This is a genomic window from Bartonella sp. AP88HLJMH (assembly GCF_042195605.1).
Taxonomy (GTDB): domain Bacteria; phylum Pseudomonadota; class Alphaproteobacteria; order Rhizobiales; family Rhizobiaceae; genus Bartonella.
Genome location: NZ_JBHIOR010000011.1, coordinates 1 through 57671, shown reverse-complemented (window position 1 = coordinate 57671; position 57671 = coordinate 1). Strand labels below are relative to the sequence as shown.

42 protein-coding genes and 3 pseudogenes are annotated in these 57671 nt (G+C 37.9%); 28 read left to right on the top strand and 17 right to left on the bottom strand.

The window, feature by feature from the left end:
• Positions 1-351: 351 nt before the first annotated feature.
• The 6 genes from ACFIMA_RS06495 to parA form a co-directional block, all read right to left on the bottom strand.
• Positions 352-498 (bottom strand): hypothetical protein, encoded by a 147-nt coding sequence (locus ACFIMA_RS06495; protein ID WP_375653175.1) that lies wholly within the window; start codon positions 496-498, stop codon positions 352-354.
• An 882-nt stretch (positions 499-1380) separates the two neighbouring features.
• A complete protein-coding gene (locus tag ACFIMA_RS06490) occupies positions 1381-1599 on the bottom strand; it encodes an EexN family lipoprotein (RefSeq protein WP_375632444.1) in 219 nt (72 codons plus the stop codon).
• 44 nt (positions 1600-1643) lie between these two features.
• Entirely contained in the window at positions 1644-1856 is a 213-nt protein-coding gene (locus ACFIMA_RS06485) for an EexN family lipoprotein (RefSeq protein ID WP_375621543.1), read from the bottom strand.
• Positions 1857-1859: 3 nt separating this feature from the next.
• Positions 1860-2126, bottom strand: a complete 267-nt coding sequence (locus ACFIMA_RS06480; RefSeq protein WP_375627920.1) for an EexN family lipoprotein — start codon at positions 2124-2126, stop codon at positions 1860-1862.
• 1185 nt (positions 2127-3311) lie between these two features.
• Positions 3312-3542 (bottom strand): plasmid partition protein ParG, encoded by a 231-nt coding sequence (locus ACFIMA_RS06475; RefSeq protein ID WP_273790969.1) that lies wholly within the window; start codon positions 3540-3542, stop codon positions 3312-3314.
• A complete protein-coding gene (parA, locus tag ACFIMA_RS06470) occupies positions 3539-4168 on the bottom strand; it encodes a ParA family partition ATPase (protein WP_375653186.1) in 630 nt (209 codons plus the stop codon). The genes ACFIMA_RS06475 and parA overlap by 4 nt, the downstream gene beginning before the upstream one ends.
• Before the next feature lie 997 nt (positions 4169-5165).
• On the opposite strand from parA, the gene ACFIMA_RS06465 reads away from it, so the two are divergent.
• Entirely contained in the window at positions 5166-5495 is a 330-nt protein-coding gene (locus ACFIMA_RS06465; RefSeq protein ID WP_375613563.1) for a TIGR01244 family sulfur transferase, read from the top strand.
• A 2110-nt stretch (positions 5496-7605) separates the two neighbouring features.
• On the opposite strand, the gene ACFIMA_RS06460 is transcribed toward ACFIMA_RS06465, so the two are convergent.
• Both ACFIMA_RS06460 and ACFIMA_RS06455 read right to left on the bottom strand, forming a co-directional pair.
• Positions 7606-8607, bottom strand: a complete 1002-nt coding sequence (locus ACFIMA_RS06460) for a bifunctional riboflavin kinase/FAD synthetase (RefSeq protein WP_375674947.1) — start codon at positions 8605-8607, stop codon at positions 7606-7608.
• On the bottom strand, positions 8607-9452 hold the full coding sequence (locus ACFIMA_RS06455) for a TIGR01459 family HAD-type hydrolase (protein ID WP_375660101.1): 846 nt from the start codon (positions 9450-9452) through the stop codon (positions 8607-8609). Before ACFIMA_RS06455 ends, ACFIMA_RS06460 begins: the two co-directional genes overlap by 1 nt.
• Positions 9453-10646: 1194 nt before the next feature.
• On the opposite strand from ACFIMA_RS06455, the gene ACFIMA_RS06450 reads away from it, so the two are divergent.
• Positions 10647-11006, top strand: a complete 360-nt coding sequence (locus ACFIMA_RS06450) for a helix-turn-helix domain-containing protein (protein WP_375613566.1) — start codon at positions 10647-10649, stop codon at positions 11004-11006.
• A gap of 1037 nt (positions 11007-12043) precedes the next feature.
• On the opposite strand, the pseudogene ACFIMA_RS06445 reads toward ACFIMA_RS06450, so the two are convergent.
• Both ACFIMA_RS06445 and ACFIMA_RS06440 read right to left on the bottom strand, forming a co-directional pair.
• Positions 12044-12166 (bottom strand): annotated as a pseudogene (locus ACFIMA_RS06445) (hypothetical protein); the annotation flags it as partial.
• 1149 nt (positions 12167-13315) lie between these two features.
• On the bottom strand, positions 13316-14041 hold the full coding sequence (locus tag ACFIMA_RS06440) for a hypothetical protein (protein WP_375638527.1): 726 nt from the start codon (positions 14039-14041) through the stop codon (positions 13316-13318).
• 398 nt (positions 14042-14439) lie between these two features.
• Between ACFIMA_RS06440 and ACFIMA_RS06435 the strand changes: the two genes are divergently transcribed.
• The 21 genes and pseudogenes from ACFIMA_RS06435 to ACFIMA_RS06335 all read left to right on the top strand — a co-directional run bounded on the left by ACFIMA_RS06435 (position 14440) and on the right by ACFIMA_RS06335 (position 42650).
• Positions 14440-14763 (top strand): TrbC/VirB2 family protein, encoded by a 324-nt coding sequence (locus ACFIMA_RS06435; protein WP_375613587.1) that lies wholly within the window; start codon positions 14440-14442, stop codon positions 14761-14763.
• A complete protein-coding gene (locus tag ACFIMA_RS06430; RefSeq protein WP_273723684.1) occupies positions 14764-15072 on the top strand; it encodes a type IV secretion system protein VirB3 in 309 nt (102 codons plus the stop codon).
• A gap of 22 nt (positions 15073-15094) precedes the next feature.
• On the top strand, positions 15095-17449 hold the full coding sequence (locus tag ACFIMA_RS06425) for a VirB4 family type IV secretion/conjugal transfer ATPase (protein WP_375613568.1): 2355 nt from the start codon (positions 15095-15097) through the stop codon (positions 17447-17449).
• Positions 17446-17931, top strand: a complete 486-nt coding sequence (locus tag ACFIMA_RS06420) for a type IV secretion system protein VirB5 (protein ID WP_375686162.1) — start codon at positions 17446-17448, stop codon at positions 17929-17931. The genes ACFIMA_RS06425 and ACFIMA_RS06420 overlap by 4 nt, the downstream gene beginning before the upstream one ends.
• Entirely contained in the window at positions 17918-18904 is a 987-nt protein-coding gene (locus tag ACFIMA_RS06415; protein ID WP_375610597.1) for a type IV secretion system protein, read from the top strand. The genes ACFIMA_RS06420 and ACFIMA_RS06415 overlap by 14 nt, the downstream gene beginning before the upstream one ends.
• Before the next feature lie 210 nt (positions 18905-19114).
• Entirely contained in the window at positions 19115-19417 is a 303-nt protein-coding gene (locus ACFIMA_RS06410; RefSeq protein WP_375610598.1) for a type IV secretion system protein VirB7, read from the top strand.
• Entirely contained in the window at positions 19371-20075 is a 705-nt protein-coding gene (locus ACFIMA_RS06405) for a virB8 family protein (protein ID WP_375610599.1), read from the top strand. Before ACFIMA_RS06410 ends, ACFIMA_RS06405 begins: the two co-directional genes overlap by 47 nt.
• Positions 20072-20938 (top strand): P-type conjugative transfer protein VirB9, encoded by an 867-nt coding sequence (gene virB9 / locus ACFIMA_RS06400; RefSeq protein WP_375612192.1) that lies wholly within the window; start codon positions 20072-20074, stop codon positions 20936-20938. The genes ACFIMA_RS06405 and virB9 overlap by 4 nt, the downstream gene beginning before the upstream one ends.
• Positions 20931-22091: a type IV secretion system protein VirB10 gene (gene virB10 / locus ACFIMA_RS06395; protein WP_375693236.1), complete on the top strand. Its 1161-nt coding sequence runs from the start codon at positions 20931-20933 to the stop codon at positions 22089-22091. Before virB9 ends, virB10 begins: the two co-directional genes overlap by 8 nt.
• On the top strand, positions 22088-23158 hold the full coding sequence (gene virB11, locus ACFIMA_RS06390) for a P-type DNA transfer ATPase VirB11 (RefSeq protein ID WP_375676826.1): 1071 nt from the start codon (positions 22088-22090) through the stop codon (positions 23156-23158). The genes virB10 and virB11 overlap by 4 nt, the downstream gene beginning before the upstream one ends.
• Before the next feature lie 65 nt (positions 23159-23223).
• Positions 23224-23439: an antitoxin VbhA family protein gene (locus ACFIMA_RS06385; RefSeq protein ID WP_375693235.1), complete on the top strand. Its 216-nt coding sequence runs from the start codon at positions 23224-23226 to the stop codon at positions 23437-23439.
• 10 nt (positions 23440-23449) lie between these two features.
• Positions 23450-25084: a BID domain-containing T4SS effector gene (locus tag ACFIMA_RS06380; protein ID WP_375693234.1), complete on the top strand. Its 1635-nt coding sequence runs from the start codon at positions 23450-23452 to the stop codon at positions 25082-25084.
• A gap of 156 nt (positions 25085-25240) precedes the next feature.
• Complete coding sequence (traG, locus tag ACFIMA_RS06375; protein WP_375632461.1) at positions 25241-27157, top strand: Ti-type conjugative transfer system protein TraG; 1917 nt, start codon at positions 25241-25243, stop codon at positions 27155-27157.
• Positions 27158-27673: 516 nt separating this feature from the next.
• Positions 27674-29302, top strand: a complete 1629-nt coding sequence (locus ACFIMA_RS06370; protein WP_375693233.1) for a BID domain-containing T4SS effector — start codon at positions 27674-27676, stop codon at positions 29300-29302.
• 248 nt (positions 29303-29550) lie between these two features.
• A pseudogene (locus tag ACFIMA_RS06365) lies at positions 29551-29733 on the top strand (type IV secretory system conjugative DNA transfer family protein); the annotation flags it as partial.
• A gap of 1196 nt (positions 29734-30929) precedes the next feature.
• Complete coding sequence (locus tag ACFIMA_RS06360; protein ID WP_375653231.1) at positions 30930-32528, top strand: BID domain-containing T4SS effector; 1599 nt, start codon at positions 30930-30932, stop codon at positions 32526-32528.
• A gap of 310 nt (positions 32529-32838) precedes the next feature.
• Positions 32839-34023, top strand: coding sequence for a BID domain-containing T4SS effector (locus ACFIMA_RS06355; protein WP_375693232.1), 1185 nt, complete (start codon positions 32839-32841; stop codon positions 34021-34023).
• A 341-nt stretch (positions 34024-34364) separates the two neighbouring features.
• A complete protein-coding gene (locus ACFIMA_RS06350) occupies positions 34365-35177 on the top strand; it encodes a BID domain-containing T4SS effector (protein WP_375693231.1) in 813 nt (270 codons plus the stop codon).
• A 354-nt stretch (positions 35178-35531) separates the two neighbouring features.
• On the top strand, positions 35532-36818 hold the full coding sequence (locus ACFIMA_RS06345) for a BID domain-containing T4SS effector (RefSeq protein WP_375693230.1): 1287 nt from the start codon (positions 35532-35534) through the stop codon (positions 36816-36818).
• A gap of 304 nt (positions 36819-37122) precedes the next feature.
• Positions 37123-39087, top strand: a complete 1965-nt coding sequence (locus tag ACFIMA_RS06340) for a BID domain-containing T4SS effector (RefSeq protein WP_375653255.1) — start codon at positions 37123-37125, stop codon at positions 39085-39087.
• 317 nt (positions 39088-39404) lie between these two features.
• Positions 39405-42650, top strand: a complete 3246-nt coding sequence (locus ACFIMA_RS06335) for a BID domain-containing T4SS effector (RefSeq protein ID WP_375653262.1) — start codon at positions 39405-39407, stop codon at positions 42648-42650.
• 218 nt (positions 42651-42868) lie between these two features.
• Here ACFIMA_RS06335 and ACFIMA_RS06330 read toward each other — a convergent pair.
• Positions 42869-43113, bottom strand: a pseudogene (locus ACFIMA_RS06330) (integrase); the annotation flags it as partial.
• Between the two features lie 312 nt (positions 43114-43425).
• On the opposite strand from ACFIMA_RS06330, the gene murJ reads away from it, so the two are divergent.
• From murJ to ACFIMA_RS06310, 4 genes are all read left to right on the top strand, one after another.
• Positions 43426-44997, top strand: coding sequence for a murein biosynthesis integral membrane protein MurJ (murJ, locus tag ACFIMA_RS06325; RefSeq protein ID WP_273790944.1), 1572 nt, complete (start codon positions 43426-43428; stop codon positions 44995-44997).
• A 60-nt stretch (positions 44998-45057) separates the two neighbouring features.
• The gene (gene trpS / locus ACFIMA_RS06320) at positions 45058-46128 is read left to right on the top strand and encodes a tryptophan--tRNA ligase (protein WP_375693229.1); all 1071 of its coding nucleotides are present in this window, start codon (positions 45058-45060) and stop codon (positions 46126-46128) included.
• A gap of 62 nt (positions 46129-46190) precedes the next feature.
• A complete protein-coding gene (locus tag ACFIMA_RS06315) occupies positions 46191-46682 on the top strand; it encodes a universal stress protein (protein ID WP_375612177.1) in 492 nt (163 codons plus the stop codon).
• A 59-nt stretch (positions 46683-46741) separates the two neighbouring features.
• On the top strand, positions 46742-47320 hold the full coding sequence (locus ACFIMA_RS06310) for a NifU family protein (RefSeq protein ID WP_273723704.1): 579 nt from the start codon (positions 46742-46744) through the stop codon (positions 47318-47320).
• A 1406-nt stretch (positions 47321-48726) separates the two neighbouring features.
• Here ACFIMA_RS06310 and ACFIMA_RS06305 read toward each other — a convergent pair.
• Positions 48727-49062: a zinc ribbon domain-containing protein YjdM gene (locus ACFIMA_RS06305; protein WP_375632470.1), complete on the bottom strand. Its 336-nt coding sequence runs from the start codon at positions 49060-49062 to the stop codon at positions 48727-48729.
• Between the two features lie 1077 nt (positions 49063-50139).
• Complete coding sequence (locus ACFIMA_RS06300; RefSeq protein ID WP_375693228.1) at positions 50140-51768, bottom strand: alpha-D-glucose phosphate-specific phosphoglucomutase; 1629 nt, start codon at positions 51766-51768, stop codon at positions 50140-50142.
• 217 nt (positions 51769-51985) lie between these two features.
• Between ACFIMA_RS06300 and ACFIMA_RS06295 the strand changes: the two genes are divergently transcribed.
• Entirely contained in the window at positions 51986-52510 is a 525-nt protein-coding gene (locus ACFIMA_RS06295; RefSeq protein WP_375632476.1) for a peroxiredoxin, read from the top strand.
• Between the two features lie 882 nt (positions 52511-53392).
• Here ACFIMA_RS06295 and ACFIMA_RS06290 read toward each other — a convergent pair.
• The 4 genes from ACFIMA_RS06290 to pyrF all read right to left on the bottom strand — a co-directional run bounded on the left by ACFIMA_RS06290 (position 53393) and on the right by pyrF (position 57196).
• Positions 53393-53926, bottom strand: coding sequence for a replication protein (locus ACFIMA_RS06290; RefSeq protein WP_375613583.1), 534 nt, complete (start codon positions 53924-53926; stop codon positions 53393-53395).
• Positions 53927-54516: 590 nt separating this feature from the next.
• Entirely contained in the window at positions 54517-56001 is a 1485-nt protein-coding gene (gene hisS / locus ACFIMA_RS06285) for a histidine--tRNA ligase (RefSeq protein WP_375693227.1), read from the bottom strand.
• Positions 56002-56043: 42 nt separating this feature from the next.
• Entirely contained in the window at positions 56044-56292 is a 249-nt protein-coding gene (locus ACFIMA_RS06280; RefSeq protein WP_375632473.1) for a hypothetical protein, read from the bottom strand.
• 58 nt (positions 56293-56350) lie between these two features.
• Positions 56351-57196, bottom strand: coding sequence for an orotidine-5'-phosphate decarboxylase (pyrF, locus tag ACFIMA_RS06275; protein ID WP_375685325.1), 846 nt, complete (start codon positions 57194-57196; stop codon positions 56351-56353).
• Between the last annotated feature and the right edge of the window lie 475 nt (positions 57197-57671).

Sequence of the window (57671 nt, the reverse complement as noted above, 5' to 3'; positions counted from 1 at the left end):
TAATAGAAATATACTAAGCATACTCTTTTGGCTTTTTATAATCTGTGCAAATGAGCATCTTAATTTCACATAAGAGCAAAGCAGAATTTTAATTCTACAGATAAACCACACACCCAATTTCAAACATCGCTTGCAACTATTTGAGTATAAACTCTGCTTTTTGTATGCATTTTTAACCATCAGTGTCCGTCTTTTCACGCTATCTTGAATCTTAACTTCACTCCCACCTTAAAAAACGAAATTTTCTATCAGATATGATCTGTAAATAATTTGTCTCTTTATTGAGTAAATTTCCCCTTCAGGGCATATCACAATTCTAAAGGATAATATTTCATGAAGCTTATAATAAATCTATTGAACACCATCTTTACCCTTATGAGAAAATAAACCAGCAGCATCACACACTTTTCCAGCCCCAAATGTTGCAACAATCTTTAGCACTTGAGATCGTTCATAAGAGGCATTTTTACTTCTTTCTTCAACAGTTTTTATCCACACGGCTCTCCATGCTTGTAACGTGCAAGCAGATGGTTTTAATTGATTCAACCTAGAACAGATTTGGAATAAGAGAATCTTACTATATTCGAGATCTTTATTCAGTATAAAATAATTAAATTATTTTTATAAATCAAAGTGTTATTCAAAAAACATTCATCACACACTCGAGAACAAAAAACACCTCATACGTAAAGTTTTATATGAGCTCCACCGCTCAACATGATAATATTACGACACAATTAAGATAAAACATAACAAGGGAAAACCTTGCAAACTCAGAAAAGAGAAGGGGAAAAATGAAAAGGTGTGGAGGACGCTCAATTCCTCATACATCCGGCAAAACCATCCTAGCAAAACTGTCTCACAACTTAACGAATGTTATAATATTCTCAAATCAAAAGAAATTTTTTAAAAATAGTTTGAGAAAAACATTTGAGTATGAAACGATAATAATTCTATTCAGAATGTTTTTCTCTTTATTAAAACAGAGAACGTAATTTCCAAACAAATGTTTCCTCCTAATTTTTCCGAAATTAGCCGCAACACTTAAAGACGATCTTAGTGTGATGAAACATTTATTTGTGATAAACGCAAAAAAAAACACCCCAAAGATAGATTAATCTCATATTTTAAATACATGTAACCAAAACATAAAAAAATTAGCAGTAACACATAACAACTCATTGGGAGGCAATACTATCTACAATTGAAAGCACTTTTGGGCTGAACAAATGACAGTATAGCATCCGTTTACACAAAGAGTACTGATCGTAAACGACTAATTCTTGAAGCCATAAAAAGACTCTCTAAAAGTTAGAGAGAGCCTAAAAATGTAATAGAATCAAGAACTTAAAAATTCCTTATTTATTGAACTGTATGTTTTTAATGAATGCCAAACATAAGTTCCATATATGCTTGTCTGGCATGTTGGCAATTTTTAGATTTCTCCATAGAAGATTGATCCAGCTTTTCACATTTTTTTGCCCACTCTTCGAGTAATGTTTTATCTTTCTTAAATTCCGCTACGCTATAAGTTTTTTCACAACCAGAAACGACAAGTCCAGTACAAACCAGCAATGCTGTAATAATGGCTTTATTCATCAATAAATTCCCCTTTTTCAAATTTACAAAGTTTAGGACACAATTTAGGGCCTTAAAAAAAGTTCTACATATGCTTGTCGAAGGTTTTTACAATTTTGAGAGGATTTGAGCGGTGAATCATCGTTCTCACATTTCTTTGCCCATTCCTCGTATAATTTTTCATTTGTTTTAAATTCTTTTACACTATAAGTTTTTTCACAACCAGTAACGGCAAGTCCAGTACAAAGCAGCAATGCTGTAATAATGACTTTATTCATAATTTAATTCCCTTCCTTTTTATCTTCAGTTTTTTCTTGGTCGTCCTTTCCAGAGCCAAAAATTCCCCATTTTTTACGAGTTTCTAATTCAGCTTGTTCTGCGTTTTTACAATTTTTTGAATCAAAACTTCCTGCAATAAAACATTTCTCTAACCACTGATTGAGTAATTTGGGATCTTTCTTAAATTCCGTTACGCTGTAAGTTTTTTCGCAACCAGCAACGAAAAGTCCAGTACAAACCAGCAATGCTATAATAATGGCTTTATTCATCAATAAATTCCCCTTTTTCAAATTTACAAAGTTTAGGACACAATTTAGCACCCGATTAAAATTGTACATTCGGTTCATTGTGCATTTTCAAAAATTTTAAAATCCACTTCTGTACGCGAATATTTTATTAACAATATCTTTGGGTTCACATCCCCTCCTATATTGTGACCTTGCGTCTACTTTCCTTTGCAAATACGTACACTTCCAACGCAAACATGTTAAATCATGAAAACTGCCTTTCATTTATCAGACTTGCATTTGTAACATTATCTGCACGGCAGCTCTTTGTATTTGAAGTGTTAAAACTTCAGCAAAAATTCTGATATCTTGACATTCTCAAAAAGCTTTTTAATCATTTCTTTTCCTTCAAGAACCTTTTGGTAACGAGAAGCAGCACGATATCTTACCCAAAATTCGTCATGCCTATATCCATTGCAAATTCTCTGCAAACGAAAGAATACAGCTTTTAATCAACTAATTGCGCTCTTATCATTTCTAAACCACCGGAAAAGAAAGAAAGCTTTAAGTCCCCCTGTACTTTTTAAAAGCCAATAGAAATGCTAAAAAAGCGATCTTATACATTCCAATTGAAGAAAAAAGCCTATTGCCTTGCGTACCATTACAACTGGCATTAACTATTTAAGACTATAAAATCATATAAATGTAAGAAATATTTTCTATAATATACTCAATGACTTCTTTTGTTTATTAGGAAAAATTATAGCGCGTCAATATCAGTAAATTTTACTTATTTTTGTCCCCCCCTTTATAAACATGAATATAATTTAATAAAACGGATTGCTGCATAACAGAAAAAAATAATCAACGCTACTCTTAATTACATTATTTACGCATGTATTAAGTAAAATAAACAAAAAAATAACCTGATGTTTTAAATCATTATCAAGATAATTTTTATGGAAGAAGAAACTTATCTATTCATCTAGCGGATAAGATCACAAGTAGTATGATGATTATCACATTTATAGGGAAAAGTTTGAAACGGAGAATTTTTCGCAAACTCATAGCTCTTTCATGAGATAATACAGAACCTTATGAAAAACAACTTGAATGAAGCAACCATCGTGAAAAAGGAAGAGCGCTTTTATTATTAACTTCGTATAAAAACAATCAATATCATCTCTAGAAAAAGCATTCAAAGCAACGAAATTATCGTATCATTTTTTACACTTTTCCGTATTTTTGTGAAAGCAATTCGCGGACCTCATCAGCTATTTTAGTTCCACGACTTGCACAACTGACCTTAATCAACCGATGCAAACTTTCTGGTATATCAATCGTGAGGCGCTTCATACCTCCACTCATGCTCCCTTTGTGGCTTCCTACCCATGCATCCGCTGTTAAAGGGATTGATTTATTCGTTGGTTTTGTGCCGATTTTAATTTTTTTATTCATCGTGCTAACTCCTTGATTTCCGCTGCAACCGCTTCAATCTCTGCTGCTGCTGGTCCTTGCTTATCAACTTCATAAACCGCCTTCCCCTGTGCTGCTGCTTCTGCAAAAATCACACGCTGCGCAACGCTAGAAGAAAGAACATGTACGGGGTATATGCCAAGAGCTTCGTTCACATCACGCCCTATCGCTGTATTGACGATTTTACGATTAATAACAAAAGCAGATTTGAGATTTTCTTTATAAACACGTGCTTCGTCAATCAGCTTTACAATTCCATCCGCTGCCCAAATATCATAGGGACTAGGCAAAACAGGGATAAGCACCAAATCCGAAGCCATAAGAGCACTACGAGCAAGATCAGTTACACGCGGAGGACCATCGATAATAATATGATCATAACCATGACCAATCTGTGTAATCTCTTTGTGAACCGTTGCACGCGGTAAACCAATAACCGAAAACAAAGGTGCATCTTCACGCGCAGCAGCCCAATCCAATGCGCTTCCCTGTGGGTCAACATCAATAAGCAATACCCGTGTACCAGTACGTGCAAAACTGGCAGCAAGATTAACACTCAACGTCGTTTTTCCGACACCTCCCTTTTGATTCAAAAGTCCAATGATCATCCATTACGCCTTTCAGTATTATCGTTTTTACGATTATACTGAAAGTAATAAAAGAAACAAGCATCCAATACGTGCAAAATAATCATTTCTCCCATTTTCAGGATAAATAATAATAGCCCGCAATTTTTTATAATATTCTTTAACATGAGCAAAACATTATGAAGATGATATTCTTGAAAATAACAAAATAAATTTAAAAGAGGCATGCTCTTCTTCCCCCCCCACCCTAAAACGAAGATTCTTAAATCCATGTCGATCTGTAAACAATGCGCTGTAAATGATCCAGCTTCTTATTTTGCACTGGCCTTTTGGGACTCTCCCTTCATGCAATCCACTTAATGCAACTCTACAAACAAGCTCCACTCTGAATATACAACAAACTATAAGGAGAATTCATTGTTTTGCACGTTGAATGAGAGAGCCGAAATCAGGAAGATTCTCTCATTTCATGCCTCTTATATTAAATTAATCAAAATCATATCTCTTGTACGTACAATCAGGGCTGGCGTGTGGGTAAAAACTGTACAAGAAAGGATTTAAAATGCTTCTTATGCAGAATCTCAAGTACCAAGAACTATTACAATATTGGAGGTTGGCAAATATAACAATGGTACCGACTTCCTTCTTCATAAGCATAAAAAGGGTGGTGATCCATGAATTTTATACTCTTTGACGCTCGACAGAGTAAAATGGGCTTAAGAGAAATAAGGGTACCTCTAGCAAACGCGTAAACAAACAACACAATGAAATGTCTATGCTGAGTAAACACTATAGATTATCCATAAAGACCAAACATCCGTCTTTCATAAGATCGCATAACGAACATGTTGCGGAGTGAGATATTTTGCATCTTACAGCTCATTTTTCCCAAATAGATTTTCTCGACAAAAAGAATATTTTTGTTAAGATGCCACTGAAAAACTTACCTTCATTATGTTCTTTCTATATACCAGACCAGAGGGTATCGTGAAGATCGTGCAATTGGGAATAAACAAAAATGAATTTACAACAAATTGAACCTGATATTTTTATCAGCGCCCAAATTAGCATAGAAAATATCAAAACATTGGCACAAGCTGGTTTTAAAACAATTATCTGTAACCGCCCCGATCACGAAGAGCTCCATCAACCTGACTTTTCTAGCATTAAAACGGTCGCAAATGAATATGGCATAAAAGCCTATCACATTCCCATTTCTCCTCCAACTATAGAAAAGTCAGCTGTTGAAGCCATGCAAACAATTTTAAAAACAGCCTCTCTGCCTCTTCTTGCCTATTGTCATCACGGATCACGCTCGCTGCATCTTTATCGTTTAGCGCGTCTTTAAACAGAGGGTTCGCACATTTCCTCCGCACCTTAAAAGACGAAGATTCTTAAATACGCATCGATTTGTAAAAAACAATCTGTCAATAATCTTTGTCTTGCGCCTTTCCCTTGGCTTGCCACTTCATAAAACTCTACAAGCAAGCTTTGCTCCTCAATATACAACAAGCATACACACCCGAAGCCATAAAAATGCGTGAAAATTCATATGATGATCGAAGAAAATTATTTTCACCTCACCTTTTATCACTGCTCCACCTTCTTTTTCTCTTCCTTTACCAATACGAACTCATTCGTACGCCACAGACACCTAAAACGACAGTAAAACCACTAAGAAAACCCTATATTCCGAATAAAAGGCATGCAGAGTATTTTATAAAAAAAGCCGTAAGCCATAATCTATGGTTAACTACAACATATTGATTTATAACAATTAATTATTTTGCACGTTGAATGATAAATCCTAATACCGTAAGATTCTCTCAAGCCTATTTATATTGAAGCAATCAAAAGCGTGTTTCTTGCATGTCACAAGCAGGAAGTGTTCGTGTGAAATAAAACGAGTTAAGAAAAAACTCTCATAAGCGCTCTCAAATAGCCTAGACTGTACAACACTAAAGGCTTGTCAATATAACGGATGGTGTCGGATTGCTCTTTTATTAGGCATAAAGATGATAGCGCTCAACGAAACTTGTATGATACCATTCATGAGAGCCATCATGAAAATGAATATGAGAAGCGTTGAGAGATATTTCTTTAAAAGAAGTGCATAAATTAGCAAAACAAGGATATTCCAGCATTTTATTTTACCTGTGGGACGTGATATCCTATTCAAAGAACAACAAAAGCCTGAAGCTGTTATTTTCATGATTTAAGAGATATTGCTCTGGACCCTTTTGAAAGTGGCAAACCCGAATGTAAAAAGACTGTCATCTGGACTGATTTTCCCCTTGATAACTTCATATTTTTCCCCAATAAGGCTGTAGATTGATTTCAGAGATTATCCAAATGAATATAGCAATAGACTCTCCCCATCTGGTATACAAAAGCTGTAACAGTAGAGAGAGCACTAAAGCGCCTTAATCCTTATCTCAAACATACTGCTCGCGTTGAGAATCGCTAAACAAAAAGTTTTATGAGAAAAACAACACCATAAAGTCATGAATAGACCGAACATAGATTGGAAAGATGTTCTAACTTTTATCCAATATTTCTATCAAAAAACAACAAAACATTATTGGCTTTGTGTTTTCATATCCTTACAAGACTGTCTTTCCTTTGCATTATAGGCGTTACATTTGTGAAAGACAAAGGAAATATATGGATAGTTTTTAACTTGAAAATCTGAAAGATTGACGTGTTACGACAACAAAATTGTGCCTTTATCCATCAAAAGCATTAGAAATTTTGAAACAATACACCTGCTTTCTCGCAATGATTTCTTTTATCTACAATCAATCGCAGTCTCCTTAATATGCATTCCCCATCACAATATACAAGAGAAACGAAACTTAAAGCATTTTCCAGCAGCTTCATTCTCGTTTACGTGATTGGTTAGCACGAAAACTGCTGCTGACCACTAATCTTCTTCACAAGACTCGACAAACAAAACTTTTGTAAAAATATTCATTACATAATACAAAATATCACATGCGTAAGGTTACACGAACCAACTCTCATCATAAACGATGATACGGCATAAATGACATAATAAGCCAAATTAGAAAAAAGAAACAATAACCTTTTAAAATAAAAAAAGTCATCAATTAAATTTTATCAAACTATAAGCTTAAAATCGCAAGAAATTTTAAAAACAGCCTTTCTCCTTCTTCACATCTATTATTGCTAAATAGGCTGGTTGCTTATTCTTTACTGCATCTTTTATGACGAGTTTTAACGGATCAGAAAGAAACAAGCAGTAAAGTTTTGAATGACAACAAAAACCATAACGTTAACTTTGAAAAAAATGATGCCAAAATCAGATCTTCAGATATTCGATTCTCCCTCTCAACAACGGAAAAAACATATATTCCACGATGTTTTGGAATATATCTTTGTGATTATAATCACTTTAAGTGCTATTTTTACAGCTCTTCTCTCTTTTTCAGATCAGTTTAGGACATATTTTTAAAAGTAAGCAGCCTATCCAACGTTGATAATGGTTGTACTGTCTTTAAAATTTCTTTTGCTTTTTTTTCATCACGATGCATTTGCGCAATCAAAGGTTCAAGCCCATCAAATTTTTCTTGTCCTCGCAAAAACTGGAAAAAAGAAACGATACAGCTTTCCCCATAAAGGTCGTCGTTAAAGTCAAACAAATAGGTTTCCAAAAGGGGCGCCCCATCCTTAACAACCGTTGGACGACAACCAAAGCTTGCAACACCATCATACAAAACACCGTTCGCACGACGCAAACGTACCGCATAAACACCATGAGCCAAACGAACTTGGGGAGGCAACATTTGATTAGCGGTAGGAAATCCCAAAAGACGTCCAAGTTTTTCACCTTGAATAATATTGGAGCGTATCCGATAGTGATACCCTAACAAATGGGCTGCTTTGTCCACTTCCCCTTGTGAGAGAAGTTGCCGAATAAAACTCGAGGAAATGATCAAAGATTGTGACTCTTGAGGACGAGCAACGCAAGGAACTTGCACAACCTCAAATCCATATTTCTCTCCCCTTTGGCAAAGAAGATGTACATTTCCACTTTTCTGATGACCAAATTGAAAATTTTCGCCTGTCACCACAACTGAAACATCAAAAACTTCCTTTAAAAACGACTTAATAAATTCGTCCGCTGAAAGAGCGGCAAACTGTGCATCAAAGGGCTGTTCAATCACGCCGTCAAAACCAAGGGTTTTAAAAATTTCAGCTTTTTCAGCTGCCTCTGTCAAACGATAGACAGGAGCTGAATGTTGAAAAAAACTTCTTGGATGGGGTTCAAACGTTAAAACAACTGCTGGTTTCTTTTTTATACGGGCGAAATCAAGCGCTTTTTGCAACACCACCTGATGTCCGCAATGAACACCATCAAAATTTCCAAGTGCCAACACTGCTCCCCGCCAAGCCGAGGGAAACATATGAATTCCCTGAAGACGCAAAAAATTAGTCATTACTGAAGTGCCCACATGATTGCTTGTGGTTTATAACCATGACGTTCAAGAAAAGAATGCAAAGCTTGCTTATCAACCACACCATTTTGCGTATAATCATAATGATGAATCCCCCCCATAATATAAAGGGCATCAAGACCAAAATGAGCCGCCCCCTTAATATCCGTTAAAAGACCATCACCAATAGCTAAAACTTGACTTTTTTCTACTGTTCCCCGTATTTTTTGAAGTTTTTCAAAGGCACATTCATAAATAGGCGCGTGAGGTTTTCCAGCAATGCGCACCTCCCCCCCTAATTGTTGATAAAGACGAGCCAATGCACCAGCGCACCAAAATTCTTTATTTCCATAATGGACAATCACATCTGGGTTCGCACAAATAAAAGGTAAATTCCGCGACCGCATGCGACGAAACATCTCCTCATAAGCAGAGGGTTCTTCGTCAAAATCTTCAAGAAAACCGCTACAGACGACAACAGAAGCCTCCCATTCTTCAACAAATTCACACTCTAACCCTTCAAACAGCACCAAATCATGCTGTGGACCAATGAAAAAAACTTTACGCGGAGCAGTCAGAATAAGATCGCGCGTTACATCCCCTGAAGTGATAATGGCATCATAATAGTCGCTATGAACATTCATACTTTGTAATTGAGCAGCAACATCTTCCCGTAGCCGAGGAGAATTGGTCAATAAAATGACAGTTTTTCCCATTTGTCGGATTTTATACAACGCCTTCAACGCTGGTTCAAATGCATGTACACCGTTATGCACAACACCCCACACATCACAAAAAACAGCATCATAATGCGCTATAATAGTCTCAATATGGGTAACTTCATTCATGGTGCACCTATCTCTATTTGTCATTTAAAGCTGTCTTTTACTTCAAAATTACTTACCGAAAGATAATACTTGTGTCATCTGCTTTCTCAAACCATATCCCAACTTTTTATCGTCTATAGAGATCATAAGAAATGATAAAATAACTAAGTTATCATTAAGTTGTGCAAAATTCTAAAATGCTTGATAGCAAAAGCTTATCATTCCCCAATGCTATTTTTCTCATAAAAATTTTAATTCTAACAACAACGACGTTGATAGAGTTTTTTATCTAAAATACTCAAATTCTTCACTGAGAAAATAAACGTATCCCCCTCTTAAAAACATGCATCATGAGAAAGCCCAATATATTTTCTCATTTCAAATTTGTTTATATTGAATCAATCAAAACCTATTCGCTTACATATTATAAGCAGAGAGCGTACAGATAAAAACACGTGAAGAAAGAAAAAATAGCTCTTAGGCTCCCTTTCAAAGGCAAAAACTGTCGTAATATTTTGAACTGGCAGAGAGTATGTGCCGTCCGAGCATCTTTTTTTCAGTAAAGATAGCAATATAGCTTTTATCCCATTTATAGAGGCTTTTACGCTATATACTTTACGAAGCACCATTGTAAAATAGGCGCTAACATTGAGAAATATCTTCTAAAACAAACATGTGAATATACAACAATAAGATCTATAATGTTTTGAGTTTATTTTGCATGAGGGCTCTTTACTCATAAAAGCTTTCCCCTATCATCATGATATCTCAGACGCATCAAAACAAATCATTTTGATTATTGGTTAAGGACAGCACCGTAAGCGGTAACTTGAGCTTAAAAACCAAGGTTTACCTTCGTAAAATGCATATCTGATGTCATGAGTTGAGTAAGCAAACCTTAAAACTTTGAAAGGCAAACAACCTCCTATTTAAAAAAATCTATCCGTCTCAAGAAAAACTATTTTTATTGCCAATCTCCTAAAATTACTTTATGAATCGAAAAATGTTTTGATCGCATACGCAACGATCAAAAGGGGTCTTGAAAACCCGAAACCCTAGCGTAAAAATAAACCCACTATGTGGGTATCCCGGAATTCCGGGAGATTTTGCTATGTCCAGGTGCTCCAAGCACTAAAAGCAAAATGCTGACTAGGGTTCAGTGTTTTCAAGCTCCCGGAATACCAATGCGAGGGCGCTCGCACCTGGAGGGGGGAAATGCAAGCTCAAAATCTTAATATTGATCTTTTTGTAGGCAAAAAAATTCGCTTTAGGCGAAAAGTGCTAAAAATGTCTCAAAAAACATTAGGGCATCATTTAGGTGTCACTTTTCAACAAATCCAAAAGTATGAAAAAGGCTTAAATCGCGTGAGCGCAGGACGTTTAAAGGAAATTTCCGATATTTTGAATGTTCCACTTGCCTTTTTTTACACTGATATCATCAAAAAAGACAACACCCCGTACCATTATGATGAAATCGCCTCGAGCAAAGAGGAATATTTGCTTTTAAAAAGTTTTAGAGTCCTCACATCTGTCAAGCAGAAAGCGATTTTAAACTTAATTTGTGATCAAAATTAAAACGCTTTAAAAGCATAGCTATAAAGTGCTACACACCCTATTCTTGTCTTTCTCCCCACACCCCAAAAGGATGCCCCCCCCTCCTCAAACCGGTTGATAAACGATCCGCCTTTTCAAAAATAGCTCCTTCTCAGCTTCCCATTTCATATGGTTCCTTTCACAAAATTATATAAACAAGCCCTCCCTTGAATATTCATCACACTCTCTTATCAAAACACCCCATGTATAAAGTTTTATGTCTTATATCACCACACCCGCAAACAATAGCGTTTTACAGCACAACAGAATAAGTATTTATCTGTATTTAAAGAGTGGCCCCCTTTTCGCTATGGACGCTCTATTTATTTTAAATGATGTACATTTAATATACCTGCTATTAAAGACTTAGTATCTGTTATAAAGTCTTAAAGGCATATTTTCCCTCTAAAATCTCAATGCTACACCAACTCTATCATAAGGCAAAACATTGATTTATAAAGAAAATTTATTGTTTTACATGTTGAATGAGAATCCAGAATATCGTAAGATTCTTTCATTTCAGACTTGTTCCATGTTGAATCAACCAAAACTATATCTCTTGCAGGTTACAAGTGGGAAGAGGCGTATGGATAAAAACTATTAAGTAAGAATTAAAAATGCCTCAAACGAACCGTCTTAATGCAAGATCTGTCGCAACATTGGGGGCTGGCAAATATAATGATGGTGCCGGCTTATTCCGTTATGAAGCGTAAAGATGGGGGGCTCAATGGATTTACCCTTATACCCCTTTACGAACAGCGTCGCAAAATAGGCTTGGATACCTTAAGAGATGTTTCTATAAGACAATGCTATCCTGTTTTCTCATGATCATAATCCTCAATCTAACAAAGATGAAACAAACAATAGGATTGCGAATATGATTTGGGGAGCTCATCTGAAAGATGAAAAATGATAAAAAAATCCGCTATAACAATTGAAGAAGCGAGCATTCGTTGAGCCGTAACTTCTTTATTTTAGAATTTTTATATCACACTTTACTGTTGAGTAATATGTATTTATTAAAATACATGACCACGGTCTAGAGCATCAAGCTTTGGCGAGAAAAACATTTCAGTATCTGCTTGTAAGACATTTTGACAATTTTTAGATTCCTTAACAGCTTGTCCTGAAAGAGAACACTTCGTTCCCCATTCTTCTCTTAATTTTGCATCTTTTTTTAAATCTTCTACGCTATAGGTTTTTCACACCCCACGACGAATAATAGAGTCATGCATAATAAATAATTTTTTTCATTTTACTCCTCTTTAAATACCTTATCTGTTAATATCATCCCCCCAAATGAGGGTTGAATTTTCACACTGTATGAGAATACAGCCTCACTATCACTTGCTTGCTTTCAAAGTGAATACTCTGAGTAAAATAACGCAAGAAGAGCTCACAATAGCCATCGTATGAGTTTGTCATAAAATACAATGAGAAGGGAAAGAGCCCAAACTGAATACAAACGATGAAATCAGAAGGCGCATTAATGCTTTTGTTCAACTGATTTCAAATAGTTACATTGCAATAGGCATCGCCCCTAGCCCTATAGAAAGCCTATGAGCATTATAATACTTAAATCTCACGATCAATGGACTATGCAGCCATAACAAAAAAGTATGAGCTCTTTTTACCTATTTGTATGTTGATTATTGTTCCTCCATCGAGGCCTAAATAGAAACGTTTTGTGATATATAGAAAACAATCAGCAATGCAAATCATTTTACGAAGATTTCTTCGTGTAGAGTCTATTTGAAATCCATCCATCATTTGGAAGTCTGAATTTAAAAGCAGATAATTATGAAAGCTTTTCAAGGAATGCAACAGATTGATCACTTTTAAAGAAGTAAAAAACGTGATCCAATCCTGAAGACAAAAATTCTGATGAAAAAACTTTTGCTATGAATTCTTTTAAGGCATTGTGAAAGATTTTATCCGTTATATCAAACGTTACACCATTTTGGGGTCTGTTTATTTTTTACTTTTATCAACACCGCTCTAGAAATCCGTTTCTTGAGCGTTTTTTATCGCCTCACTTTCTCCTTCAAACACAAATACTCAAAAATGCTTTGCCACCAACAATGACATTTTCCTGCTTTTATAAAACACATAAGTAAAAATAGAGAAGCGATTTTGAAAGCAACCCTCCCTTGAAAAGGGAAGTACCATCCATTTACTTCCTAAACGAAAATAATCTCACCGTTTATTCAAATTTGCTCTACGATTTGGTACAATTTTATTGATAAAGTTTTCTCTATAAAAATTTAAGTAAATATGTTCGTTAAAACCAATCATGGACTAGCAAAGGGGTTATAGGATCCATTATCTCGCCGCCATTTTAAAGGTTCAGTGAAATCACTCGACCAAAGACCAATCTTATTGCCACGTGCTTTTTCTTCCGCATGATGATACTGGGCTGGAATAGGATTTTTCCCCTCTTTTGAGAGTACCAACATACCTTCTTTAAGACCTTCCTCAGCTAAATCAACCCCTTGAACAAAACATTGCGCATAATAAACACCATTGTGCATCAAAGCCTGTTTACAGGATAAATCCTGCCCAAGTGTTTTGGTGACAAGCCAAGCCGTTGTAACCGCACCACAGGGCCATTCTTGATCATTTAATCTTGCTTTTTGACGGGGTGCACATGTGTCAACACCATAAAGATGAATATCACGGGAGATATGTGAGCGCCAAGATTGTGCAGCAGGCGTCAGTAATTTAAATGTAACCCCACTTGTAACAGAAGCCTTACCATGAAAAACAACAGCATTATTTGCAACATCATTTAATGAAACACTCTTCTGCAAATCGAGAGCTGGTTCATTTTTTTCTAATTGCTGTTTGGTGATAGATCTACCCAACTTTTTTTCTTCTCGATAGAGATCGACAATATCTTGGATATCTTGCGTCTCAAATGTTTTAAGAATGCTGAAATCCATTTTATCTTTATATTGGCTTAATCCCCACACCGTAGCCCCCATAATGTAAATAATAACAATCAATTTAAATAGCATCTCTTAACACGCTCGCTCAAAAAATTCGTTTTTTTCCTATCATGTCAGATTATTGATCAGCAATCCCCTTGTTTTTAAAGAAAAAATCCAAATATAAGTGTTGCAGATTAACTACATTTTGTAAAGAATGATATTCTTTCTTTCATTATTTTAATATTGTTATTTTTACCAATATACACAACTTAAAATTGCCATTTTCATGTAACACAATCTCAATTTGAAAAGACTTCTGTCTCTTTACGAAGAAGAGCTTGAGAGTGAACAGATCCACGATCAAGGCTTTTAAAACAAACAAACGAGAAGAATTAAACTGTCATCAAATGACAGCACTTTCCAGTTTGTTAGAGGCAATGGAATGTCGACATATGAACAAATATTATTTGTTAAAGAGAGGTAAAATGACAGATAATAGATTCCAAAACATCATTTTTATCGTGACCATGCTGCTTTTTACGGCAGTTTTTGTATCTGATTTTTCTTATGCTGCTTCTTCTACTACTGGTGGAGGTGGTCTGGGAAATCTTGATGGTGTTTTAGGCAACATTGTCACAATGATGACGGGTCCAACGGCAAAGCTTATTGCTATTATATGTGTTGCTGCTGTGGGGATTGGCTGGATGTACGGCTTTATTGATTTACGCAAAGCAGCTTACTGTGTTCTGGGGATTGCTATTGTTTTTGGTGCCCCTGCTCTTGTCGGTAAATTAGCGGGCACAACATAAATGAACGAAGATACTCTTTTCCTTGCCTGTACGCGCCCAGCCATGTTTGCTGGTGTTACAATGGAAGCGATGGCGCTCAATGTCATGGCGACATCCATTCTTTTCATTTTGACCAGTGATTTTACCATGTTTGGTCTTGGGATTGGGATACACTTTATTTTGCGAGAAGTGACAAAGTACGATCACAACCAATTTCGCGTATTATTTGCATGGCTCAATACCCGAGGAAAACAAAAAAACCTCAACCGATGGGGAGGAGGTTCAACCTCCCCTTTACGCCTTATCCGCACTTATAAGGAACTAAGCTGAAGGAACGAAATTGGTGAAACAGATGTCAATAATGAAACGGGAAACTTTGCCTGAAGAATATATTCCCTATATACGCTACATCAACCAACATGTCGTTGCTTTAAATTCACGCTGTTTAATGGTTGTGATGGCTGTTGAGGGTATAAATTTCGACACCGCGGATATTGATCAATTAAATTCTTTACACAACCAATTAAACACCCTTTTAAAAAATATCGCAGACGAACGGCTTGCTTTATATTCTCACATCATCCGCCGCCGTGAAACGATCTACCCAGAAGGTCATTTTCTTTCATCTTTTGCAACAACATTAGATGAAAAATATAAAAAGAAAATGGTTTCGCAAGAACTGTATAGAAATGATCTATTTATTTCACTGGTTTGGAATCCGGCCGCGGATAAAACAGAAAAGCTGGTTTCATTTTTTCAGCGCTTGAGCAAAGCCAAGAAAACACAATCTGAGCCCGATGAGGAAGCTATTCGTAAACTCGAAGAGTTAAGTCAAGATCTTATGCAAGGTTTGGAAGAATATGAAGTCCGTCTGCTATCCATCTATGAACATGAAGGACTTTTATTTGCCGAACAAAGTGAATTTCTCCACCAGCTAGTGGGGGGAAGACGTGAGCGTATTCCTCTCACATTTGGAACTATTGCTTCAACAATTTACTCGGATCGTGTTATTTTTGGGAAAGAAATTATCGAAATTCGCCATGAAAGCAATGAACGCTTTGTGGGCATGTTTGGATGGAAAGAGTATCCTTCTAAAACACGCCCAGGTATGACTGATGGTCTGCTTACGGTGCCATTTGAATTCATCTTAACACAATCCTTTGTCTTTAAAAGTAAGGCAGCCGCCAGTGCGATTATGAGCCGCAAACAAAATCAAATGATCAATGCAGCTGACCGTGCTAGCTCACAAATCGATGCACTGGATGAAGCGCTAGATGATTTAGAATCAAACCGTTTTGTTTTGGGAGAACACCACATTTCTTTAGCTGTTTTTGCTGATCATCCCAAAATATTGTCTGAAAACTTATCAAAAGCACGTTCCCATTTAACCAATGGGGGAGCCGTGATTGCCAGAGAAGATTTAGGATTGGAAGCAGCATGGTGGGCACAGCTTCCTGGAAACTTTAGCTATCGTGCGCGTTCAGGCGCCATTACCAGCAGAAATTTTGCCGCTTTATCGCCCTTCCATTCTTTCCCTGTTGGCAAACTGAACGATAATGTTTGGGGAGCTGCTGTCGCATTGCTAAAAACACAGGCTGGTTCACCTTACTATTTTAATTTTCATTATGGCGATCTTGGAAACACATTTGTTTGTGGTCCATCAGGATCTGGTAAAACAGTGATTGTTAATTTTCTTCTTGCACAATTACAAAAACACAATCCAACAATGGTTTTTTTTGATAAAGATCAAGGAGCAGAGATTTTTGTACGGGCTGGAGGAGGGAAATACAAACCTTTAAAAAATGGGCAGCCCACGGGTATTGCTCCCTTAAAGGGCATGGAATACACCGAAAAAAATAAAATCTTTCTTCGTAATTGGATCTTAAAGCTGGTGACCGCTGAAGGGCAAATCGTAACAGAAGAAGAGCGACAAGATATCGCCAAAGCCATTGATTCCTTGGAAAACTTACCCCCAACCCAGCGCTCTCTTGGTGCCCTTCAACTGTTTTTTGACAACACATCCAAAGAAGGAATTGCCATACGGCTGCAACGCTGGATTAGAGGCAATGATTTAGGATGGGTTTTTGATAATGACCAAGATGATCTCAATTTAAATGCGCAGTTCATTGGCTATGACATGACCGATTTCTTAGATAATGAAGAAATTCGGCGCCCCTTAATGATGTATCTCTTTCACCGCATTCTTGATCTGATTGATGGGCGGCGCATCATTATCGTCGTTGATGAATTCTGGAAAGCTTTAGAAGATGATTCATTTAAAGCTTTTGCGCAAGATCGGCTAAAAACAATTCGTAAACAAAATGGCATGATGCTCTTTGCAACACAAAGCCCTAAAGATGCTTTGAACTCAACAATCGCGCACACAATCATTGAGCAATGCCCCACCCAAATATTTTTTCCAAATCAAAAAGCAAATTACAATGATTATGTCGAAGCTTTCAAACTTACTGAGCGTGAATTTGAACTGATACAGTCAGAGTTAAGCAGAGAATCCCGTCGTTTTCTCATCAAACAAGGACAAAGTTCCGTCGTTGCAGAACTTAACTTACGTGGAATGAATGATGAGATCGCCGTTTTAAGCGGCACAACAAAAAACATTGAACTCATGAATGAAATTATCAACGAATATGGAGCTGCCCCTGACAAATGGCTGCCCATATTTTATCAAAGGAGAAAAAATCAATGAAAAAATATGGCTTAGTTACACTGTTATCTTTTTCTTTTATTTCTCATGCAATAGCGCAAACAACACCTGATGTGGATGAATATTATAAACAAGCACTCGAGAACACACAAAAATTAGACGCTGCAAAATCAGAAACAGCTGAAAACATTTATAAAAGCGCAACTGAAACTGCAAAAAAAATCAAAGACATAAGTCAACAACTTGAAAATATTAAATCAAAACCAGACACAAAACCAGAAGAATTGCAAGCCCTTCGACAAGATCTTCAAGTAAAGCTTTCTCTTCTTCAAGCCGATCTTCAAGTAGCTTCTTTAAAACTTCAGTCTCTTGATATGATTCAAGCAAGAGATACGAAGACAAAAGATGAATTACGTGAAGAAAAGGAACAAAAAAAGCATAAATATCTTGAGGCACAATTAAAAGAAAAAGAAAAAGAATTAAAAGAAAAACTTGAAAGTACAAGTACAAATGTCAGACTTTAGTTTTTCTCCCTTTGAAAGCGTTTCTGGGTATATTTTAAAACCCCTTGATAATGTGATGGACACGACGGTGAGTGGGCTGTCTTCTGCTATTTCAGCGCCCTTAAATCTCGCCGCAATCATTTTTATCTTTCTTTATGGCTATAATGTTATGACAGGTCGCGTTGCGCTTTCCATGCATAGTCTTCTCAATAATGTTGTTAAAATCGTTGTTGTTACAACAATGGCAACGAATGCGGATACATTTAATACTTATGTCAAGGATATTTTCTTCAATGATTTATCCAATGCTATTGGGAATGCGCTTAACAGTAATCCTGCAAGCTCCAATGTTTTTGATTATATTTTGTTAAAGGCAAGTTCGCGTTATCAAGAAGTCTTATACAATGCTTGGTTTTTTGAAAAAATCATTGTGGGTCTTCTTGGTTCTATCATGCTTCTCGCGGTTATTCTTTTTTGTATAGGTGGTTTTATTGTGCAAATGTTTGCACAAGTTGCACTCGTCATGATTATAGGTCTTGGGCCTCTATTCATTAGTTTGTATTTGTTCAATGCAACGCGAAAATACTCCGATGCATGGATTACAACTTTGATCAATTTTACCATTTTACAAGTTCTCGTAATCATGCTTGGAACCATTATATGTCAAGTTATCCTACAGGTTCTCAAAGTTTCATATGAATCAATTTACGTTCTTTTTCCCCCTGTCATCGTCATTTCGATCATAGGAGTTATTATCTTCCGTGCGCTTCCTGGTATTGCAACAGCGCTGGCCTCTGGCGGACCATACTTTAACGCTGGTGTCTCTTCAGGAGGACAGATTTTTACAATGCTTTCCAATGGTGCAAGAGCGAGTGGCAATGCAGTAAAAAGTGCCACTTCACAAATCTCAGGAGCTGCCGGTAACGCTGTTAGAAGTGCGGCAGGGGCGGCAGCAAAAGCAGGTAAATCTGGAGGCGGTCGTGGTCGATTTTAAGATAAAGCACCTCTTTAAAAGAATAAGCATTTTTGTTTTTGCCTTGTGTGCGCCCTTTGGCGTACACGCCATGATCCTGTTCCAGATAAGATCTAACATCTTGGGTCTAACAATAAAACCAATCAAAACCTTGCATCACATAAACTTGTAAAAATGTTCAGAACAAAGGCTCTCATGCATTGTATTCCAAGATATTTGTGAGTTCAAAAAATGAAACGAAAAATAACTTTTGTTATGGTCCTAACAATCGCTCTTACTGGTTGTGCCTCTTTGAGTGGCCCTAAAAAACCACCACGCTGTAATGGCAAACATACACGCGCTTTAAATAAAGATAAGTGGAATTGGGACAATAAAAACATTGTCTACCCAGAAAAGAGTGTAAAGCCTGTTACCACTCCCATCATTCTCAATACTTTGGAAAGTGAAAAAGTAACAGCCAATTCAGCTTTATTAAAGCCGGTTATTCATGAAGCACGATCTGATAAAACTGTGGAGGTTATGCGTGAAAAGTGATGCCCTTGAAGAATATATAAAAGAAGCGCGCTCATTTGACATTGATCGCATGCATAGCATGCGCGTGCGGATGAAAATCTCCATGGCTTTAACAGTGCTTTTTGGATTGATGACAATTGCGCTGGCTTTAGCTGTCGCAGCTTTGACACCTTTGAAAACGGTAGAGCCTTTTGTTATCCGCGTTGATAACTCAACAGGCATTATTGATACTGTAAGCGCCCTAAAAGAATCCCCTAACGACTATGATGAAGCGATAACGCGTTATTTTGCCAGCCAATATGTTCGCGCTCGTGAAGGTTTTCAAGCATCAGAAGCAGAAAACAATTTTCGCTTAGTCTCTCTTTTATCTTCTCCAAAAGAACAAAACCGTTTTGCAAAATGGTACGCGGGCAATAATCCAGAAAGTCCGCAAAATATTTATCATAACATGATTGCTACGATCACAATCAAATCAATCTCTTTTATAAGTAAAGATCTTATCCAAGTTCGTTACTATAAAACGATCAGAGACTTGAATGAAAAAGAAAATATTTCCCATTGGATTTCAATCTTAAATTTTTCCTACGTGAACGCACACATTTCAACGTCTGATCGTCTTATCAACCCTCTTGGTTTTCAAGTATCGGAATATAGATCTGATCCAGAGGTGATAAAATGATCAGACTTTTACAAACAATCTCTTTAATTTTTACGATCACTGTCAGCTTTCACACAGCTCTCTCACTTGCGGAAACAGCGCCTGTCAGTGCACGTAAAGATAACCGCATCAGATTTGTCAATTATGACCCCTACAACGTCGTACAAATCATTGGCTCCATTCGCTCTTCGGTTCAACTAGAATTTGCCGTTGATGAAGAAGTAACCTATGTAGGAATTGGAAATTCGGTTGCTTGGCAAGTTGCACCGGCTGGACACTTTGTTTTTCTCAAACCACGTGAAGTTCAGCCTGTGACAAATTTACAAATTGTCACAAGCCGCCAAGATGGAACACAACGCTCTTATCAATTCGAGCTACAAGTCCGTGAAGGCGATGTTTCAGCCGGCAATGAGACGTATTTCTTGGTAAAGTTTCGTTATCCAGAAGATGAAGCCTTACGTAAGAAATTAGCCGAAGCAGAAAAAGAAAAACAACGTGAAGAAAACTTTGTCAATGATATTTTAAATATCCATGAAGATTTTGGACCACGCAATTGGGCTTATGAAGCTCAAGGCTCATCTCTTATTGAACCTGCTTCTGTCTATGATAATGGGAAAACAACAACCTTTACCTTTTTAGGCAACATTGAAATCCCTGCCATTTACATTGTATCGCCTGATGGGCAAGAAGCGCTTATTCCCAAATCGATTAAAGGCAACAAGGTTATTGTTCATGCAACAGCTGCACAATTCACGCTACGACGTGGGAATGAAGTATTGTGCATCTTTAACAAAAGGTTCGTACCAAAAGGAATTAATCCTGAAACAGGTACGACATCACCATCTGTACAACGTAAAGTGAACCTAGGAAGCAGCCATGAATAACACCGTGGATGAAAAAAGCATTAATGATCGCGATACAATAAAAAATGCTCAAGGGAAAAGTCAACAGAACAATGTGGGGAAAGCTATTGCTCTTATTATTCTTTTCAGTGTCTGTCTTTATTTAACCTATTCAACACTTGTTACAGACAAAAAGCAACCAATTGAATCTTCAAAAGAAGGAAAAGTTATAAAACAAACAGAGCTTTTTCGTCCTGCAAAGCCTACCCCTCCCCCCTTTGAACAGCCTCAACGAAATAACGCTCTATTACCAAAAGTCGAGCTACCAACACCAAACATCAATCAATTAAATTCTGATGACTCACTGCTGGAAGCAGCACAACGTGCTCCTGTATTAGCTTATGCAAGTACACAACAAGGCAAAATAGATTCACAAACAAATAATGGTGCTTTGCCTCACCAACTTGAAAGCAAACCTGATGAAACGACACAACGTTTTAATCATCTTCTCAAACCCACAGTGCTTGAAGGTATTCGTGCTTCAACCCTTGGCAATCGAAACTACATCATCGCGATGGGAACTTCTATTCCTTGTATTTTAGAAACAGCCATCAACAGTGATCAACAAGGTTTTGCCAGTTGTATCATCTCCAGAGATATCTTATCAGACAATGGTCGTGTTGTGCTTCTTGATAAAGGCACCCAAATTGTTGGTGAATATCGCGCCGGATTGAAAAAAGGCCAAACACGTCTCTTTGTACTATGGAATAGAGCAAAAACCCCCAATGGTATCATTATATCTTTAGCTTCACCGGCAACGGATGCTTTAGGGCGTTCTGGTATGGATGGAGATATTGATAACCATTGGCTCGAGAGGATTGGGTCTGCGCTTCTTGTCTCACTAATAAAAGATGCAACACACTATGCCAATAAACGTTTATCAAAAAAACAGGAAAAAGAAGAAACTGAAACAATCTCTTCAGGACAAAACATCGCAAACATTCTCGTAGAAAATTACGCCAATATTCCTCCAACATTATCCAAAAACCAAGGGGAAATGGTGAATATCTTTGTTGCCCGCGATTTAGATTTTTCCAGCGTTTATAAATTGAAAGTCATCGAAAACAAAAAACAGATTATCAATCGAGCTGTTTCAAGAAACTTTTACAAAAATTCGGCGGTAACTTTAGAATGAACTCAAACTTACATACCATGAGCGATGAAACCGTTGCGATTGTTCTCACAAAACTTGAACCCATCAGTGCTTTTTTGAAAGATGAGAGACTCTTTGAAATTGTTATCAATCGTCCCTATCAAGTCATGACTGAAGGATTTGATGGATGGAAAACAATAGAAGCACCGGGGCTCTCTTTTAATGAGCTTATGGGGATTGCGAAAGTTGTCGCATCCTATTCCAAGCAAAACATATCGGACAAAAACCCAATATTATCTGCAACGCTACCAGGCAATGAGCGTATTCAAATTGTCATTCCGCCCGCTGTCGAAAAAGACACGATTAGTATGACAATTCGTAAACCGTCATCGCAGAGTTTTTCTCTCGAAGAGCTCGCCAAGAAAGGCCTCTTCTCGTTATGTGAACAGGTCTCTTTCACATCCTTGAATGACTATCATTCTCGTTTTAACGAACTCAAAATCATCGAGCATAATTTAGCCAATGCCTACTGTAATAAAGACTTTGTCTCTTTTTTAAATCAAGCTGTAGAATGCCAGAAAAATATTTTAATTGCGGGAAAAACCGGTTCGGGTAAAACAACATTATCAAAAGCATTAATCGCCAAAATCCCTCAAGAAGAGCGTATTATCACCATTGAAGACACGCAAGAATTGGTGATACCACACCCTAACCATGTCTCAATGTTCTATTCAAAAGATGGACAAGGCTTAGCCTCCGTTGGCCCCAAAGAGTTACTTGAATCATCTTTACGGATGCGTCCTGATCGTATTCTTTTGCAAGAACTTCGAGATGGTACAGCCTTTTATTATATCCGCAATGTCAATTCAGGCCATCCAGGTTCCATTACGACGGTTCACGCATCAACAGCACTTGCAGCCTTTGAGCAGATGACCCTTTTGGTCAAAGAAAGTGAAGGCGGTGGTGATTTAGAGCGTGATGATATTCGAGGACTGTTGATTTCAATGATTGATATCATCATCCAATGCAAACGGATTGAAGGAAAATTTAAGGTCACAGAAATTTATTACGATCCCTTCAAACAACGAAACATCTTTGGAGGTGACTAAAAGAAAATCACACCGGCTGCCAAAGGCTCTTTTAAAGCAACAATTGCAAATAAGAGAAAAAATGCATGAAAACCAACGAAACAGAAAATAGAGAAAATCTTTTATCGATGACAGAAGAAGAATTAAAAAAACGCCGTGAAGCCGTTGAAGCAGCCATCAGCACCCATGCGATAGAGGGAATAGCGCTTCATCCTACAACACTCAAAATTTTAGAAGAATACACAAAGGGGAATATTTCACTCGAGGAATTTAACACTCTTATGGACAACGTAAAATTATAAGGAAGCTACAATGCCAAAAGCAAAAGCAAAGACAAAAAATATACAGACAGTTTCTCCCCATCATTATGTTTACCCAAACACCACAACACTCAAAAATAAATATGGAATAAAAGACTTAAAATCCTTTCTGGAGAAATGCTCACATGATACAGCAGAAGCAATGGTTAATCTGCGTGAAGCCCCCTTACCAGAAAAATTTGATACCTCCTATCTATGTTCTATTCATCAACATCTATTTAAAAATACCTTTGAATGGGCTGGTCATCTTCGCTATCTTCCCTTTACATTTGAAGATGGTACCACAGCCGCCATGCCCGAAATGAAAAGAACAGGCTGGGAAAATCCTTTTGCACTCGGCGATGAAATCCAAGACGGTTTACAAAAATTAGATCAAACGCTTGCCGAAAAAGATAATTTGCAAGACTTAACGCGTGAGAAATTTAACGCTGAAGCAATAAGCTTATTTAACGCCCTTAACCAACTTCATCCTTTTAGAGAAGGCAATGGACGTACACAACGGGTCTTTTTTGAAAAGCTTGCTCAAGCAGCAGGGCATCAGCTTGACTTTTCACTTGTTACAAAAGAACGCATGATGCTCGCCAGTGTTGCTGTAGCAGAAAATGGTGATCTAGAACCAATGCAACATCTGTTTGAAGATATCTCTAATCCCAATAAAATACTTCTTTTAAAGGAATTCATGAGCAACATGAAAGAACTTGGGCGCAATGTTAATGATCGTCCCGTTATGGTTGCAAAAGAGGGTGAAACCTACACAGGGATGTATAGAGGTGCTGGTTATGATAGCTTTGCATTCAATGTTAAAGGGGCTTATATCATCGGTAATAAAGAGCATCTCACACAAGAACAACTCAAAACATTAAAACCCGGTGACAAATTTACCTTTACAGTCCCAAAAACAAAAGAGCTTGAAAGCATTCTCATTCCACAAGAAAGATTAGCTCCTTTGACAGAAAATGAAAAAGCCGAAATGATTGCTGAAGATTCTTGCGTACACACAAGCTTAAAACAGATCCAGAAATTGGCAAAAATTGTTTATGGTAACGAAAAAATATTAGACAAACAGATGGTAGAGATCATCAAAAATCCAAGCTTAGGCCAGCAGCTCGCCAACCAGATTGAAAGAGCACCGTACTCTATTTCTCATCTTGCAGGTTTCAGTTTATGTGGACTACAAAATCAGGCACGCGCAAACGCTAAAAATCATCTTGAGATGCTCTGCACTGCCGTTGCAAATTTTGCCCATGCAGTGAGACATGCTGGGAAGGAAATTATGCAAGAACATGCAACAGAACAGAAGCGCCTTGCAACCACAGTAGAAATGCCAAGTCAAAGCTTGCAAGACCTCTTCACCTTGCCAAAAGAATTACAGCAAGAAGCTTTAGCAAAAAATCCTTCACTGCAAAAAGAGCTTACCGACTTTGTAAAAAACATCAATACCCGTCTCTCACAAAATGAACATAAAGCAGTCCAAAATAATGAGTATGAAACACTAGCTCAAAGCATTGGTGTATCAGAAAGTAAAGCTAGGCAAATTACAGAAATTATTAAGCAAACCAAAGAAGTACATCAACGAGCACAAATATGCACAATGCATCGTTCCCAAGCATTTGCTATGGCCTGCTAAGAATAGATAAAACCTTCCTTCTTCATGAGAAGAGCTCATAAACGAAAACTGTTTGGAGCGTTATCTGCACCTTTGCAAAAAAGAAAGAGTGTTAATATCACACACCTAAAAAGAACATTTCGCAGCATATTCTGATAGAATTGAAAGTAAAATATAATGAAATATACCAAAACACAAATGGTACTCATTTTAACCCCTATCGCTTTAGGTGCTTTAACGATATTCCTTGTCCCTCATTTTTTATTGTTTATAACAAATGGACTAAAAAGCGATCAAATTTATTGGACACTTCGTTCTGAGCCTTTATTAGTCTTAGCACTAACGGCTGCTGTTTCATTGTTGTATAGTCTCTCGCAAAAACTGCACCTGCGTAAAATGATCACTTTTGTCTCCGTTGTCTTTTTTGGAACAACCGCTCTTTACTATATTGGTGGTGAAATAAAACGTTTAAGTCCCTATGTTGGCCAACAAGGAATAACATGGGGCTATGCTCTTCAATTCATGGACCCCATGGTTGTTTTTGGCATCATCATTGGTGTTTTTTTTTCCATCATTCAATTCGTAACAACCCTTCCCCCTAAAAGTAAGGTCAAGCGTGCAAAAAAAGGTATTTTTGGTGAGGCCGCTTGGATGAATTTAAGAGATGCAGCAAAAATCTTTCCTGCCAATGGGCAAATTGTTGTGGGTGAAAGATACCGTGTTGATCAAGATAATGTGTGCAAAATTCCCTTTGCACCTGGTAATAAAACAACATGGGGAAAGGGTGGAACAGCCCCTTTGCTAACCTTTAATCTTGATTTTGGTTCAACTCATATGATCTTTTTTGCTGGTTCTGGTGGCTATAAAACCACAAGTACAGTAGTTCCTACGTGTTTAACCTATCCAGGATCTATTGTTTGTCTTGATCCTTCAACAGAAGTTGCCCCAATGGTCAAATTTGCGCGTCAAAAGATGGGGAATAGAAATGTCATTGTTCTCGATCCCAATTCATTTTTAACAAAAAATTTTAATGTCATCGATTGGCTTTTAGACGACAGCGTACCACGCACACAACGCGAAGCGAATATTGTAAGCTTTTCCAAGTTGCTCCTTACAGATAAAAAATCAGACAATTCTTCAGCAGAATATTTCTCGACACAAGCCCATAATTTATTAACAGCTCTTCTTGCTCATGTTGTATTTTCTGATGAATATGAAGATAGCGAGCGCAATTTAAAAACGTTGCGTGGCATTCTCTCTCAATCAGAAACAGCCGTTGTTAATCAATTACGCATGATTCAAGAAACAACACCTTCTCCTTTTATTCGTGAAATGGTTGGTATTTTTACAGAAATGGCAGAACAAACCTTTTCAGGAGTCTATACAACCGCCTCAAAAGACACCCAATGGCTTTCTTTGTCCAATTACGCAGATCTTGTCTGCGGAGATGATTTTTTTTCCTCAGATATTGCAAATGGCAATACAGATGTTTTTCTCAATCTCCCCGCAAGCATTTTAAACAGTTATCCAGCTATTGGACGTGTAATTATTGGCGCCTTTCTCAATGCCATGGTTACAGCAGACGGTAACTATAAAAAGCGTGTTTTATTTGTCTTAGATGAAGTTGATCTTCTAGGCTATATGAATATTTTAGAAGAAGCACGCGATCGTGGACGTAAATACGGTACATCCTTAATGCTTTTTTATCAATCCTCTGGTCAGTTGGTCAATCACTTTGGAGAAGCCGGAGCACGCTCATGGTTTGAAAGCTGCTCTTTTGTCAGCTATGCTGCCATTAAAGATCTCCAAACTGCCAAAGACATTTCAGAACGCTGTGGTCAAATGACCGTTGAAGTAACCGGAACGAACAAATCAAGAGGCTTATCTTTAGGAAAGAGTTCATACAACGTCAATTACCAACAAAGAGCCCTGATTTTACCCCATGAGGTTATTCAAGAAATGCGTCAAGATGAACAAATTATTCTGATGCAAGGACAACCCCCTTTGCGATGTGGACGCGCCATCTATTTCAGAAGAAAAGAAATGTTAGCCGCAGCTGCAAAAAACCGCTTTGCTCCACAAAAGAAAAACTAAAAAACACCCTCTAATGGAGGCCATGCATCAAAACAAAAACATCAAAGGATAAAAGCAGAGATTCTATCTCATAAAAGCCTATAAAGAAGGAATTCCCGCTTGATACAACAAGAAAAATATGGGGAAAAGTCTTTAAATGATGGTATTATGCCTGTGCTTACCAATGCCAATTTTCTTTATAAAGCACTCTCCTCATCTCCAAATAATAAATACCAATCATATCTATGCCTTGAGAATCCTATCAGGAAACTTTTGAAGGCACCGCTTTTATAGGGAAATTTTTCTACAAAAAAATTAAAAGACAATATGCATGAAAACAACCCAAATGAACCATTCTCTCTCAGTAAAAGAAAAAAATGCCAAGATAAAGATTGATACACTCAAAAACACCTACGAATTTGAGGGATTTTTTCCTCACCCAAGTCTCAACATCTCAAAACAATATGCGTGGGGGATTTTCAAACAAAAAGTTTAACACACTCTCATAGATAATGTAACATTATAAGGAATGTAACAATGCCCAAAGCAAAAGAAAAAACAAAAGGGATTCCCTCACCCCATAATTATATCTATCTTGGTACCCAAATTCTCAAAAATAGATATGGAGAAACAGATTTAAAACGTTTTCTGGAAAAATGCTCACATGATAGGCAAAAAGCCATGATCAATCTGCGTGCAGAACCCCTGCCAGAATATTTTAATTCAACTTATCTATGCCATATCCACCAACAATTGTTTAAAAATACCTTTGTATGGGCTGGACATCTGCGCCATATCCCCTTCGCATTTACAGACGATAGCATTGCCGCCATGCCAGAAATGAAAAGAATGGAATGGGGCAATAATTTTGCAACCGGTGAAGAAATCCCTAAACTCTTACAAAAATTAGATCAAACGCTTGCCGAAAAAGACAATTTGCAAGGCTTAACACGCGAAGAATTTGTCAAGGAAGCAACGAGTCTATTTTATTCTCTTCACAAAATCCACCCATTCATAGATGGCAATGAGCACACAGAACAAGTCTTTTTTGAAAATCTTGCCAAAGCTGCAGGACATCAGCTTGACTTTTCGCTTGTCACACAAAAACGTATGATGGCTGCCTGTAGCGAAGCAATGCAATATAGCAATACACAACTGTTGAAAGATCTTTTTGAGGATATCTCCAATCCCCCCAAAATACGTCTTTTAAAAGAATTTATGGACCACATAAACAATACGGGACGCAACGTGGATGATCGCCTTGTTATAGCAACAAAGGCAGGAGAAACCTATATAGGAACTTATAAAGGTTGTTATTCAGAAGGTTTTATACTCGATGTGCAAGGAACTTACATCATTGGTAGCAAAGATGATCTCACACCAGAACGATTAAAAACACTAAAACCTGGTGATATCATTACCTTTACCGCCCCCAACAGCAAAGAGCTTGAAAACACGCTTATTCCAAAAGAAACATTAGCGCCTCTCACAAAAAGTGAATGTGCCAAAACAGTTGCGCTAGATAGTTACGTTCTCAAAGCTCAAAAGCAAGTCCGAGCTTACGCAAAAACTGTTTATGGTGACGCAAACGTATTAAACGAACAGATAGAAGAGATTATTAAAAATCCAGAATTAGGCAGACAGTTTGCTAATCAGATTAAACAGGCACCGCACTCTGTTTCTCCTCTTGCAGGTTTTAGTATATGCGGTCTACAAAATCCGGCACGTGTACACGCTCGAAATTATCTTGATGTGCTCTCTCTTGCAATTGAGAATTATGTGTATACTGTAGAAGCTACCTATAATATAGTCACTCGAGACCATAAAATTAAACAAGAACGCCTTGGAAAAGCGGTAGAGAATCCCAGTCAAAACTTGCAAATTATTTTTGCTTTATCACCGGAAAAACAAAGAGAAATCTTGTCTCAATCTCCTCAATTACACCAAGAGCTCCGTACTTTTATAAACAGTTTAGAACATCGTCTCTCATCAAACGAATGTAGTGCGATCACAAACAAAGATTATGAAACACTTGCACAAAGTATTGGTATATCAGAACAGAAAGCACGAGAAATTACCGACATTGTTCAAAAAGCAAGGAACACTCATAGCCAATTCTACACACGCACACAAAATCGTTCAAATACACTTGCTATGGCCAACTAAAAAATATGAAACTTTGTTTTTTTGATTTAAACACCTATGTGAAAGAGATATTTTAATATTCTTATCATACATGCAAAAAACAGACTACTTAAGCGCCCTACCACCAATTTTGCACATAGCATATACACCATATCCAAAGCAATTGGACAGGATAATTGTTAATTCCTTTTAAACGTCATGATTACTACCGACGAAAGTTACAAAAGCCTATTTTATTTGTCTTAGATGGAGTCGATTTTCGTGGTTATATGAATATTTTAAAAAGAGCACTCATTTTACCCCACGAAGTTATCCGAGAAATGCGTCAAAATGAACAAATTATTCTGATGCAAGGCTCCCCTTCGCGATGTGGTTGCGCCATCTATTTCAGAAGGAAAGAAATGTTAGCCGCAGCTGCAAAAAACCGCTTTGCTCCACAAAAGAAAAACTAACTTCCTATTATGAGATCTTGACTATGAAAAGACCAACCACAAAAACAACATACATTTCTATTTTTTAAAAACCCGTTAACAAAAAGTTTTTGACCACTTCTTCATACATAAGGAAAACATGATAAAAAATCCGTGTTTTTTCCTTTTTGTATTTTGTGTATCGTTTTACCAATACCCATCGTCTTTACAAGAAAGTCCCCCCCTCAAATCACCTATAACCAAACCAACATTTCCACTTGAGAGCGTCCTGCAAATACATTCCTACAAAGCTTTTTGTTTATAATTTATCCCCTACAAACAAGCAAAAACATTTCACAACGCTAATCACCAATATCAAGACTTAAAAAAAAACGGTTGATCTTTGAGACAACAACTCTCAAAACACCTACACTCAAGAACATCGATTTTTTCCCAAAAAATATTTAAGATATACATCAAAATGAATAAATCATTCTTATACAAGCTTTTCCCCCTTTACGATATCATAAAGTGTTCTATTTTAATGATAAAGCGCTGAAAAAGGCTTTTCTCCCCAACCAAAGAAAGGGTTTCCTCTCTTATGGATCTTAAAGCAGCGCAATATAATAAGAGCAACAATACAAAAATAAAAAACATTTTGTTGCAAAAATACACAAAAGAGATGTTCGTATGGCAAGATATTCATATGGAACAATAAGAAAAACATAATGGAGAAAAATTTTTGATGACTGCTTTTGCCCATAGATTCACCAATCTGAGAGCTGTGTATGAAAAGTACCAGCACCATCCGCTAACCAAGAGCGATTACACCCGCTATATCCACGCTCCTCATCAAAGCGCTCTTGCAAACAACTTTGTTAAAGGAAAAAAACAACAATTTTAAGCAACATTTTTCTTTTTGACCTCTTCCTTACACCTCAAAGAACGAAGATTTTACCCAGAGTCAATTTATAGAAAATCCATTTTCTGACTACTTATGGGATTCATATCAGCGTCCTAAATACCAGCATTTTACAGTACAAGATAATAAACAAAGGAAACATCAGAAAAGCTTTTCAAAAGCATCACAAAACGATTGATACATCCCATACACTGGAGGGAAAAGTGCTCCCTCTCATAACAACCAAAATCTCAAAAGAATACGCGAAGGGGAATTTTTCACATGCAGCGTTTAAGACGCTCATCAACCACCACCCTACCTACTTAGGAGAGATTACATGTTAGAGCAAAATTATCTATATAAAGGAACCAAAACACTCAAAAATAAATATGGCATCAAAGACCCTAAAAAACTGTATCAACGCAGTACTCATGACGTCACTAAAGCAGCCGTCAATTTTCGCCATGAACCACCCCCACGAAAATTTGATGCTTCCTATCTAAAACTAATCCACTGGAGCCTCTTCTACAAAACTTTTGAATGGGCGGGCCACACTCGCGATACATCCTTTACATTTGAAGACGGCACCACTGCCCATATGCCGGCGATGCGTCCCAAAGGTTATGAAGTTCCTTTTGCTATCGGTCCACAGATTAAAAAAGAACTCACACAACTCGAAAAAACACTTAATGAAAAGAACAATTTAAAAGGTTTATCGCGCCAAGAATTTGCTGAAAGTGCCGCTGATGTTTTTATGGTGCTAGAGCACGCACATCCTTTTAGAAAAGGCAATGGGCGCGTAAATCGAATGTTTATGGAAAAACTTGGACAAGCCGCAGGACATACCATTGACTTTTCTTTCATCACAAAAGGACGCATGACAACAGCTTGTATTGAAGCCATGCAATATGGCAATTCCCAACCGATGAAAGATCTTTTTGAAGATATCACCCATCCACAAAAATCCCTTGTTTTAAAAGAATTCATCTCCCAAATGAGAAACGCTGGACTGGATGAAATTAACGATCGTGTTGTTGTTGCAGCAAAGGAAGATGTAACCTATGAAGGCGTCTTTAGAGGTTTTTCAGCAGAAGGTTTTGTCATGGAAATAGAAGGGGCTTTCGTCGTCGGACACAAAGATGATCTCACCCCAGAACTCGTCAAAACATTACAAAACGGTGCCCGCCTCTGCTTTCAAAAAACCAACGTTCAAAGCTTAAAAGAAACACTGATCCCAAAAGAAACTTTAGCCCCTCTTACCCATGAAGAGTTATTTGAAAGGATTTCAAATGACGCTTATGTTGAAGGGAGCCGAAAAGAAATCGAAAATTTATCAAAGACTGTTTATGGTAAAACCCACACCTTAAAGACAACATTAGATATCATAACGGCAGCTCCAAACTTAGGAAATCAGTTTGCCGATGAAACTTTACAAAACCCTCAATCAATTTCTAAATTTGCTGGGAGTAAAATACTTGGCATGAAAAGTTCAAATCGCAGACAAGCCGAACAGGCTGTTCCACAACTCAGCCAAGCCCTTAAAAATTATGGCGCAATAACACAACAAACAAAAGATGCAATTCTAGAGCAACACCAAAGAGAACAAAATCGCCTGAACCACACTGTCGAAAAACCTGGAAAAAATTTACAAAACCTTTTTGCCTTACCAGAAGAACAACAAAGGGAAGCTTTATTCCATTCTCGTTCACTGCGACAAGAACTCCATACCTTTTCACGACAACTACACAATCGTCTATCCTCAGAAGATCGTAAAGCCATACAAGAAAAAGATTATACCAGACTAGCTTGCCTCCTTGGGACATCGGAAAGCAAAGCAAAAGAAATTGCGAATACTGTAAAGAACACCCAAGAAGCACAATGCCAAGCTCGCAGCTTGAAAGTTAGTCGTTCCTCATCGCTGGCTCTTACCGGCTAAAAACGCGTGAACTTTTGCCTTCCAACAGAACTCTTTATACCAATCATTTTATCTCCATTACGCCCACCAATTGTTTTAAAATGTTACAAAAGATAGTCCTAAAAATGAATCCTGTAATCTCCTATAACTTATTGATAATATTTCATAAAAAAACTGTATAAAAGACATAAATGTCCATTACATATCAATATGAATAGCGCGAAGTCTTTGGAGACCATTCAGTTTGATATTCTTCTTTTGTCCTAAAAAATATCAAAAAAGTGGGGAATGCGCCAAAGAGGTTTTCTAAAAATATTGAAAGGAAACAGCCATGAAAAAAAGTCACCCACAACAATATACACTTCAACAACCACCAAAAACGATCTATGCTCCCCAAAAGCCACTTGAACAACAAAATCTAGGAGCTTCTAATGTAGGAGACCTCTACGCAAAGGTTAACAAACCACCCAAAGAACAACGCAACCCACAACAATATACACTTCAACAACCACCAAAAACGATCTATGCTCCCCAAAAGCCACTTGAACAACAAAATCTAGGAGCTTCTAATGTAGGAGACCTCTACGCAAAGGTTAACAAACCACCCAAAGAACAACGCAACCCACAACACTATACACTTCAACAACCAGCAGAAACGGTCTTTGCTCCCCAAAAGCCACTAGGAAATCCCTATGACAGACTTGGTGGAAGACCGAGTGATGGGCGACGCACCGACAGACTCGTAAACCCCTATTCAATAACGGATCTGGCGGCGCAAGGTTGGCAAACACCCTACGACACAGTTGGTGGAGGTGCGCAGGGTGGACGACATCCCCATGAACCAGAACATCTCTATGCAGAGCTTAACTTTGATGAACGTGGTGAGCCCTCTCCCCAAAGACCACTCGAATCTGTCTATACAACGGTTGGCATGGGGGCTGAAGGCGGGCAAGAGTCTGAACAACTAGAAAATCCTATCTACCAAGGTGTTGGCAGAGCAGCAACACCCCCTCCCAGAACCCCAAAAGATGTGGTTACAACAAGGCTTTTAAAAAACGTAGACTTTCAATATGGTGTAAGAGAAACGCAAGAGTGGTGCAGAGTTGTTTATGGTAACGAACATGCTTTGAATAACCACCTTGCTAAAATTCTTGACAACCCTCAAAGTGCAGAGCAAATCTTATGGGAGCTTGCCGAACATCCTGAAGGTCCTGGCAAGCTTGCGGGGAGCAAAATACTTGGTGTAAAATCTCCAAGCCGCAGAGAAGCTGAAGAGAGTTTTTCTCCCCTTTGCTCAGCTCTTGAGAGGCATATACATACGGCACAAAAGCTCCATAAACAGTTTACACGGGAGCATGAAAGAGAAAGAGGTCAAAGACAAGAAAGTCCAGAAAGAGACCCAGAACACAGACACCACCATCATCATCATCACGCAAGAGGACGAGAACACAATAGTCCAGAGCACAGCCCACAACGACAAAGACATGGAGAAAAAGGAATGGCTTTTGCCATGTAAGTGGACATAAACATAAAAACAGATAGGTTTTTGTTTTTCATGTAATTTTTTTTCAGTGAGTTTCTTGGTGCAAATCGTTTCATCGCGATTGCGCCAAGAATTGTTTTAAAATATTACAAAAAATAGTCCTAAAAATGGATTCTGTAATTTATTATAACTTATTGATAATATTTCATAAAAAAACTGTATAAAAGACATAAATGTTCATTACATATCAATATGAATAGCGCAAAATCTTTGGAGGTCATTCGGTTGGATATCTTCCTTATATAAAAGTTATCAAAACTAAAAGTGGGGAATGCACCAAAGAGGTTTTCTAAAAATATTGAAAGGAAATATGTATGAAAAAACATCATCCACATCCTTCTGTAAATCCAGAAGCCCTCTATGCAAAAGTTAATAAACCAACCAGAGGAAACCAGCGCGGTCCAACCCCAGAAGAAGAAGTTCTATACGCAACCGTTGGCAGTGTTTCTCCTTCAAGAGGAAGACACCATAATCAAAGGCAACAAGAATCTAAAACCGACTATACAACGGTTGCTCCCCCAAGACGCGAAGAGGAAGTTACATACGCATCAGTGAGCAGCGTTTCTCCTCTTTCAAGAGGGAGACATCCTGATCGGGGAAGAGAAAGTCCTGAAACCGACTATACAAAGGTTGCTCCACAACAAAGAGGAAGACCTTCATCTTCCCTCACAACGGAGCAAATAACTGTCATACTTTTAAAAGATCCACATGTTAAAGCATATGGAGAAGAGGTCATACATTGGGGTGCAACTGTTTATGGAAAGGACAATATTTTTCAGAAACACTTGCAAGACATACTTACAGATCCCCGTAAAGGAAAAGACCTTTCAAATCAACTTGCTGAAAATCCTGAGTCTATACATAAGCTTGCGGGCCACCAAACACTTGGCATAAAAAGCCAAGCACGAAGAGCAGCTGAAGATGGTTTTAGATTGCTCGTTGATGCCGTTGATGGTTATACGAAAGCTGTAGAAAACGCAAAAGAACACCTATCGCAAACCCCTCTAGCAGAACAAAGACGCCATCATCACCATCATCATCACGAAAGAGGACAAGAACAAAATAGTCCAGAGCACAGCCCTCAACGACAAAGACACGGAGAAAAAGGAATGGCTTATGCCATGTAAGGGGGCATAAACATAAAAACAGATAGTTTTTGTTTTTCATGTAATCTTTTTTTCAGTGAGTTTCTTGGCGCAAATCGTTTCATCGCGATTGCGCCAAGAATTGTTTTAGAATGTTACAAAAAATAGCCCTAAAAATGGCGCCTGTAATTCATGCCGACTATTGATAACTTATTGATAATATTTCACAAAAAAACTGTATAAAAGACACAAATGTCCATTAAGCTGATTGCAAATAGCGCAGATCTTTGGAAGCTCATTCAGCTCGATATTTCTTTTATCTCAAAGCGATCCAAGCATAAAAGGCAAGAATGCACCAAAGAGGTTTTCTAAAACAATTTTTGAAAGGAAACATGCATGAAAAAAAACCACCCTCATCCTTTTCCATCCTCTTCAATACAAGAACTTATAAAGCTCTATGAACAAGCAGCGGCAGAAGTCTCAGGCGCAGCAGCCCCCCTTCTTAAAGAAACGCCTTCAAAAAGCAAAAGACTGTCATCCATACTGGAAGAAGATGAGGAAAGACAATCTCTTTTAAGAGAAGAAACTGTATATGCATCAACAAATCCAACAGCTTCGTTAACAAGAGGCGGCTCTACCAAAAGACCGCAAGAAGCTGAAACGACACACGCAACAATTCCTTCACAAGCAGCATTACAAAGGGCAACAAGAGTTCTCTCAGAGGAAGAGATCATTCTATTGCTTCCACACCATTCATTGGTTCGAACCTATCAAGAAGAAATCCAACATTTATCCGCAAGTGCCTATGGTAACCCAAACATTTTGCAAGAAAAAATGCAGGAAATTCAAAGAAATCCCGCTGCAGGAGAGGAGCTCTCATGGCGCATGGCAGCCCATCCTGAAAGTCTTGCTAAACTTTCCGGCACCAGCATGTTGGGCTTTAAAAATCGAGTGCGTAGACAAGCGGAAGAGAGTTATTCCGCTCTCAGTGTCACCGTTGATTGTTATACAGAAGCCGTAAAACAGGCAAGAGAGAGCCTCTTACAATCTCCAGAGCAAGAACTCAAAAACTATGAACGCTTAATGGGGAAGGAAGCTGTCACTAAACTTCTACAAAAATCAGATCAACGCGAAAAAGAAACGCTTTCAGAGACAGAAATTTCTACCAAAATTCACCAACATTCAAAAGTCAGAAGACACCATGCCCAAATCCAATATTGGTGCGGAGTTGTTTTTGGCAACACAAACATTTTGCAATCACAGGTGGAAATGCTTTTCCAAAACCCTGAAACAATAGAACAGCTGGCACAGCAACTTGCCGGAAATCCTCAGTCTTTTAACAAATACACTGGTCGTAACTTTTGTGGCTTTAAAAATAAAGCACGCAGACATGCTGAAGCGGGTCTTTCTCACCTCATTGACGCCGCTGACAATTATGCAACAGCTGTAACACAAGTAAGAGAGAGCCTTTCAAAAACTCAGCAGGCAAAACAAGAACACAATGAAGCATCTTCTGACAGAACGCAAAATTTGCATCAACAACAAAGCGTCTCACAGTCTGCTCAACGCCCTGAGCCTTCAATAGTAACGCATGAAGGAGCAACACCCTCTACGCAACAAAGAGAAACAGATATTCGTCCTCGCAAAACTGCCGCCCCAAAAGCGATGGCTTTTGCCAGCTAAACAGACATAAGTTTTCACGTTGAATCTAACGTCTTGGCGCAACACAGGAAAGAGGTGTTTGCGCCAAGAAAGAGAGAAAATTGAAACACAATTTATTTTTCCGTCCCTTAACCCAAACACTGGAGAAAACAATCTTTAGAGAATGATTATGATCTGAGCCAAGAGAGTCAAATCATGCAAAACCATTCAGTTTCATATCCTCTCTCATAAAAGCAAATGAAAAAGCATAAAACAGAATAAAAACCAACGTACATTTTTAAATAGTATTTAAAAACAATATTGGAAGAGTTTGAAAGGAACATGCATGAAAAAAAGAAATCCCTCCCCTTTTATCACCGAAATGATGGAAAAATTTCAACAACCGGCTGAACAATCCCCCACCAGAACCCCTCCTTCCCAAGTTTCTCAAAGTTTGCCAAAAGCAACTGTAGAAAAACGCCCAGAAAATTTATCCCCCCACCCAAAGGTTGCGCCACCGCCCCCCCCCCGCATGAGAGCAAACACTCAAACCAGCACAATGCTTCCTAACGCCAAAAACCAAGAGACGCCTCCCCCACAAAAAAAAGCAGCTCCACCAAAACCTCCGCGTGTAAAAGAGAGACAACAACATAAACAAACAGTTCAAGAGTCCCCCTCCCTACAGACAAAAGTGGCTCCGCCCCTTCCTCCACGCATGAGAGAAAAAACACAAACCGGCACAACAATCTCCAACTCAAAAAACCAAGAAAGCTCCTCCACGCACACAAAAGCAGCTCCACAAAAACCTCCGCGTGCAAAAGAGAGGCAACAACATAGACCAACAGTTCAAGAGTCCCCTTCCCCGCAAAAAAAAATGGCTCCGCCCCCGCCCCCACGTATGAGAGAAAAAACACAAGCCGACGCAAAAATCCAAAAGCATGAAACCCAAGAAAGCCCCTCCACGCGCATAAAAATGGCCCCACAAAGACCACCGCGTGCAAAAGATAGAGAACAAAACAAACCAACTGCTCAAGAATCCCCTTCTCTACAGACAAAAGTGGCTCCGCCCCTTCCCCCACGCATGAGAGAAAGAGCACAAAACGGCACAAAAATTCAAAATCCTGAAACACACGAACCAAGTGTTAGACCCAAAACATCATCACATATGAAAGTCAGGCAGCAAAGCAGTTCATCATCACAAGACAGTGGAACATATGCCGTCCCGCCTTCAAGAAAAACGCACCGTATGGAAAACAGAAAACAAAGCGATACTGTCGTCCCAAAAACTTCCTCTACACACACAGCAATTGAACAACCAAAACCGTCTCACGAACAAAAACCATCTATTAATACAATGGAAAGAGAGCTATTGCTCGTAGCATATCAAGAAGAAATACGATTTTTGAGCGAAAAGGTTTATGGCGACCGACTTATTTTAAATGAAAGAATAGAAGCAATCAAAGAAAACCCCGATATGGGAGAACAGCTCTTATGGGATGTTACAGAACGGCCTAAGTCTATTTCTAAGCTTGCTGGTAGAAAAGTTCTTGGCATAAAAAACCATGCGCGCAGAAAAGCTGAAGAAACTCTTCCCACCCTATGTGCTGCCATTAACGGTTATGTGTATACTTCAAAATATACAAAAAGTGAAAATATTTTACAAGGTTCTCACACGGAACAACAACATCAGCGACAAACACAAGAGGAAGAGCTAACAAATCAACATTTACAAAATCCGCTCAATTCAGAAAAGAAAATAAAGCCTCTCTCAAATGAGGAAATTGCCCGCAGAGTTCAAAAAGATCCATCGGTTCAATATGGTCAAAGAGAGATCCAATATTGGTGCCAAATTGTTTATAAGGATCCATTTATTTTGCAATATAGAATAGAAGATATGCACAAAATTCCAGAGATGGGAGAAGAGCTTGTATTTCAAATTGAAAAGGATTCTGCATCTGTTGCTCCACTTGCTGGTAAGCAAGTCCTTGGCATAAAAAATGGAGCACGCAAAGCCGCTGAAGAACATCTTCCTACTCTTTGTACCGTCATTAAGGAGTATGCTGAAACTGTAAAACAGTTAAAAGAAACCATTGTGCAAAACCATCAGGCAGAACAACAAAAACGTCATCAACCGCCTACCGATCTCGATAAAAAATTACAAAAGCAGCAAAGCTTATCGCAGCCTCCAAAGCTGCCTGAACGCTCAACAGCAAAGCGGCATAAAGAGGTTACAGCAACTTCTAGACAAGAAGACCAGCCGCATGTTCGACCGCGCAGAGCCGAAACATCAAAAGCAATGGCTTTGTCGTGATAAATCTCCTAATTGTTGGCTTTTTATCCAAAACTTTGGTGCAATTATCTTGCCAAGATTGCACCAAAGACGGTGTGTGAAATACAGAAAACTTTGAATAAGACACCCCATTATTTTACAGAATTCATTGATAAAATTTCACGATAATACTTCAAAATTATAAACTTTAACTTTGTTCCATGCGAATAAGGTCAATTTTTTCAATCATTCAAATAGGCATTCTTCTTTGAAGAAAACGCTATGAAAATAACATAAGGCAAAAAATGTAAACAAAGAAGATTTCAAAAAATAATGTTACCATTTGAAAGGAAATATGCATGAAAGAAAACACAGAACATTGTGCCTCCTTTACACAGGAAGAATTGCAAGAACAACACTCTGTAATTAATGCAGCCATTTCAAAGCAAATCAATGAAGAAGCGCAAAATTTTTTCTACCCCAATAGCAAAGTGCTTAAAAATAAATACCGCATCAAAGATAAAGAAATATTAAAAGAATGCTGTTCTAATGATGTAAAAAAAGAAATGATAAAACTGCACCAAGAACCTCTACCAGAGCAGTTTAATGCCTCTTATCTAAAATACCTTCATCAACGCCTCTTTTCCCGTACATTTGAATGGGCCGGACAAACACGCCAAGAGCCTTTTACATTTGAAGATGGCTCTGTTGCTTCTATGCCCATTTTGAAAAGAAAAGAATTTACAAAACCTTTTGCGATTGGCAGAAAAATACAGGAGGGACTAGAAAAGTTAGATAAAACGCTTGCTGAAAAGAATAATTTACAAGGCTTAACGCGCGAAGAATTCGTTGAACAAGCAGCTAGTATAATGATAGATTTGCACCACTTGCATCCTTTCAGAGAGGGTAATAGGCGCACAAAGAGACTGTTTGTTGAAAAACTCTCTCAAGCAGCAGGACATGAGCTAGACTTTTCTCTTGTGAGCAAAAAACGTAAAGACTTTGTCCGCGCCGCTGCCATGGAACATGGCAACCCAGAGCCTATGAAGCATCTGCTTGAAGATATCTCAAATCCAGAAAAATTGCTCCTCTTACGAGAATTCACCAACTCTATGAGAGAGCTTGGATTGGATGAAAAAAATTATTATCTCGCTGTCGTTGCAAAAGAAGGAGAAACCTATCATGGTACCTATAGAGGCAGTGGACCCAATGGCTTCATGCTTGATGCCAACGGGATTTTCATCTTGGGAAATAAAAAAGATCTCACCCCAGAGCAAATACAGACATTAAAAATCGGTGACGCCCTCTCCTTTACAGCACCAAAAATTCAAAACCCAGAAAAAACCCAGCAAAAAACATTGCTTCCAGAAGAAAAAGAAGAAAAAAGAGCCACTCTTAAAAACGATGAAATAACTGAAAAGAGCAAAGACAACGCATCCATTCAAACAAAGAAAAAGGGAAAATCCTATTTTTCACCATGGATTGCCCCTCATACTTTACATGACAGCGTTGAAGCTATGCCCAAAAGTTTGCAAGAACAAGAAAAAGAACAAATGGCACAACCAATTGCTCAATCTGCTTCCGCTATGAGGCAAATGCAAAAAGATTTTCAAAAAAACATTTTACAGAGCAGTAATACAGCGACAAATGATCCAATATCTGTCAAAATGACAAAGGAAACACGCTCTGATCATCAAGAAATAGAAAAACAGCCCCCCAAAAAAGCTATGGCATACTGGGATACTGGTACAAGAAAAACGAACACCGTCCCTCTCACCTTACAGGAGAAATTATCATCACCGCCTGAAACCGAAGAAAATAAGACAATGTACCGTAATTTCTTTTGCCCTAATAGTATCACCTTAAAAAATAAATATGGTATAAAAGACTATAAAAAATTAAAAGTGCAATGTGCCCATGATACAACAAAAGCAATCATTCATCTACGCCAAGAAGCGCCACCGCAAAAACTAACTTCCACATATCTCCAATATATTCATCACACCCTATTTAAAAATACTTTTGAATGGGCCGGACAAACACGCGAAAAACCATTTACATTTGAAGATGGTACCGTTGCTTATATGCCAATGATGAAAAAAGCTGGTATTTCTTTTGCCTCAGCAAAACAGATACAAGAGAGACTAGAAAATTTAGATAAAATACTTGCTGAAACGAATAGTTTAAAAGGCTTAACCCGCGAAACATTTGTTGAACATGTCACTGAAATGTTGATACAGCTCAACTATACACATCCTTTCAGAGAAGGCAATGGACGCACGCAACGAATGTTTTTTGAAAAACTTGGGCAAGTTGCTGGCCACACACTCGACTTTTCTCTTGTAACAGAAAAACGTATGAATCTTGCCAGCATTGCATCGCTAAAACATAACGATAAAGAAGAAATGAAACATCTGCTTGAAGATATCTCAAATCCAGAAAAAATACTTATTTTAAAAGAATTCATGGACAGTATGAAACATATCGGGCTTGAGAGTATTCATCATCATCTTATTATAACAGCAAAAGAAGGTCATACCTATAAAGGCTTTTACAGAGGCAGTGGACCCAATGGCTTTATGCTTGATGCTAACGGAATTTTCATCTTGGGAAATAAAAAAGATCTCACCCCAGAGCAAATACAGACATTAAAAATCGGTGACGCCCTCTCCTTTACAGCACCAAAAATTCAAAACCAGCAAGAAGTGCTTATCCCCGCACAAACAATAGCCCCCCTTACCAACAATGAAATTGCCACAAGGATAAAAAACAACGCATCCATTCAAGCAAGAAGAAAAGAAATAGAAACTTTGTGCCAAATCATTTATGGCAATCGTCATATTTTGCGGGAAAAAATTGAGATGATCCATGAAAATCATACTGAAGGAGAACAACTCACCTATCAAATTACCACCTCTCCCCAATCGATTTCTAAGCTTTCTGGTAGCAATGTATTTGGCATAAAAAACAACGCGCGCGCCCATGCTGAAGAAAATATTTTGCCCCTCTGTAGAGCCATTGATCGTTATATCAATATTTCTAAACAAACAGAAAGAGACATTCTCCATACCCATCATGTAAAACAAAGGCGGTGTGAACAGTCGGTAGAAATGCCTAAGGCTTGGATGAAAAATCTCCTTTCCTTGTCAAAAGCACAACAGCAAGAAATGTTATCAAACTCTCCTGAATTAAGGGGGGAGATAAGGACTTATATCAAAAAAATCAATGAGCGCTTATCTTCAAACGAGCATGAAGTTATAAAAGAAAATAATCCTGAAAGACTTGCGAAGAGTCTTGGCACATCAACCATCAAAGCAAAAGAGATTATGGAAATAGTCAAGCAGATAAAAGAGATAGAACCGCATATACAACCCATGTATTTTTATAACCATAAATTCGATGAGCGCTTCGCACCAAACCAGTATCAATCTATCCAGCATCAATCTATAAAGAAAAACAATGAAAAAAAATGTTCCAACACCCTTGATAAAGAAGCAATTAAAGTGCAAAAAATGACACAAAACGTCAATCAGAGTCCCAAAAGACAAGAAAATATTCAACCTCACAAAACGGCGCACGCAAAAGCAATGACAATGAATATCTAAAAGGTTCATAAACTTTAACTTTTTCTCCCCCTCTGGTAAAAATGATAGCCTTTATCCCCTTGCCTTCATCGGCAAATCAATCGCACCTCAACGAGAATGGAAACCATGAGAGAGCAACTTTATCTTATTTTCTCAGATTTTATCCTCATCAACTGTGAAAAGAAACCTGAACAAGAAAAATGCTGTTGAAAGATCATATCTTCCTATCCTCTTGTTTATGTAATCTCTAAAACGGGAGGGCAGACAAATTTTGGGAGAACATAAAGTCGTAAAAGTAAAAACCAATCACCAGCTTTACCATCACCTTTTAGCTCAGCCTTACGACTTTTTAAAACATCTAAAGCGCTGTTTTTTTTAATAATGAATAAATAATGGAAATTGCGTATTGCTCCACGCTTTTATTTTATTTGCGTTCTTTAATAGGGTCACACCCCTCACATAAAACAGAACGGTATTGGGTTGCACTATTCACGACATCACCCATAGAGAGAAATTATCATTATATATCCCTTCAAACTGTTATGATATCACTCGCATATTTCAGTTTGAAAAAGAAATTTTAATTATTTTATGGCAACAATAAAAATTTTAATGCAACAGTAAACAAGGAGCATAAAAAAGTCTTCAAGCACCATTGTTGACAGAAAGATAAACACCGTCGTAAAACGCTTTCAAAAAGTATCCTTGATTAGGATAGAGATCAGATTTTTACGATTTAAAACGCTTTATTTCTCCTGTCATCGCTTCTCTTTTACAACAAAGCTGATATATCTTTATGACATTGATTAAAAAAATTGCAACAGTTGCTTCCGGAACCCTCATGAGCCGTATTTTTGGCTTCGTACGCGAAATGCTTATGGCAGCAGCCCTAGGGACAGGTCCTGTTTCTGATGCCTTTAACGCTGCTTTTCGTTTTCCCAACACATTTCGTCGTTTTTTTGCTGAAGGTGCCTTTAACGCTGCTTTCATTCCTCTTTTTGCAAAAAAAATCACTGAAGAAGGTCACGAAACGGCATGCAAATTTGCAGAAGAAGTCTTTGGTGTTCTCTTTTCGCTGCTCTTACTGTTAACGATTGCGATGGAACTGAGTATGCCTTTTTTGGTACGAACCATTATTGCCCCAGGTTTTACCGAAGATGCAACAAAATTTAACGCTACAATTCACTTTACTGCAATCATGTTTCCCTATTTAACCTGCATGTCGCTTGCTGCCATGATGGGGGGTATGCTTAATGCGCTGCGACGCTATTTTATTGCCGCCATTGCCCCACTCTTTTTAAACATTATTCTGATTGGTGTGCTTGCCTATGCTTGGATCTATAAACTTGACGCTTGGCATATCGGCTTAAATCTCTCTTGGGGTGTATTGGCAGCAGGGCTTCTTCAACTCACCTTAATTGCCCTTGCTTTGCGTCAAAGTGGAATGAAAATTTCCTTCCGCCAGCCCCATTTAAGTCCTAATGTTCGTAAGCTATTAACTTTAGCATTCCCCGCAGCCATCACAGGTGGCATCACGCAAATTAATTTGCTTATTAATACCAACATTGCTTCTAGTCAATCGGGAGCTGTCTCTTCTTTGATGTATGCTGATCGTCTTTATCAATTGCCTTTAGGCGTAATTGCCATTGCCGTTGCAACCGTTCTTTTACCAGAGTTAACACGCGCTTTGCGGAGCAAAAAGCATAAAGAAACCCACCATTTACAAAATCGCTCTATTGAATTAACATTGTTGTTAACACTTCCAGCATCCATTGCTTTTTTGCTGCTCTCCACTCCCATTGTCAGTTTGCTCTTTGAACGAGGACAATTTACCAGTCAATCAACACACCATGTTGCACAATTACTAGAACTTTATGGATTAGGACTTCCAGCTTTTGTTCTTATTAAGGTCTTTATTCCTAATTTTTTTGCCCATGAAGATACCAAAACACCGATGATTTTTACAGGTATTTGCGTTTTCATCAATATCAGTCTCGCCTTAACATTATTTCCTATTCTATCTGCACGAGGCATTGTTATTGCTGAAATTACCTCTGGATGGGCCAACACCCTTTTGCTGTGGAGTGTCCTTATCAAACGCGGTTATTGGAAATACGACTTCCAACTGATAAAGCGAATATTATGTCTCATGATGGCAACTCTTTTGAGTGCACTAGCCCTCTATTACGGATTGAATGTGTTTGGTTTTTTGTCTTTTCCTTTATCCTCACAAGCATCATTTTTCTTGCGCGCGATCACCTTAGCTGGGATCATGATTGGCATATTTTTGATCTATTTTAGTGCCTATTTTTTATTCAACACCCGTTCCTTTTTTCACACGCTTAAAAATTTGAAAAAACGCTCATAATATCTATACTTTGTCAAAAACAATAAAATGAATAACCTTAATTGAAGAAAGAGCACTCCTATGGATACCTTCACACCACTTGTCTTTTCCGGCGTACAACCGAGTGGTCATTTACATCTTGGCAATTATCTTGGAGCCATTCAGCGTTGGGTTGAACTGCAAAACTCTCATCACTGCCTCTATTGTGTTGTGGATATGCATGCGCTCACAGTCAACCCAGATCCCCTTACTTTACGCGAATCCACCAGAACAGTGACAGCAGCTTTTTTAGCCGCCGGTATTGATCCTCAAAAACACATTATTTTTAACCAATCACGTGTTTTTCAACATGCTGAACTCGCCTGGATTTTTAATTGTGTTGCCCGTATCGGCTGGCTTCAACGCATGACACAATTTAAAGATAAAGCGGGAAAAGATCGCGAAAAAGCATCCATCGGGCTTTTTGCCTATCCCACTTTGATGGCTGCTGATATTTTAGTCTATCGTGCAACGCATGTTCCAGTAGGCGAAGATCAAAAACAGCATGTTGAACTCACACGCGATATTGCACAAAAATTTAACAACGACTATGCACAGCGTATTGCCGAATTAAATTTTGGCATCTCTATGCAAACAGATGAAGAAAAAAGACAAGGCTTTTTTCCTCTTCCAGAAGCACTGATTGGAACAACAGCCACACGCGTTATGTCTTTGCGCGATGGGACGAAAAAAATGTCAAAATCAGATCCTTCAGATTTTTCACGCATTAATTTGACCGATGACGCTGATCTTATCGCAAAAAAAATACGCAAAGCCAAAACGGATTCGGCTCCACTTCCCGATACCCTTGCCGCTTTAAAAGAACGACCAGAAGTAGATAACCTGCTTGGTATTTATGCCGCCTTTGCCAAAGTTAGCAAAGAAAAGATTCTTTTAGAATTTTCTGGTCAACAATTTTCGCATTTTAAAACAGCTCTAGCCGACCTTGTTGTCCATAAGCTTGCCCCTATAACAGAAGAATTACGTCGCCTTCATCAAGAAAATGATTATATCGACTCTGTTTTGCATGATGGCGCTAAACGTGCTAGTATGCTCGCAGAAGAAAATATGAAAAAAATTCGTGAAATTATTGGATTTTTGCACGATACATAAAAATAATAAAACTAAAAACTGTAGAGAGCAAAAAAATCGTTTGTACAAAATAGAGAAAGTGCATGATTTCCAAACCCCAAAATCCGAAAAAAGAACCAAAGAAAAAAAACTTAGTTATTATCGATGAAACACCAGAGTGTCGGCGTGCCGTTGCGTTTGCCGCACAGCATGCCCAAAATACCAGTAGAACATTGGTATTACTTTGTGTCGTTGATAGTGTAGAATTTCAACATTTTCTGGGTGTAAACAACGTTATGCGTACAGAATCAAAGCAAAGTGCTCATAAAATATTAGGAGACATTGCCAGTGAAGTCCGCACCACCCATGCGCTTGAAACAGAAATAGTAGTGCGTGAAGGAAAAAAAATTGATGAGATTTCTAAACTGATCGACGAAGATAAAAGGATTGCACTGATTGTTTTAGCAGCCAGTGGACATACAGAAGGACCAGGACCCCTTGTTCAATTAATCGGGAATAAAGGAACAGCTTTTTCAATCCCTGTCATTGTTATTCCTAGCAATCTTGCCGATGAAGATATTAGATCTATTGCCTAAAAAATATAATATTCTACAATGTAAGATCTTCCCAAGCCTTCATTATAAAAGGAGAATCTATGTTTATACAAACTGAAACCACCCCAAATCCTGCAACTCTTAAATTCTTGCCAGGACGCGTGGTTCTTTCTGAGGGCGTATTAGAATTTCGTGACCCTGAAGAAGCAGCTAAAAACTCACCTTTGGCGGCTAAACTGTTTAATATTCCCAATATCAATGGTGTCTTTTTAGGCTATGATTTTATCACCGTAAGCAAAAAAGAAGGGGAATGGCAACATCTCAAGCCCGTCATTTTAGGCACAATCATGGAACATTTTCTATCCAATGAGCCAGTGATCACTACCAACGCTACAACACAAGCACAAACCCATGCCCTTAACGAAGAATTTTATGACGAAAAAGATGCTGATATTGTCTTAACCATTAAAGAGCTGCTTGAAACGCGTATCCGCCCAGCGGTTGCCAATGATGGTGGAGATATTACTTTTCGTGGATTTGAAAATGGTATTGTTTATCTCAATATGCGCGGCTCCTGCGCTGGATGTCCCTCTTCAACGGCAACCCTCAAACATGGTATTGAAAATCTTTTACGCCATTTTATCCCTGAAGTTTTAGGCGTTGAAGCCATGCCACAATAAATATTGACCTCAATAGGTAAAATAACCACACCGATTGCCCCTCTTCAACAGCGCTCAAACATGGAATGTAAAGATCTTACGTCATTTTATTCCTGAAATTCTCGAAGTAAGCCATGCAGCCATAAAAATAGAGTACTGTTAAAAAAATCTGTCCAATAATGATACCTTCACTCACCTTTCACCTCCACATATGCCTTAAAAAGCTTTCTGCCCTTTTAAGAGCATAAGTTGTTTCAATAAACCAATTTATACGTACACAGAAGTACAATGCATGGGTGTGCACTTTAAATTTATTTTATCTCATAATCTTGTCATGCAATTTTAACGAGGAAAACACGACCTCGTTACAAAAAAAGAAAACCCAAAAAAGAAAACATTGTACGATAGAGTGCTCATTTGCTCTATCTTTCTCAGTGCTTCCAACGACAAATCACGCAAAATACTTCTTGTAGCAAGCCGGTACCATCATCATATCTGCCAGCCCCTAATGATGCGACAGCTCTTTCACTAAGACGATTCATAAGAGTCATTTTTAATCCTTTCTTTCCTCATTTTTACCCACACGCCAGCCCCGCGTGTGGTGTGCAAGCAAGTGATTTTAATTGATTCAACATGGAACAGATTTGAAATGAGAGAATCCCACGTTATTCGGGGTTCTAATTCAATATGAATAACGCTAATTTATTATTATAAATCAATATGTTGTTTCAGACACTCGACAAAGATCACATTTTGCAACTTGCAATGAGAATTCTGACATTCTTCTTATTTCAATTATGTTTTTATTGCATCAATCAAAATCGTCCGCTTACACAGCACAAACTGGATAATAACAAAAACTATTTTTAATAGCTCTTATGTACACTTTTATAAGAGACTGTTGCAGTACTAAGAGCTGGAAAATGCATGGCAATAAGACCTTATCAAGATCATAGCGTCCTTTTTCCATTCTTAAAATCAAGAATTTCCTCTATCATTTTCAATCTCATTTCCATAAATATGACGCAAAAGGTGTAACTACCCATAAAAAATAAATACATTGAAGCCAGATCTATTATGGTTGTTTGAGAAATTATCTGATAAAAAAATGAGAATATTTTTTCAATTCAGCAGGAATAAGTTTGTCTACTTTACGGCGTTGTTTTTCTCATAAAACGCACACTTTTATTGTTGCTTATGAGTCAACATCCAGTCCCCTCATAACCGCATATTAAAAGAAAAGAAAGAGTCGCTATTTCTCTGCGATACATGGCTTTGCAATAAAGGAAAACATATTGCTCCTATCTGATTGGTGTAATCTATGAAACAAGAAAAGAAGCCCATTGGAGAAAAATATGCCCAATTAGAGAAGAATGTAAAAATAGAAAACCAACGAAATGCAAAAACAATTGCAAGAAGATAAATGCCTAAACTTTTTTCACAAACTCCGACTTTAAACTCATCTGACCGATCCCAGGAATTTTGCAATCGATATCATGATCCCCATCCACCAAGCGAATATTCTTTACCTTCGTCCCCCCTTTTAAAACAGATGAAGCGCCTTTTACTTTCAGATCTTTTATCACCATAACGGTATCTCCGTTTGTTAAAATCTGACCATTGGCATCATAAACAGTATTGGCAAGAACCGTATCATCGTTTTTTTGTGGCCATTCATGTGCGCATTCAGGACACACAAAATTTTCACCATCTTCATAAGTATAAAGACAATCACAACGAGGACATTTGGGATATTGGGTCATAAATTCCCCTTTTAAAAGAAAAATCATTCATTATGACTGGTCATAAAGCAAGAAGTGCTTATTGTCCATTATTTTAGAAAAATGTTTCCCTTTGTTTCAATCCTCATCTGCCAACTGTGTTCATGAATGCTATCATCACATACTATACACAAGTTTATAAAAATGATTGATCATTATACAACTCAAATAACCCCCTCGCATATCATAAAATTTACTCACTGCATTCTCTCTAATAAATTAATCAAAATCATTTTCTTATACATCACCAATGCAATTAACGAATGGATAACAAAACAATTAGAAAAGGAACATCTCTGAATAAAACGTTCTCAGAGAGCTAAAAACTATTGCAGCATTGAGAAACAAGAAAATGATGTCCCCAACTTAACCTTTTATTTAAGTAAAGATAACAGTCATAATATTAGATAATAGACTGATTTATAATCATAGTTAATGGTTTTGTATATTGAATGAGAGCCGATAAATAAGCTGAGATTCTCTCAACCCCTTTTACATTGAAACAACCAAAGCCTTTTGCATGTTACAAGTAGGAAAAGCCGTGTAAAACGATTATCCAAAATACTAAATACTCTCAAATATAAGAACCAACATTGAAAGCGGGCAAAGTGAATAATGGTGCCGTCTTACTCTCTCATAAGCGTAAAAATGGTGCTGCTCAATGGATGGATGGCCGGTTATCCCTTTCAAAGCAACACGCATAAGATGCGTTTTTAGTGTCTTGAGAGAGAAGATTCTTTAAAACAAACATATGAAATGTGCAACAATGATCGTATTTTGTTTTGTATGAGAAACATTCCCCTATTAAACAAAAATTGCTATCAAGCCATTGAGCAAACCCATTGGACATAAATGATCCGATTATGCTCGATTATAATTTACTACAGCATTTAGTTTTAAGAATCCGGCAGTTTGAGGAATCCGATTGATATGTAAGGGAGGAAAAAACAAAGAGAGCTTGAAAATGGAAGATCTCCCTTATGCACATAAAATCACACCCCTAAAATCACATCCATGTGATCAATCATCATACCTTTACAAAAAAACATTCCAATGATCTTAGGTGATAATATCAGGACGATCTCGCCCCAATGCTTGTTGTATGTTTAACAGTTTTAGTGCCACCTGTTGCAAAGGTTTAAGAACGTCTTGCGGATTAAAATTGTGTTTGCGCGGATCACTTTCATACTGTTCAAAATAAAGTCGTAAAGTAGCACCTAGCGTCCCTGTTCCCGACAAACGAACCACCAACCGTGCTCCATTCTCGAAAAAAATACGTATACCTTGCCGCGTGCTAACGCTCTGATCAACGGGATCATGATATGTAAAATCATCTGCTTTTTTGACGAAAAATCCAGCAATTTCAGTTCCTGCATGTGGTAAGTGCGCACGCAAATACTCTATAATTTCCAAAGCTTTATCGGCTTCGACTTCTTCATAATCATGCCGTAACGTGTAAAAACGCCCATAGGTGAACCAATGCTGTTGAACAATCTGTGCGACAGTTTTTTCTGTTACCGCTAAAAGATTTAACCAAAATAGGACAGCCCATAAACCATCTTTTTCGCGGATGTGATGAGAGCCCGTTCCAAAGCTTTCTTCACCACAAAAGGTTACTTTCCCCGCATCCAAAAGGGTTCCAAAAAACTTCCATCCCGTTGGCGTTTCAAAAAAATTTAATCCGTGTTTTTCCGCAACCAGATCAGCAGCACGCCCCGTTGGCATAGAACGCGCTATCCCCACAACACCTTTTCGATATCCTTTAATAAGGTGTGCATGTTCAGCCATAATAGCCAAAGAATCCGAAGGCGAGACAAATTGTTGACGACCAATAATGAGGTTACGGTCTCCATCACCATCAGAGGCGGCGCCAAGATCTGGTCCTTGCTCTGACATCAATAAATCATAAAGATCCTTAGCATAAACCAAATTGGGATCTGGATGACCGCCTCCAAAATCTGGCAAAGGAATACCATTAACCACCGTCCCTTCAGAAAATCCTAAGCATTTTTCAAAAATTTCATGGGCATAAGGCCCTGTTACCGCATGCATGGCATCAAACCGTAAAGTAAGACCTCGAGCAACAGCCTTGGCAATACAGTCAAAATCAAAAAGCTCCTGCATCAAAGCAACATAATCAGCGACAGGATCAATAATATCAATCCGCATGGCTCCCATAAAGATCGTACCTTGCCTATCTAAATCAATATCTGGTGCTTCAAGAATTTTATAAAAAGAAAGACGTTGCGATGTTGCAAAAATAGCATCACATAAAGAATTAGGAGCGGGTCCCCCATTGGAAATATTATATTTAATACCACAATCTCCTTCTGGACCACCAGGATTATGGCTTGCAGAAAGAATAAGTCCACCATGGGCATGAGTTTTACGAATAAGATGCGAAACAGCAGGTGTAGAAAGAATACCGCCCCTTCCCATTTTAACACAAGAGACACCATGCGCCGCTGCCATCTTCAACACAATCTGAAGGATAGTACGATTAAAAGTGCGCCCATCCCCCCCCAGAATCAACATTTTTCCTTCAAGAGGTCCAATATTATCAAAAAGAGATTGTATAAAGTTTTCTACATAATGGGGTTGTTGAAAAACAGACACTTTTTTGCGCAAACCAGACGTTCCCGGTTTTTGCCCCTCAAAAGCCGTGGTTAAAACTGTCTTTATGGTCATATCAATACCTTTATATTCTTTCCTATAATTTTAAGGTGAAGAGTATCCAAAGTCGACCATTAATTCTACTTGACGGAAGTGTGAAATATTTGCACACTCGTTAGAAGTAAGAATTTTTAAAGAAGCCCTTTTATTTAAAACGCTTTTTGCCATATGTTTTTAAATACGAAGGCTGTTTTAAAACAAAATTTTCGTAAAAGAATACAGGAGCATCATGATGATGAAAAAAACAGTTCCCAATGTAACATTCCACACACGCGTACGCGATGAATCAGTGGATGGAGACAATCCTTATCGGTGGCAAGAAGTTAACAGCGATGCTTACTTTAAAGGAAAGCGTGTTATTCTTTTTTCTCTTCCTGGAGCTTTTACCCCTACTTGCTCAACCTTTCAGCTGCCTGATTTTGAAAAGCTCTATGATGAATTTAAACAAGCGGGTATTGATGAAATTTATTGCCTTTCCGTCAATGATGCTTTTGTCATGAATGCTTGGGGAAAAGCACAAAATATCAAAAACGTGAAGTTAATTCCCGATGGCTCTGGTGAATTCACACGCAAAATGGGTATGCTGGTTGCAAAAGACAATGTTGGGTTCGGCATGCGATCATGGCGCTATGCAGCTGTTATTAATGATGGTGTGGTTGAACAATGGTTCGAAGAAGCAGGTTTTTCAGATAATTGTGCAACAGATCCTTATGAAGTTTCTTCACCACAACATGTTTTAAAAGCCTTGAAAAGCTAATTCCCCCAATCGTCTATTTAAACAAAATTTTACGACACAAATTTTCTGAGGAGGAAGATTTGTGTCGTTGACTTTTTACAACATCTATTCGTGAAAACAGACACGATAAGTTGATTGTACGCCTTCTGTGAGAAAAGATTACAGCAATAATTTTTTCAATAAATATTTTATGTTTTAACTGCTTTGAAAAAGTTTGAAAAATTGCTGATGAAAAATCTGGACCCGTTGTGGGGCTAAAAAATCAAAGAGTTAAAAGCTGTTGCACGCTATCAAAAAATGGGGATGCAATTGCCAAATGCGCAAATTCATGCAAAACTCTCTCAGAAACATCAAGGACTAACGTATTGATGAAATATGCAAGATCAATGCTAAATTTCTCATACTGAGAAAAACTTTGTATTAAACAATACTTTGATTTATAAAGATAATTTATAATTTTGCATATTGAATGAGAGGAGCCGAATATCATAAGATTGTTTTATTTTATCCCTTCTTATATTGAATCCCTTAAAACTATTTTCTTGCTCATTAGCAAGCGGGATTGGCATATGAATAAACGATTAAAAAGAGTAAAAATACCTCTCGTAAACGTGCCAAAATACAAGAGCTATGAACATCATTACTGCAAAGTTCACAAAAGTACCAAGAAAGAAAATACAGATCAAACATTTGTTTGAAGAGGTGCACAGTTCAAATTAACTTATGTCTCATAAAAAGAAGAAAATATGGCATAAAAACCGCTCTGCATAAAGAACCATTCATGGAGAATATTAAATCAAAACAGATCCCGCAAACATTCCAATTCACATACCATAAACAGACTCATTGCTGTTCTCATAGCCATTTATTCTAAGCCTTTATTTTTCTCTAAGAGAAAAACGATTAAAGGAGTTGTTTATTCGGGTATTCTACCGTAAAGTGTGCTTCTATCTCTTCCTCTTCATCGAACTCAAAATCTTCATCACATTCAGGAAGACCAAAAATATCTGGATTGATGAAATAACAATCTTTTTTTGTCCCCTTCGCTACAATTTTATTCTTTTCTAATTCTTTGATACCTTCTTTAAAACTTTCAAAATTAAGATATTCTGGTTCTTGAATTGAAAGATCGCAAGTCAAAAATTCTTCAAGAATATCATGATCCAATGTTATCTGATCAAACCATAAATCCACATCATCCCCCTCATCTAACATTTTCCCTACCTGCCACAACATCACAAAAAATGCTTTCATACCACTAAATGATAGCCCAAAAATCATACGCCGACACGACGAGGCGCCTGAAAAGGTAATTTGCGGAAGATCTTCAAATCCGAAATTTGAAGGAGGAAGTTTAAATGATTTTCCAATATTCTCAGGTCTTTCAAGAATAAAGGGATTTCGTTCATAGAGCAGAGTAAAATCATATTGGACCATTTTCATTTCTCCGTTAAAGAATTGACTTTATGAAAAATGCATATTATCAGTAAGTTACCATTATGGCAGCTTACAGTTCATCCAAACATGCTCCTGTAAAAAATTGTTCGATTTAAGTCATTCCATTGTTTTTTGAAGCTTAAAAAGTCTTTTAGGATAAAACGCTCTAGTTCTCCCTCCTTTTGCAATAAGGCTAGATTTTGTAATGTCCAAGAAGAGAACATCAAAGGATTTGATACTCATAGATGAGAATTCAAAGATGAAGCCAATATGAACTTGTCAATATTTTTATAAACTTTTGCAGAAGCGTTACGTGAAACCCTTTAATTTTCTCAGAGTTTTTTCTTCGTTAAAATTTTTTTGCTCATTTTAACGCATTATCATTGCATCCTCAGAAGGGCACATTTTATAGCAAATAGCGCTTATTTACCTCTTTAAAAATCTCTCTTTTATGCCGCACACACTTCAAAACCGCGCTTTTGAACGCGTGCACCAACACGTATAAACGAGCAAAGCACAAATTTTAAAAATTGAATTTCAAATTTCCAAAATATTTCGAACAATCACTTCGATAAAGACTTTTACCATTATCATTTTTGGGCGGCTAAAATATCCTGTACTGTTTTGACCAATTGATCTTCATCAACCGTCACTTGTGCTGGTCGACTTTCACGCCATGTTTGATTATCCTTAATTTCATGAGACAAACGCGCCCCTTCAATCAAATCTTTAATCTGTATTTTTCCGCTCTCACGTTCTTGTGAACCTTGGATAACCACACAAGGCGCTTGGCGTCGATCTGCATATTTCATCTGCGCTTTTATCCCCGATGCCCCCAAATAGAGCTCAGCACGAATTCCCGCACCACGCAACTGCATCACCATTTTTTGATAACCAGCAACCGCCTCTGGCTCTTTATCCATCATCAGCACCACAACCGGCCCTGTTGTCTCCTTCATAGGCAACTTTCCAAGATTTTGCAAAGCAGCGATCAAGCGCGAGACCCCGATTGAAAAACCTGTTGCTGGAATGTTTTCACCACGAAAGCGTGCCACCAATCCATCATAGCGCCCACCACCACCAACGGAGCCAAAAACAACTTTCTGCCCATCATCATTGAAAACATCAAAAAGCAACGTAGCCTCAAAAACAGGACCTGTATAATAATCCAGTCCACGCACCACCGATGGATCAATCTTGATACGATTCTGAAAGCCATTTGCGGCAAAAATTGCTTGCATTTCCTCAAGCTCACGAATTCCCTCACGCCCTTGAACATGATCACCAACCACTTCTTTAAGAGCCTCAAGCGTTTCTTCTGCTGTTTCAGCTCCAGCAGCAGTTAAGGTAAGAATACACTCAACCTCTTTATCCTTAAGCTCCGCCCCTTTTGTAAAGTCACCACTTTCATCCAAACGCCCTTTTCCCAAAAGCAAACGCACCCCTTCAGAACCAAATTTATCCAGTTTATCAATTGCTCTTAAGACAGTTAAGCGCTTTTCAGCCTGCTCATTTCCCCCCAAACCAATTTTCTCTAAAACGCAATCGAGAATTTTTCGGTTATTCAGACGAATGGCATATTCATGATGCTGAAACCCTAATTTTTCCAAACTATCGGCTGCCATCATGCAAATTTCGGCATCAGCCGCTACCGTTGGTGTTCCAACAATATCCGCATCAAACTGCATAAATTGCCGAAACCGCCCTGGACCTGGTTTTTCATTGCGAAAAACAAAGCCAAGACGATAACTGCGATAAGGCTTTGGCAAAACTTCAAAATTCTCGGCAAAATAACGAGCAAGAGGCGCGGTAAGATCATAGCGCAAAGACATCCATTGCTCATCATCATCTTGTAGCGAAAAAACGCCCGCATTTGGACGATCTGAATCCGGTAAAAACTTACCCAGCACATCTGTATATTCAAAAATTGGTGTTTCCAGTGCTTCAAAACCATAAAGTTCATAAACTTCACGAATTTGCGCAATCATTGTTTCAGTTGCATACAACTGTGCACTTGTACGATCAACAAACCCACGGGGTAAACGGGCTTTGGTTTTTTCTTGTTTTGATGACATGTTTTTCTCTAACAACAATATATATTCACCGATAACGTGTGTCTATCTTATAGAAACAAACGCTGCAATAACTTTATCAACTGGAAACTGGTAACAATATGCATAAGCTTTTGCTTTTAAAAGATGCAAACCTTTACCCTTAAGGCAATCTACTGAAAATATTTGTACTTTCAATAGGAACATAGCCTCCCGCTCAACATGAAATGCCCGCTTAACATTCAATGAAAAGACATCTGTGCTAGTTGAAAGAAACCACAAAGCAACTGTTGATTCTGGATAAATCGGAAACATTCCCCTCAAAAGCCCTCCCTCTCAAAATTCTTCAGATTTATTACAGATGCAAAAATCCTCAAGACATCAGTGTGCTTTGCGCTTGTTCTGCAAAATGATTGATAACATTTTTTAAATCAACAATATTTCGTCCAGCATCTGTAATAGAGCGTGATACAGAGGGAATAACATTCTGCAAAAGTCTTTGTGGAAATTGATTTGCTAGTTGTGTCATTGTTCCACCTTGAGCGCCAATACCCGGAACGAGAAACAGACTATTTTTTAACTGCTCGATTGTGTCTTTTGATTCAGATCCTAATGTCGCTCCTATAACCGCACCTATGGGGCCAATATTATGATGGAGAACCGAAGACTGACTATTATAATCACAAATACACTGTGCAAGATGAAGAGAGAGTGTCTGGTCACCAATAAGCGCATTTCGTATTTGTTTCCCCTCTGGATTAGAAGACTGAACAACCACAAAAACCCCTGCTCCTGTTTCTTCTGCAACCTTTATCAGAGGAATAAGAGCATCAAAACCCAAAAAAGGATTAACTGTCATGGCATCCACCTTGAACGCACTACTTGGACCAAGCCAAGCCTTACCATAGGCTTCAGCAGTAGAGCCAATATCCCCCCTTTTTGCATCCGCCAGAACCAATATGCCTTGTTCGTGTGCATTTTCAATCAGTTCTTTGAGAGCTTGAAGACCTTCCACACCATATAATTCAAAAAATGCGACTTGCGGCTTTATAATACCTACTTTACCAACAACTGCTGTTAAGAGAATATCACAAAAATCTTTTAGACCTTTATAATCAAAGCTTAGTTTCCACGATTGCAAAACTTTATGGCTCGGATCAAATCCAATACAAAGAGGTCCATAGATTTCACGATTTTTAAAAAAAGTTGAACGAAACATTTTATATCCTAACAAGGTCTCTCTTTAAACTTTTTGATACAATCAAAAAGAAAAGCATTTGTCAAAAGAATACAATAGCTAAAACACAAAGAAAGAGCTCTCTATACAAAATGTGCTTTTATTTATGAAACATAAATATATTCCCATTCGTAACGCTTATCATATGTTTATCGACCAAGACGTTGTCATGAGATAAAAATTCAAATTTATGAAAGAATATAAACAAAAAAGCATCCATATAATGACCTCATAAAGCCCTATAGGCATGCCTTGTCGTTTTCACCCCCCTTTTTTATGATCAACAAAAACTCTCTATGAACGCGCTTTAAACAAAAGTTTCAAAAGAAAATGCCCCACCATGATGATCTCGATCTTAGCTTTAGATTTTTCCTATTCCTTTTTGGCGCATATCTATTCACTTTTGGAACATAATTAGCAAAAAGGCATTGTATCTCCAGCATATTCAAGGAGATAA

What these genes read in the sequence shown, in the direction of transcription:
- ACFIMA_RS06475 (WP_273790969.1), bottom strand. Translation starts at nt 3,542, where the DNA reads ATGAATAAAAAAATTAAAATCGGCACAAAACCAACGAATAAATCAATC.
- murJ (WP_273790944.1), top strand. Translation starts at nt 43,426, where the DNA reads ATGACATTGATTAAAAAAATTGCAACAGTTGCTTCCGGAACCCTCATG.
- ACFIMA_RS06340 (WP_375653255.1), top strand. Translation starts at nt 37,123, where the DNA reads ATGAAAAAAAGAAATCCCTCCCCTTTTATCACCGAAATGATGGAAAAA.
- ACFIMA_RS06435 (WP_375613587.1), top strand. Translation starts at nt 14,440, where the DNA reads ATGACAGATAATAGATTCCAAAACATCATTTTTATCGTGACCATGCTG.
- ACFIMA_RS06485 (WP_375621543.1), bottom strand. Translation starts at nt 1,856, where the DNA reads ATGAATAAAGTCATTATTACAGCATTGCTGCTTTGTACTGGACTTGCC.
- ACFIMA_RS06335 (WP_375653262.1), top strand. Translation starts at nt 39,405, where the DNA reads ATGAAAGAAAACACAGAACATTGTGCCTCCTTTACACAGGAAGAATTG.
- parA (WP_375653186.1), bottom strand. Translation starts at nt 4,168, where the DNA reads ATGATCATTGGACTTTTGAATCAAAAGGGAGGTGTCGGAAAAACGACG.
- virB11 (WP_375676826.1), top strand. Translation starts at nt 22,088, where the DNA reads ATGAACTCAAACTTACATACCATGAGCGATGAAACCGTTGCGATTGTT.
- ACFIMA_RS06455 (WP_375660101.1), bottom strand. Translation starts at nt 9,452, where the DNA reads ATGAATGAAGTTACCCATATTGAGACTATTATAGCGCATTATGATGCT.
- ACFIMA_RS06385 (WP_375693235.1), top strand. Translation starts at nt 23,224, where the DNA reads ATGAAAACCAACGAAACAGAAAATAGAGAAAATCTTTTATCGATGACA.
- ACFIMA_RS06490 (WP_375632444.1), bottom strand. Translation starts at nt 1,599, where the DNA reads ATGAATAAAGCCATTATTACAGCATTGCTGGTTTGTACTGGACTTGTC.
- trpS (WP_375693229.1), top strand. Translation starts at nt 45,058, where the DNA reads ATGGATACCTTCACACCACTTGTCTTTTCCGGCGTACAACCGAGTGGT.
- ACFIMA_RS06450 (WP_375613566.1), top strand. Translation starts at nt 10,647, where the DNA reads ATGCAAGCTCAAAATCTTAATATTGATCTTTTTGTAGGCAAAAAAATT.
- ACFIMA_RS06425 (WP_375613568.1), top strand. Translation starts at nt 15,095, where the DNA reads ATGTCAATAATGAAACGGGAAACTTTGCCTGAAGAATATATTCCCTAT.
- ACFIMA_RS06360 (WP_375653231.1), top strand. Translation starts at nt 30,930, where the DNA reads ATGTTAGAGCAAAATTATCTATATAAAGGAACCAAAACACTCAAAAAT.
- virB9 (WP_375612192.1), top strand. Translation starts at nt 20,072, where the DNA reads ATGATCAGACTTTTACAAACAATCTCTTTAATTTTTACGATCACTGTC.
- ACFIMA_RS06405 (WP_375610599.1), top strand. Translation starts at nt 19,371, where the DNA reads ATGAAGCACGATCTGATAAAACTGTGGAGGTTATGCGTGAAAAGTGAT.
- ACFIMA_RS06315 (WP_375612177.1), top strand. Translation starts at nt 46,191, where the DNA reads ATGATTTCCAAACCCCAAAATCCGAAAAAAGAACCAAAGAAAAAAAAC.
- traG (WP_375632461.1), top strand. Translation starts at nt 25,241, where the DNA reads ATGAAATATACCAAAACACAAATGGTACTCATTTTAACCCCTATCGCT.
- ACFIMA_RS06410 (WP_375610598.1), top strand. Translation starts at nt 19,115, where the DNA reads ATGAAACGAAAAATAACTTTTGTTATGGTCCTAACAATCGCTCTTACT.
- ACFIMA_RS06370 (WP_375693233.1), top strand. Translation starts at nt 27,674, where the DNA reads ATGCCCAAAGCAAAAGAAAAAACAAAAGGGATTCCCTCACCCCATAAT.
- ACFIMA_RS06440 (WP_375638527.1), bottom strand. Translation starts at nt 14,041, where the DNA reads ATGCTATTTAAATTGATTGTTATTATTTACATTATGGGGGCTACGGTG.
- ACFIMA_RS06310 (WP_273723704.1), top strand. Translation starts at nt 46,742, where the DNA reads ATGTTTATACAAACTGAAACCACCCCAAATCCTGCAACTCTTAAATTC.
- ACFIMA_RS06430 (WP_273723684.1), top strand. Translation starts at nt 14,764, where the DNA reads ATGAACGAAGATACTCTTTTCCTTGCCTGTACGCGCCCAGCCATGTTT.
- ACFIMA_RS06380 (WP_375693234.1), top strand. Translation starts at nt 23,450, where the DNA reads ATGCCAAAAGCAAAAGCAAAGACAAAAAATATACAGACAGTTTCTCCC.
- ACFIMA_RS06290 (WP_375613583.1), bottom strand. Translation starts at nt 53,926, where the DNA reads ATGGTCCAATATGATTTTACTCTGCTCTATGAACGAAATCCCTTTATT.
- ACFIMA_RS06350 (WP_375693231.1), top strand. Translation starts at nt 34,365, where the DNA reads ATGAAAAAACATCATCCACATCCTTCTGTAAATCCAGAAGCCCTCTAT.
- ACFIMA_RS06305 (WP_375632470.1), bottom strand. Translation starts at nt 49,062, where the DNA reads ATGACCCAATATCCCAAATGTCCTCGTTGTGATTGTCTTTATACTTAT.
- virB10 (WP_375693236.1), top strand. Translation starts at nt 20,931, where the DNA reads ATGAATAACACCGTGGATGAAAAAAGCATTAATGATCGCGATACAATA.
- ACFIMA_RS06300 (WP_375693228.1), bottom strand. Translation starts at nt 51,768, where the DNA reads ATGACCATAAAGACAGTTTTAACCACGGCTTTTGAGGGGCAAAAACCG.
- ACFIMA_RS06280 (WP_375632473.1), bottom strand. Translation starts at nt 56,292, where the DNA reads ATGTTTCCGATTTATCCAGAATCAACAGTTGCTTTGTGGTTTCTTTCA.
- ACFIMA_RS06295 (WP_375632476.1), top strand. Translation starts at nt 51,986, where the DNA reads ATGATGAAAAAAACAGTTCCCAATGTAACATTCCACACACGCGTACGC.
- ACFIMA_RS06355 (WP_375693232.1), top strand. Translation starts at nt 32,839, where the DNA reads ATGAAAAAAAGTCACCCACAACAATATACACTTCAACAACCACCAAAA.
- ACFIMA_RS06415 (WP_375610597.1), top strand. Translation starts at nt 17,918, where the DNA reads ATGTCAGACTTTAGTTTTTCTCCCTTTGAAAGCGTTTCTGGGTATATT.
- ACFIMA_RS06465 (WP_375613563.1), top strand. Translation starts at nt 5,166, where the DNA reads ATGAATTTACAACAAATTGAACCTGATATTTTTATCAGCGCCCAAATT.
- ACFIMA_RS06480 (WP_375627920.1), bottom strand. Translation starts at nt 2,126, where the DNA reads ATGAATAAAGCCATTATTATAGCATTGCTGGTTTGTACTGGACTTTTC.
- ACFIMA_RS06420 (WP_375686162.1), top strand. Translation starts at nt 17,446, where the DNA reads ATGAAAAAATATGGCTTAGTTACACTGTTATCTTTTTCTTTTATTTCT.
- ACFIMA_RS06460 (WP_375674947.1), bottom strand. Translation starts at nt 8,607, where the DNA reads ATGACTAATTTTTTGCGTCTTCAGGGAATTCATATGTTTCCCTCGGCT.
- ACFIMA_RS06345 (WP_375693230.1), top strand. Translation starts at nt 35,532, where the DNA reads ATGAAAAAAAACCACCCTCATCCTTTTCCATCCTCTTCAATACAAGAA.
- pyrF (WP_375685325.1), bottom strand. Translation starts at nt 57,196, where the DNA reads ATGTTTCGTTCAACTTTTTTTAAAAATCGTGAAATCTATGGACCTCTT.
- hisS (WP_375693227.1), bottom strand. Translation starts at nt 56,001, where the DNA reads ATGTCATCAAAACAAGAAAAAACCAAAGCCCGTTTACCCCGTGGGTTT.